Below are 54,179 nucleotides of genomic sequence, written 5' to 3'. Positions count from 1 at the left end.
CGTGACTTCCGGCTCGACGGGCGGTTGCGGCGTCGACAGGTCGACGATCGGCGCAGCCGCTTGATGCGGGAACAGGCTGCATCCCGACATGACCGCCAGGACAAGGAGGAATGCAAGCGTCCGGGCTACTGTTCGCCAGTGCCATTCGTACGCTCGAAGCGGGAAACCGCCACTCATCACAAGAGCTCCATGTTGCAGGGCTGCCTTCACGAAAATTGTGCGCCGTCGCAGGGGTTATCGACAGCGCGTGGGTTAGGGGGGGATGTTCGATACGAACCGGACGAGAGGCGCGAAAAGCGGTAGCGCTCGTGTCCTCCGGCTTCGCTCAAACGCCCGGCGGACGCGACTTCGCCTCGGTCGCCTGCGCGAGCCGCGCGGCGGTGTCGGGGGCGCCCATCTTCGCGGCGGCGTCGCGTGCGGTGAAGCCGTTCGCGTCCTTCGCATCGGGGTTCGCGCCTTTCGCGATCAGGAATTCGACCATCTCCACGCGATTGAACATGGCCGCGATCATCAAAGCCGTGCGTCCGTCCGGCGATGCCCCTTCCACGTCCGCGCCGTGTTCCAGCAGCGTCTCGATCACCGGCTTGTAACCCTTGAACGCCGCGCCGGCGATGGGTGTCTGGCCGTTGTCGTTGCGCAGGTTCGGGTCAGCCTTGTGTTCGAGCAGCACGCGCACCGCATCGGCATGGCCGTGATAGCTCGCGAGCATCACCAGCGTGTCGCCTTTGTCGTTGCGCAGGTTCGGCGGCAAGCCCTTATGCAGCAAGGTGTCGAGCATGGCAGCGTCGCCGCGGCGAGCTACGTCGAAAACCTCGCTCGCGAAATCGATGAGTTCGTCGCTCAAGGGTTCCGGACTTTGACCGGGAATGCCTGCGGATGAATCGGGTTGCATGGGAGGCTCCATTTGGATTGCATGGACGGGTACGGCGCGGCCGCTGTTCGATGCCGGGGTACAGGCGGGCGCCGGGTCGGGCGATGTTCGGTTGATACTGCGCTCAGTCGTATCCGGCAGCGACCCTGCGGCCGGTCGCGGTTTATGCAGCTTCCGCGGTCCTTGCAGTTTCTATCAGTGCGTCAGGATACACAGGTTTGGCGGCCGGTCGCACCGGGATAGCAGGAATCGCGCCTTGGTCCGGTCGATCTTGCTCATGGTTCTGACAACCTGTTCGGAGCGTCATTCTAAAGGGTGCGTGTTCATCGGCCTTCGTTTGTTCGGTGACGCCGATTGCGAATAATTAGCCTGAGCGGCGGTTTAGCGGTTTGCGCAGTGGCATTGCGTGCTCCTCATTGCGGTCTTTTTCCGCCTCTTCTCCGCTTTTCATCAGCAGGTTGTCCGGGCCTCCGACATTGGCATTTTTCGTCGTGCTCGCCGACAAAAGCTATCGGAAGCGCTTTGCTTGACCTGTGCCTATCGCACGCTTACGCTCGCCAGCACTTCATCAGGAAACGCACCGTGAACCACGATAACCCCGACACTCTCCGCCGCGTGGCGCCGGCCGCCGAACGCAATCGCGGACCCATTCTCGACGTGCTGAGCCGTGTACTGCCCAAGTCCGGCGTGGTCCTCGAAATCGCGAGCGGAACGGGACAGCATGCCGTCCACTTCGCCGCAGCGTTGCCCACCGTCACCTGGCAGCCGAGCGATCCCGATGCCGCGTCGCGAGCATCCATCGACGCCTGGCGCAAGCACGCTTCACTCGCCAATCTCAACGCGCCGCTCGCGCTGGATGTCCGGTCGGACCCGTGGCCCGTGCCGGATTCACTTGCGGCAATCGTCTGCATCAACATGATCCACATTGCGCCGTGGGCGGCGGCCGAAGCGCTGTTCAAGGGGGCCGGTGAGCATTTGGCAAACGACGGTGTGCTCTTTTTATACGGACCTTACAAGCGCGACGACTCCCATACCGCCCCGAGCAACGAAGCCTTTGACGATCAGCTTCGCGCCACCAATCCCGCCTGGGGTGTGCGAAATATGGAAGACGTGGTGAAGCTCGGGCGTGCGGCTGACTTGTGGATGGAAGAAGCCGTGCCCATGCCCGCGAACAACTTCTGCCTGATATTCAGGCGCACGGGCATCTGATGAATCTGGGGTAGTGGGCATTTGGTAGCCGGACTGAGGCAGACGGACCGAGGCAGACGGACCGAGGCAGACGGACCGAGGCAGACGGACTGAGACAGACGGACTGAGGCAGACGGATCCAACGCAGCCGGCCTTCAGTAGGCGGACAGGCAGACCGGCCCAAGCACCCGGGTCTGACGCAGGGCGGTTCGGTCTAAGGTCCGGGACACACCCAAATGGTTCCGTATCGGCAGGGCGGACGTTCCAGGGGCGTAATAAGCACAGCGTAAAAGACGTCGTTAGAATGTTGGCCGGCGCAGCCACGAAGTGCCGCAAAAATACCGATGCAGCGCCTGCGCACGCCCATCCAGCCCGCTTCCGACGGCCGCAGCCGTGCCCCGGTCGCGCCTCAATTGGCGTCTGGCGTGTAGACTGCGATAGGCCTTTGGTTGCAACGTCTCCTCAAAGCACATTTTTCGTCTGTTTTCTTGCCGATACCCTCAAGCGGAGGCATCGTACATGCATGTAGCGCTGCAACAGGACGTCGCTCAGAGCGAACTTCCGTCCCAACAATCTCAACCTCCGGCGCGTGATCTGCGCCGTGTCGATATTCACCCTGATCACTGGTATCCCGTTGCCTGGTCGCGAGAAGTAAAACGCGGCAAGGCGCATGGCGTTCGTTTCGCGGGCGACCCCGTCGTGCTGGTTCGCACGGAAACCGACAAGGTGTTTGCGCTGGAAGACCGCTGCGCGCATCGACAGGTGCCGCTGCATGCGGGCGTAGTCGACGGCGAATCCATCCGTTGTTGTTATCACGGCTGGACCTACGATTGCACCGGCCGCTGTATCGACGTTCCGTATCTCGGGCGCGAACGCCTGCCGAACGGCGTGCGCTCGTATCCGTGCCGGGAAGAAGCCGGCCTGATCTTCATTTTTCCCGGCGACCCGCTGCTCGCCGAGTCCACGCCGTTTCCGGCGCTTGGTTCCGTCGGCGACAAAGCCTACAAAACCCGCCGGTTCGGCCGCGAAGTGAAGTGCCATTACTCCTTCATGCACGAGAACCTGATGGACATGAACCATCAGTTCCTGCATCGAAAACAGATGGGTCAGATGAAGGCGCGTTCTGTCGGGCGCAGCCGCGGCGATGACTGGGTGGAAGTGAACTATACGTTCGCGCGCGAGGAGGGCAAGCAGCCGATCGGCGAGGCGCTGGTGTTCAGCCAGAAGCGCGGCACGAAGCCCGACGACAACAACAAAGACGTGATGACGATTCGCACGGAGTATCCGTACCAGACGCTCAGGATCCGCACCAAGGACCAGACGATGGTGATGGATCTGTGGATCGCGTACGTGCCGCTCGACGCCGAGCAGCGCACCAACCGCACGTTCGGCCTGCTGTCCATCCGCCGGCCGAAACTCCCGGGCATTCTAGATGCCGCGTGGCCATTGCTGGTGTGGTTCACGGAGCGTATCTTCAAGGAAGACCGGTGGATTGTGGAGCGCGAGCAGGAAGCGCATGACCGGCAGGGTGCCGACCATAACCATGAGGTTTTCCCGGTCATCCTCGAACTGCGCTCGCTGCTCACTGAATGCGGCGCGCCGGTCCGGGAAAGCGCGACGGAGCGTCGTGTGCATATGATCCAGCCGATCAGCGACTAGTCTTGAAGGGTCGCCGGCCAATCACCGGCTGACTCTCGCACACGACAAATTGCCGCAGTACCAACGTCTTGATCAAGACGTCGCAGTCATGAAGTATTAACCAGAAGAGGTCGACCATCATGGAACCCAACTCGACAGAGAACCCGGTCAAGCCGGCGGCGGAAGCGCCCCCCGAACAGGATCACTTCGATGCCGCCATCAGCCACGTCGATCATTCCTATGCGTCGGGTGTCATGGCTGCAGGTGCGGCCAAGGGCATTCTCTACAGCGTGATCGAGACGCTGGGCACGCTTATCGGCGACCCGGATTTGCCGGAGCACGCGCGCTCCGGCTATCAGGCGTTGAGGGTGAGCGCGCAAGAACTGCGCTCGAAGATCGACTAAGCGTTTTCGCTTTGTTTTCGTTTTAACCTGGAGTCGTGCAGCAAGTCCCGGTGGCGCATTTTTGTGTCCCCTATGTTCCCAAACTGCAGCGGCCCGGGCAATAATGTCAGGTCAACCACGGAGCACATCATGAGCAAGAGCCAGGACGCGAAGAAAACCGAGAAGAAGGTCGCTGTCAAATCGCCGAAAGAAAAGAAAGAAGCGAAGAAAGTGAAGAAGGAGGCGTCCAAGCGGCAGTAATGCAGTACCGGAAGTGAGGGTTTGGAAGTGATGCAAGATCTGTAAACGGGCGCGTTCAAACGTCCGCCCGTTTGATTTTATCCGGCTTCAGCTTCCAGATTTCCAGCTTCCCGCAGCACGTTTTTGATCATCTACGGCCCGCTTTTAGCGGGCCGTTTGTATATGAAGGTCATGCGCGAGTGAATAGCGGACGAAAGCCATGGACGAAAGCCATGGACGAAAGAGGCGGGCGATCGTGATCGCGTGCTCGTGGCGCCATCAGGGAAGCAATGGCGCCACGAGCGATGTTTTGGTCTCGTGGCCGATCAACAAATTACAGGGAGCTGGAAATTGGCTGACAGATTGTTCACTAATGCGAATCGTTATCATTTGTAGTTGCATTAATGATAGCGCGCTGTGTGGCAGAAGAGGCTTACTGGGAAAGGCTGAAAAATAGGGGCCGAGGTCGTGGATGGCCGAGCGAGTGGCTTGTGCGAACGGTATGGCTGACCGGACTCTTAAACGCCGCCCACCCAGCGCTCTTCCGACGCTTTCAAATGCGACCGAATGGCTGCCTGCGCGGCAATCGGGTCGCGCGCTTCCAGCGACCTCAAGATCCGTTCGTGCTCGGACAGCGCGACGCCCCAGGTTGTGATGTTTTCCGCGAGTCCGCTCACCTTGGCTGCGATTGGGTCGTTACGGCCATCGAATAACTCTCCGACCAGCCGGGTCAGCACTGAATTCCCCGCGATTTCAGCCAGGGTTATATGGAACAGCCGGTCCGGTTCCAGCGGCGAACGTCCTTGCGCGATCAACTCGCGCATCGAGTCCACGCTCTTTTGCAGGCGTGCCATGCCTTCCGCCGTGAGCCGTGTGCAAGCCAGCACGATGACGCTTCCTTCGATCGCCGCACGTGCCTGCATCAACTCGGTAGGGCTTTCACCCATGGAGGTCAGCGGCGGCTCTTCGGCGCTGCCTTCGCAGACATACACGCCCGAGCCCATCCGGATCTCGACCTGACCGCGAATTTCGAGCGCGATCAATGCTTCGCGCAACGATGGCCGCGACACCCCCAACTGCTGCGCAAGCTCACGTTCCGGCGGCAGGCGCGAACCCGCCTGAAAGCTGCCGAGGCGGATCAGCGTGTTGATCTGGTCAGCGATGGTTTGATACAGCCGTCGCGTTTCAACCGGTTTTACAGATGTCGTCATGGGCGTCGGGCAGGGATCGAAGTGTAAGGTGGCTTGACCAATTGCTTTCAGGATCGCTCGATCGGCATGGCAAAGAATATAAGGGTAAATACCGCGATTCCATAGCAGGCCTAACGCCATTATCATTCACAACAGGTAAGGCCACATGCTGAAAGACAAAAATTGGCTTGACCACTTTGGCGCCGGAACGATGAGCGGCGCCATCCCCAAAACTGAGAGACCCCGCCGAGGAGACAACGCCCGTGCAAATGCTCATACGAGTCGACGAGGCCCAGCGATGAACGCGGCAGCCCAACAGGGCGCGGCGCATATCGCGCCACGCGCCGAGCCACGTGCAACCGGCCCGCACGCCATGCCGGACGAGCCCTTGCTGCGCCTGAACAGCGTTGGCAAGCGCTTCCCGGGCGTGATTGCGCTGCAAAACGTCAGCTTCGACGTCCGCGCAGGCGAAGTGCATGCCATTTGCGGTGAAAACGGCGCGGGCAAGTCGACGCTGATGAAGATCGTCAGCGGCCAATATCGGCCGGACGAGGGTGAGATCTACATCGACGGCCGCGAGCATCACTTCGCGTCCACGCTCGAGGCGCAGGCGGCGGGCATCGCGATCATTCACCAGGAACTGAACCTGATCCCGCACTTGTCCATCGCGGAGAATATCTTTCTGGCGCGGGAGCCCAAGCGCGGAATTTTCATCGACCGGGCGCGTCTGGCTGCTGATTCCCAAACTGCGCTCGATCGGATCGGCCTGCCGCTGAAACCGCGCACGCTGGTGGGATCGTTGTCGGTCGCGCAGCAGCAGATGATCGAGATCGCCAAGGCGCTGTCGCTCAACGCGCGCCTCTTGATCATGGACGAACCCACGTCGTCGCTGACTGAATCCGAGACTGTGCATTTGTTCCGGATCATCAAGGAATTGCGCGAGGCGGGCGTGGGCATTGTCTATATCTCGCATCGGCTGGACGAGTTGGCCGAGATCGCCGATCGCGTCACCGTGCTGCGCGACGGCCGCACCATTTCCACCGATGACTTCGCCGCCACCACCATCGAGCAAGTGGTCTCGCATATGGTCGGCCGCGATCTGGACGATGTCTTTCCCGAACGCAAATCGCAGCCGACGAATGAAGTTCTGCTGAGCGTGAACGGCCTCACGCGTCGCGATGTGTTCGGGCCGGTGAGTTTCGAATTGCGTCGCGGGGAAATCCTCGGGTTTGCCGGATTAATGGGCTCGGGGCGCACTGAAGTGGCGCGCGCGGTATTCGGCGCCGATCCGGTTGAAGCAGGCGAAGTCCAGTTGCAAGGCAAGCGCCTCTCGATCCATTCACCCATCGATGCGATCCGCAACGGCATTGCGTATCTGTCGGAGGATCGCAAGGGCAATGGTCTCGCGCTGCAGATGACGGTCGCGAAGAACATCACGCTCGCGAACGTCGAAGCCGTGTCGGGCGCGGGCGGGTTTATCCGCTTCGAAGAGGAGGCGAAGGTTGCGCGCAAATATGTCGATGCGCTGGGCATTCGTACGCCGAGCGTGAACCAGATCACGCGCAATCTTTCGGGCGGTAATCAGCAAAAAGTCGTGATCAGCAAATGGCTGTTCCGCGAATCGAAGATCCTGTTCTTCGATGAACCCACGCGCGGCATCGACGTCGGTGCGAAATACGCGATCTATGAACTCATGGACCGGCTCGCGGCGCAGGGCATCGGCGTTGTATTGATCAGCTCGGAGTTGCCCGAAATCATGGGCATGACAGACCGCGTGGCCGTGTTTCATGAAGGCCAGATAGCGGGCGTGCTCGAGACCCGCAAAACCAATCAGGAAGAAATCATGCACTACGCATCAGGACGGACCGCCCATGCTTGAGATGACTACCGACCCGGCGCACGCCGACCGTGCCCGCGCTCGTGAACGACGCAAGGACCTGATCCAGAAGTTCGCGGCGCTGGGAAGCCTCGTAATGCTCGTGGTCGTGTTCTCGGCGACCAGCAACGCGTTCATGTCGCTCGGCAACGGCATGACCGTGGCGTTGCAGGTGACGTCCATCGCTTATCTCGGCCTCGGCGCGACGTGCGTGATCATTACTGGTGGCATCGATCTGTCGGTCGGGTCGGTGCTCGCGCTGTCCGGCGTGGTCGCCGCGATGCTCGTGAAAGCCGGCGTGCCTGTGCCGATTGGCATGCTCGGCGGCGTGGTCGTGGGCGCGATCTGCGGCGCGTTTAATGGGTTGTTCGTGACGCGCATGGGCTTGCCGCCGTTCATCGCCACGCTGGGCATGATGCTCGTTGCGCGCGGCGTGGCGTTGCAGATTACCGGTGCGCGGCCGGTCTCGGGACTTGGCGATTCCTTCGCTGAACTCGGCAACGGCTCGCTGTTTCGCGTGGTCCGCATGGGCTCGGACGGCTTCCCCGACATCGTGTTTCCCGGCATTCCGTATCCCGTGATCATCATGGTCGTGCTGGCGGTGCTGGTCGCCATTATGCTCAGCCGCACCTCGCTTGGGCGGCACATCTATGCGGTGGGATCGAATGCAGAAGCGGCGCGGCTGTCGGGCGTGAATGTGAATCGCGTGAAGCTCTTCACCTATGTATTGTCCGGCGCGCTTGCGGGTTTGACCGGGTGCGTGCTGATGTCGCGACTGGTGACGGCGCAGCCGAACGAAGGCGTGATGTACGAACTCGATGCCATCGCAAGCGCGGTGATTGGCGGCACGTCGCTGATGGGCGGAGTAGGCACCATCTCCGGCACGGCGATAGGCGCGTTCGTGATCGGCATCTTGCGCAACGGGCTGAACATGAATGGGGTATCGAGTTTCATCCAGCAGATCATCATCGGCCTGGTTATCTTGGGGACGGTGTGGATTGACCAGATCCGGAACCGGAGATGAGTTTCATCGAACGCGTCTTGAGCGTTCGCGATGTAGAAGAGACGATGTAGAAAAAAGCGAGGGTCCAACGGGGTGTTGCAAAATCAACAGGAGCGAGACATGAAACTGACTACGAAGGCGATGTTCACCGCTGTGCTTGCCGTCGCTGCAAGCAGCGCGTTTGCAGCGGGTGGCGAGATTGCCGTGATCGTGAAGAGCGCCGATTCGAACTACTGGCAGAACGTCAACAAGGGCGCGACAGCGGCACTGGCCAAGGAGAAGGGTTACACGATGACCTTCCAGGGCCCGGCTGCCGAATCCGACATAGCCGCCGAGGTGAACATGGTTGAGAACGCGGTGAACCGGAAGGTTGCGGGGATCGTGCTGGCGGCGTCGGATCCGGACGCGCTGGTGCCGGCTGTGAAGAAGGCATGGGAAGCGCATATTCCGGTGGTGATCATTGATTCGGCCTTGTCCGATTCGGGCAAGCCGTATTACCAGGCTTTCCTGTCCACCGACAACGAGAAGGCCGGCGAGATGTGCGCTCAAGCGTTGATCTCGCGGGTGGGGCAGACGGGCAAGATTGCGTTGATGTCCTATGTGGCCGGTGCGGGGTCCGAAGTGGGGCGCGTTGGCGGGTTCCGCAAGTATCTGGCGGCGCATTCGAAGTTGCAGGTGGTCGGACCGTACTACTCGCAATCGCAAATGGCGAACGCGTTGAATCAGACGACCGACGTGCTTGCCGCCAATCCCGACCTGAAGGGTATTTTCGGGGCGAACGAGCCGACGGCTGTGGGGATGGGCCGCGCGCTGGCGCAGTCGGGTAAGGCGGGCAAGGTGATTGCGGTTGGATTCGACGGTAATTCGGATCTGCAGAACTTCGTGAAGGACGGCACGATCCAGGCGATAGCCGTGCAAGGCTCGTATCAGATGGGCTACAAGGGCATTCAGACGGTGATTGGCGTGATTGAGAAGAAGGCGCCGCCGAAGTTTGTCGATACGGGTGTCGTCATGGTCGACAAGGGGAATATTGATCTGCCGGTGGCGAAGAACGTGTTGTATTGAGCGTTGGTGGTCGCTGGGCTTTAAGGTCAGGCCCAGGCAGGCGATGCGCAGTGCGAAGGGATTGCTGGATGATCCTTTTGCGCTGCGTTTTTTTTGTTGGTTTTAGCGGTTTTGTTTCAGCGGAAGCTGATCGGGTTTTATTGTCAGTTTCTCCATTACCCTCACCCGTAGAACAATCTTTCCTTGCGGCGTGGCTATCCGCCGCATATCAGCTCGCATACCATGCCGTATCGATTACGACCCTAAGCCTGATATGCAAACACCCTTGTACCGATGGTTACTAGCGGCTTCCGCCGCCACCGCTTTATTCGCCAGCGCCGCTCAAGCCCAGGTCGACACGACCAAAAGCACGGTCACGGCGACATCGAAGCAAATGAACGTGCCGGTCGAAGGCAAGTTCAAGAAGTTCACCGCGCAACTCGACTTCGATCCGGCCAAGCCGGCGGCAGGTAGCGCAAATCTCACCATCGATACGGGAAGCTACGATCTCGGCGATGACAGCTACAACAAGCAGGCGACCGACAAGGACTGGTTCGATACGGCCCATTTCCCGACCGCCACTTTTGTTTCAACGGCCATCGCGCCGGCTGGCGGGACCAAGTTCAACGTCAGCGGCAAGCTGACCATCAAGGGCAAGTCGCAGAACGTCACCGTGCCGGTCACCGTCACGAGCCAGGGTGCAACGCAAACCTTTGATGGCTCATTGCCCATCAAACGCACGCAGTTCGATGTCGGCTCGGGCGAATGGAAAGACACCTCGGTCGTCGCCGATGAGGTTGTCATCAAGTTTCACCTCGTCGCGGCCAAGAAATAACTCACGCGATAAGCCAAGAAATAAACGCTCATCGATCATCACATTCATCCTGGAAAACTCATGAAAAAGAACCTTCTGATTGCAGCCGCCGGCGCGCTTTTCGCGGCCCTTTCGTTCAACGCGATGGCTGAAGAAGTCACGTATCAGCTCGACCCGAACCACACGTACCCGAGCTTCGAGACCGACCACTTCGGCGGCATCTCGGTCTGGCGCGGCAAGTTCGACAAGAGCAGCGGCACGGTGACGATCGATCGCGCGGCCAAGAAGGGCACGCTGGACGCGACCATCGACATGACGTCGATTGATATCGGCAACGACAAGCTGAACGGCGAACTGAAGAGCGCGCAATTCTTCGACGCCGACAAGTTCCCGACGGCGACCTACAAGGGCACGTCGATGAAGTTCAAGGGCGACGTGCCGGTTGAAGTGATCGGCGAGCTGACGCTGCATGGCGTGACGAAGCCGCTGAACCTGAAGATCGAATCGTTCAAGTGCTTCACGAACCCGATGCTGAAGAAAGAAGTGTGCGGCACGGAATCGACGGCAACGTTCGATCGCGGCGACTTCGGCGTGGACTACGGCAAGGCATACGGCTTCAAGATGAAGACGACGCTGCATATTCAAGCCGAAGGCGTGAAGCAGTAACTTCCGCGGAAGAATGCTGGCGTGGAGGTCGTCGCGCCTATCGTTCAGGATAGAAAAGCCGTTTCAGCTAACGCTGGAACGGTTTTTTAGTTTGTAAGCACAACGCGAATCCGCGTGTGAGTTCGCGTACGTCATCTCGAGGCTGCAACTCGGCAATACCTGCGGATCATCGTTGCGCTCGTTATCAATGCCCTTATGTCATGAATGTAATGACAGCCGGGCTATCGTCAATCGGGGTTCTGTCGAACACAATCCTCTCCAACGCAGCGCTCGCTGCCTAATTTTCTGGAGAGAAACCATGATCGCAGTGACCGGGATCACAGGGCAGGTTGGGGGCGTTGTTGCGCGTTTGTTGTTGGCCGCCGGCCTCGAAGTCCGCGCCGTCGTTCGCGACGCAGCGAAGGGCGAGGTTTGGGCGAAGCAGGGCTGCGAAGTCGCACTTGCCGACGTCAACGACCAACAGGCATTGCAGCACGCATTCGAAGGCACGGAAGGCGTGTTTGTCCTGCTGCCGCCGACGTTCGACCCTACGCCGGGCTTTCCCGAAGCACGCAAGACTATCGCCACGTTGCGGGCCGCGCTCGCAGCCGCCAAACCGTCCAGGGTGGTCGTGCTGTCCACGATCGGCGCACAAGCCACGCAGCCGAACCTGTTGAACCAGCTGCAAATCCTCGAGCAGGAACTGGGTACGCTGCCAATGCCCGTGGCTTTCCTGCGCGCTGCATGGTTCATAGAAAACGCTGCATGGGATGTGACACCTGCACGCGAATCGGGCATCGTGCCCAGCTTCTTGCAGCCGCTCGATAAACTTGTGCCGATGGTCGCCACCGCCGATATCGGCCGCGTCGCAGCAGAACTGCTGCGCGAATCGTGGACGGGGCACCGCATTGTCGAACTGGAAGGACCGCAGCGTATTTCGCCCGACAAGATTGCTGAGAGCTTCGCACGTTTGCTAGGTCGAGACGTCAGCATGACCATCGTGCCGCGCGACACGTGGGAAGACCTGTTCCGCTCGCAAGGGATGAAAAACCCGACGCCGCGCATGCAAATGATCGATGGCTTCAATGAAGAATGGATCTGCTTCGAAGGCGCTGAAAACGAAGTGCGCAAAGGCCGTGTGCCGCTCGATACGGTGTTGCAATCGTTGATTGAAAGGGCGTAGAAGAAGGGCGTCGATCCTTTGGATCAGGCTTACGAGCATTCACATTTATTCAGGAGTACAACCAATGACTCGAACGGGGAAAAACACAGCGCCTGAAGGCCGGCTCGATGGCAAGACAGTGATCGTGCTCGGCGGTTCATCGGGTATCGGCTATGCGGTGGCGGAGTATGCGCTGGCCGAAGGCGCGCACGTCGTGATTGGATCGAGACATGCGGGACGTATCGAGGCCGCCGTCACTGCGCTTGGATCGAATGCTGAGGGCCACGCGCTCGATCTCGCCGATGAACACGCTATCGAAGCGTTTTTCAACGCGATCGGCAGCTTCGATCATCTGGTGTTCACCGCAGGCGATTCGCTGCGGCTTGGTGAGGTCGCCGCGACGGATTTATCGCAGGCAAGACGCGCCTTCGATATCCGCTATTGGGGCGCGCTCGCCGCGGTCAAATACGGCGCGCCGCACATCGTGGCGGGTGGTTCGATCGTGCTGACAACGGGTGTCGCGGCGTTGCGTCCACGCAGCGGCTGGGCATTCGGCGCAAGCGTATGCGGAGCAATGGAAGCGCTCACGCGCGCGCTTGCTGTCGAATTGGCGCCGTTGCGCGTGAATGCGGTGTCGCCAGGATTGATCGCGACGAACCTATGGCAGGACATGTCAGAAGAGGACCGGCAAGCCATGTACGAACAAGCCGGCAAGCATTTTCCCGTCGGACGAGTGGGCGAGGCACGCGATGTCGCGGCGGCGTATCTGTTCCTGATGGAAAGTGGGTTCGCAACGGGACAGACGTATGTGGTGGACGGCGGGGCGGTGCTGGTTTAGGGGACTGGACGAAGCGCGGTAGATGCCTGAACGTCATCAAATACCCGCTGCCGTGGCGTCACGAAAAAGTGGATTGAGCGAACCCGCCCAATCCACTTTTTTTACGTTTAATTGATTACCTTATCAATTCGTTAGCGACAGATACGGCGACGCCAGCGGCGTCGGCGGGAAGGACAGTGCGCCGGCTTGTTTCGTGAAGCTGTACCGCACGTACACGGCGGCCAGATATTCGCGATACTGATACGCATTGCCAAGAGACGCTGTCGCCCCGACCGTGAGCTGCGGTGCAAGTTGATATTCGGCCGTTGCGCTGAACGAATACGAGATGCCTGTCTTGCTGCTGCTGGGATACACGCTGCCGCTGGGCCCCGAACTTCCCGGCTGGACGTTGCCGGTGATCGGGAAATAATCCGAAGAATCCTGCCGGTAGTGCTGCACGCCGATCGAACCCTTGAGGTCGTAGGTGAACGCGCCATTGCGGCCCATATACTCGACCGGCAGGTTCAGGATCATGTACTGCTGCGGGCTGAAGTAACCGCCCTGGCCATAGGTGAAGTACGACAGGTTCTTGTCGTAGTGCATCAGCGTGGTGTTCACGCCCGCCGTCAGCGTGGTGTTTCCGTCCTGGAACAGGCGCGTATAGAAACCGCCGCCGCCTTTCTCGGCCGTGTTGCTCGCGACATTGGTGCCCTCGTAGTACTGGAACGCGTAGTTCACGTACACGCCGCTCGTTCCGTCGTCCCAGCCGAGATCCGCACGTCCGCCATTCGATGTGACGCCACCCCATTGCAATTGATGACCTTGGTCGCGTGTCCCTGCATACGAGAGCAAGCTGTCAGTAACCGCCCGGCGTGCGACGGCGATCGAGTACGAAACCTTGTCCGTTATCTTGCCGTTGTACTGTGCGCCGCCGACCACGCTTTCTTCAAGAAAGCCGAGCGGCGTGGTGCCGACATCGAGCTTGACGCTGTTCGTTTCGTATCCCACGGACAAGCCCACGCCGCTCGCCGTTTGATTGCCGTAATTATTGTTAAGGGTCGATGCGGCCTGTCCGGAGCCAAAGCGCTTGAGCGTGTCGGCCGTCGATTGCGCATCACCGGCATCCAACGTGATCGGCGTCGCCGTCACGACAATATGCCCGTTCCCTGCCGCGATGCGACCCTCCACCGGCGCTTCGATATCCGTCAGGTTCGACAGCCCGTCCTCACCCGTGCGTTGGCGAAAGATGATGCCGCCCGACACCGTGCTCGACCGGGCGCGGTTGATTTGCGCGAGTTCGTCGGCGACGCCCAGCGTTTGTGCGTTTGCCACGGTCGTCGGATTGTTGCCCGCCATGCCTGAGTACGCCTGAGCCGTTTGCGCGGGAGCGTAGCCATAACCCGCGGGCGGTTGCGGAATATAGGGCTGCCCGTAGCCCTGGTTCGCGTACGGTTGTTGTTGCTGCGGATACCCGTACCCCTGCTGCGCATACTGCTGTTGCTGCTGCGGGTAAGGCTGCTGCCTGTAGTCCGTTTCATCGGCTTGGCGGCTATTACGCGACGTGGCTTGCTTGCGCGTTGCCGTATGTTTCGACTTCGCTGCCGACGCGCTCGAATACGTGCGGGGTTGCGGCTGCTGAGCGTTCGCTTGTGCTTCGCGCGCAGCGGGCGACATGGGCCACGGCGAACTCACCGCCGCGTCGTACGGCTGCTGAGCTTGCTGGTACTGAGCCGGATACGGCTGCTGTTGTTGATAAGGCTGCTGTTGATTCGGCTGCTGATATTGAGCCTGCCCCTGAGCCTGGTATTGCCCCTGATACTGTCCCGAATCCTGAGCCGGCCCTTGCCCCGGATAAGGCTGCAGCGGCGCTGCAGCCGGCCCACCAGACTGGCTTGAACCGGACGTATCCGGACCGTATCCGCCGCTTGCCGCTACCGGGCGCGCACCATTGCCCGGCGTCGAATAGGGCGCGACATACGGTGTCGAATAAGGCGCGGGTTGAGGCGGGGGCAAATAGTTCGGCACGTTCTGCGTCGGTGAAGAAGGCTGGAGATAAGTGGACGGCCCGCTGGACGACCCATTGGGCAGTCCGGGCATCGGCGTGGTCGAGCGCGAGAACAGTCCGCTCAGCGGACCGGTCGCTGCGCCCGATGCGCCTGATGACGTATCGACGGCGGTCTTGCCTTCAAATGGATTGGTGCCGGGCAGGGGCATGGACCCGATGCGCTGCATCGCTGATTCCCAGCCGCGCGGCACGTTAGGTTGCGCACCCTGGCCGGCGACACGCGCCGTTTGACCCACAGGCGTATTCGCTGCGATCAACGCCTGCTGCAAATAACGCGATGCCAGCGAAAGCTTGCCCTCGGCGTGATACATGCGGCCGGTCGCGGCGAGCACGCGGGGATCCTCAGGCGCTGCGCGCAGCGCCTGATTCGCCGTTGCCTCGGCAAACGAGAATTCTCTCGCGCCGGTCGCGGCGCCAATCGCTGCGACCTGCAAATCGATGTCGTCAGGACGTCGAGCCAGCGCCGCGCGATAACTCGCGAGTGCGCTGCGGTCGTCTCCTGCGGAGGTGTACAAACGGGCCAGCGCGCCTTGAAGATCGGGGTTATCGGGCATGGCGGCAAGCCAGGGCGCGATTACATCGTAGGCGCTTGCCAGGTCCCCGCGCTGGCGCACGGTATCAGCCTGTTTCACCACAATGCCGATGTTCAGGTTGTTGAAGTCGATACGTTGCTGCGGCGTGAGCTGGGAAGCCGCCAGCCGGCGCATGACCGAACTCAGTTCGGCTTGCTGCTGCGGATCTGTCCGGCCTGCAGTCACGGGAACGGCCGTCAGGATACCTGCGTATTGCAGCAGCAGGCCAGTGTCGTCGGGGGCAGCAGCCATTGCGCCGCGCACCAGCGACAACGCGCGCATGGTGTCGCCCGCCTGCAGATACGACGACGCCAGCACGCCGATCAGTTCCGGGCTGCCCTGGGCAGTCGGCGTGGCGCCTTGCAGAATGGCTTCGGCTTGTTGCGTCTGCCCGGCACGCGACATCCGGTTCGCGAGATCCGCCTGCGTATGCACCCATAAGCGATGTTGCAGCACGGTCATGGCCGTCGTGCGCTGGCTGACCGGGATCCGTTCCAGCTGCGATAACCCCGTCGCCCAGTCCTGCGTCTCAGCCGAGAGCAGCGCGCTTGCATAAAGCGCATCGGTCATGTCGGGGTGCGTGGCGAGCAAGCCGTCCATCATGCTGCGCGCATTGCCGACCGCACCTTGGCGCACATAGATGCGGGCAAGGTCGAGCCGCATCCAGACATCGTCGGGATTGTTCAGCAGCGCATCTTCGAAGAGACTGCGCGCGGTGCCCAGGTCGCCGCGTGCTTCCGCCACGCGCGCTTGCGCCGCCTGCGCTTCGCCGCGCAGCTTGTTGATGCCGCCAGCCTTCGCCTGCTGTTCCGCGTTCAACTGGTTCGCGAAGCTGAGCGCCTCGTCGCCGCGGCCTTGCGCGGCCAGTGCACCGACCAGTCCGCGAATGGCGTCCGGATTGTCGGCCTGACGGCGCAGTGCCATCCGGTAGGCCTGTTCAGCGCCGCGCGGGTCGCCGCTGTTGAGCAGCGTTTCACCGAGCATGGTCTGCGCAGTGGTGTCCGACGGATTCAGCGCGATCGCGCGCTCGAACATCGACCTCGCCTTCGCGATCTCGCCATTGCTGCGCGCGCCGATACCTTCGCTCGTATAACTCCAGTAGGTCGCGCTCGTGAGCGCATCCTTCCAGCGCGCCGGATTGCCGGCACGCGATGCACGCTCCAGATACGTGCGCGCTTCGTCGAATTTTTCTTGCTTCAACGCGGCGATACCCATGCCGCCGAGCGCATCGCCGTCGTCCGGGCTGTTCGCCAGCACCGCCGAAAAGCGGGCGCGCGCCGTGACGATATCGCCACGATCCAGCGAGGCGAAACCTTCGGCAACCTCGCGTCCCCGGGCATCGACAGTGGCATCCGCTTGCGCGCGATCGCGGGCCTGCTTGTCTTGCTGGACCATCGAATCGAAACGCGCCTTGACCGCAGGATCATCCGGCGATGCTTGCAAATACGCTTGATAAAGCGGCGCATCGGACGCACGTGCACCGAGCCACAGCAGCGCCTGGCGCCAGCTTTTCTTAGCTTCCTCGCCGACCGTGCTGTCGGTGCTTAACTGCTGCAAGCGGGCGATACCGTCACGCCGCGTGGTGTCGCGGTAGGTCAGGTGCTGCGCAAGCGCCAGCGCGTAGCGCGGGTCGTTGGGGTTTTGGCGCGCAAGCTGCGTCAGGCCTTGACGCGCCTGATCCCAGCCTTGCGGCGTGGCGGCAAGCGCCTGGTAATACTCGAGCGTGAGTTCGGGCGTGGCGGGCTTGCCGTCGATCGCCCGCTGGTATTCCTGCACCGCCGACGCGGTCTGCCCGCTTTGCGCGAGCCGCCGGGCATCGTTCACGGTCTGGTCGCGCGGGCTGGTTTCGCCGAGCCGCCGGCCGAGTTCATCGATATTCGGATACTGCGGCGCAGCTTCCCGCAAGCGCTGCAGATACTGCTGCGCACCGCTGCCGTCCTTGCGGTCCGACAGGATGATACCCATGCCATAGAGCGCGTCAGGCTGCTTCGGATCGATACGCAGCACTTTCTGCCACGCCTGCTCGGCGAGATCGCCGCGGCGATGCGCTTGCCAGTAGCGGCCCTGATCGATCAGCACGGCTAACGGTGAATTGGCGCTGGCGCCGGTAACGGCGCCAGCAGTCGCTGCGCTGCTGGCGGCTTGCGCGAACACGGTCAGAGGCACATTGGCGACGCAGCCCGCCGCGAGGCTCAGCGCAATCGCCCGCGCGCCGGCGTGCGGCTTGATGGGGAACAGGGGCCGTTTCAACATGCGCTTCTCCAGCTCGGCACGAGTCGGCCGGCTTCGTCGAAACGGTATCGGCCTTCTATAAATCCGGCGCCGAACAAGCCCAGCACCCGGTCGTAATAAACCGGTTCACGGTTAGGATTTGCAGACGTTGCAGCTGGCGAGTTCGCCACGGGCGCGTCGAGCGCCGCGAGATGCGCGCGCGCAAGGCCCAGGCCGCGATCATCGCCGAGCGTCTTGAAGTACGGTGCGAGCGCAGCCCAGTAGCTGAGCGGGCCTTCGCCGCTGGTCGCGCCCGTCGACACGCTCACGCGTTCCGGCGGATAGCCGTTTTGCGCGACGGCCTGGCGCATGCCGCCGAGCTTGGCAAGCCACGGCTTGCCAAGCGGATCGGCGCCGGATGTCAGCCCGGCCCACAGATACACGCGAATCGCGTCATAGCTGCCGGTGTCGGCGGTCTGCGGATCCACGACGAACTGCCCCGACTTGTACGCCGCCCAGTCAGGAGAAAAGCCGTGCGGCGCGGTGGTCGTCACGAGCTTATAGCTGTTCTCGGCAAGCTGGTTCCACGGGCCGTCCGGCATCTCGCGAGCGAGTCCGCGCAACACCGGCAACGGCGAATAGCTCGGATTAAGACGCGTCACATCGCCGGTTTTGAACCCTTGCGGACCAGGCAGCAGCATGGGCCCGAGGCCAGCGAGATTCGTCACTTCGTGGCGCACGATCTGAGTGGCCAGCGCCATGCCCAGTTGCGTGTAAGTCTTCTCGTTCCACAGACGTCCCGCTTGCAGCAGGTCGTAGGCGATCCACAGGTCGGAATCGGAGGCGGAATTGGGATCGAGCACGCCGAACGAACCATCCGGCTTCCTGCCCCATTGCCATGAAGGCAGTTGCACATTGCCTGGCTCGAACTGGTTCGCCGCGAGGTTAATGCGGGTCCAGGCGAGCAGCCGGTCGAAGGTCGCGCGGTCGTTCGCGACCAGTGCGAAGAACATCGCGTACGACTGGCCTTCGGAGGTTGTTTGCTGCGTCGGCGTGGAGTAGTCGATCACACGGCCGTCGGCCTGCACGAAGCGCGCCGTGAACGTGCGGTAAGCGCTCCAGTCCGTGCATTGCGGCGTGGGCGTCGAAGACGCATGCGCGCTGAGAGTTGTCCCCATGCCGATCAACGCCAGCGCCAGAATTGCAGTCTTCGATTCACGTCTGAAACCAGCCTCCATATCAATCCCTCAAACGGCGCGCGGCAATGGCGCGCAGCGACCGGTAGAACAGTGCCGCAATGATGATGGCGGCAAGCAAGCTGCCCAGCACCAGCAAGAGCGGATGCGACGACAACGCCCAGCGCATGTACTCCAGCGGCGACAGGCGGCCGACGTAATACGCCTCGCCATTCGATGTCACCGTCACGTCGCGTCCATGGATCACCGCCATGGCGCCCTGGATCTCGGGCAGGATGTCGTTGTCGAGCAAGGCGGCGGACAGGTCTGCGTCGGACTGGCCGGCCGCACTGATCAGCGCCACCGCACTGCGATTGCTTTTCAGGGGCGACTCGAAGCCAGTAATGAGCGCGTCGCCGCTGGAGCTGACAAGCGACAGGTCGGCGCGCGCCGGCAGGCGCTCGACACCATGCGGGCCGTGCCACCAGTCGACCACCTTGAACGCCACGTCGGAGAGCTGGAAGCTGCGCGAATCGCCGTCACCGGAGAACGGCATCTGCTTCGCCCAGGTTTGCAGCAGCGGCTGGCGGCCGGGGGAGCCCAGGATCAGCAGGTCTTTATCTTTGAGATTGTCGACCTGATCGGCCTGGGCGACGGTCACGCCGGTCACCGGATAACCCGTCGATGCCCCCATGCGTCCCATCTCCAGCAGGTACAGGCTGAAGTCGGCGGAGTTGGGATCGTTCGGCATGATGACTGCCGTCTCGGACAGGTCGGCCATGCGCGTGAACGGGAAGCCGCCATTGGCGAATGCCGCGAGGTCGGGCAGCGCCATGTAGTGCGGGAAGCCCGAGAGGTCGATGGTCGAATTCGGATCGATGGAACCCACCACGTTATCCAGCACGCGGCCCTGGCATTCGCCGGTCTTCGGGTAGTCGTAGTAGAAGTGCAGGCGCAACTGCGAGCGCGGCGTGAGCAGCAGCGGCGGCAAGTAGATCTCACGACGCGCAGCGGCGGTCTGGTCGGGCATCACCCGGTTGAAATAGCGGCCGAGATCGAAGGTGGACGTGGCCACCGCCGGAATCCGTAGCGACTGCACGAAACCATCGTTCACGTTGATGTTCAGCGTGGACCGGTCGAGCGCGGGACGCACCGTGTAGCGATAACCCAGATCGATCGGCACGCCCTTCGTTTGCCACATGAAGAGGTCGGGCGGCACGCGCATGTTCACGCGCACGGCGTCGGCGTTATAGCCCGTCACCGACAGGTCGCGCGCTTCCGCCAGTTCGCCGAAACGCACGGGCCGGTCGGTCGGCAGCCAGTTCGGCGCGTCATAGGGCTTGCGCGGGGCGAAGTCGTTCAGTTGCGTGATCGTCGCGGTCGTACCGGACAACGTGTTCTGGCCGATGCCGAGCGCCTTCGCTGCGATCTTCAATTCGGTGTCATTGCGTCCCATCACGAGCAGCAAGCGGCCGCGCGAGGGCGAATTGGGATCACTTGCGCGATCCAGCACCGTGATGGTCGGGCCGTTTATATCGGGGATCTTCAAGCCGGCCGGGTGCTGGTCACTGGTGGCGAACACCACGGCATTGCCGGACAGCGGCACGTTGTCGATCTGCGCCGGAAACACAGCGCCACGATACCCGCTAAGCGAGCCGAACCACGACGCTACCGCGCCCGCTGCTTCAAGCGTGGCCGCGCTTGGTTTCTGCGCGAACACGAACGGCAGTTCGAGCCGGCGAACGTCGCGGCGATCGAAGAAAGGCACAGGCAACGCGGCCAGGTCAGGCTTGCTATCAAGCGATGCATACGTGAGGTCGAGCGAGCTCGCGTTGCTGACGGTCGCCCACAACGTGGAGTTCGACGGATCCTCGCATTGCTGCGTGTAATGGCCGATCAACTGAACGTTGAGGTGATTGAACTCGGTGATGAAGCGCGGGTCGATGGAGACGTCGCGCGCAACCAGGATGCCGGCCTGCTCGCGCGGCACCGGCAGCGTGGCGGCGACTTCGCCGTTGACCAGCACCTTGAGTTGCGAGATCGACGGCAGCAGCGAAGGGGAATAGCTGTAGATCAGGTGCAGCACCGCGCCGGTCACGACTTCGTCGCTGCGAACCGAGAACGGTACGCCGTTCTGGCCATCTGTGCCACGCAGTTGCAGCGGATCGAGCGCGCCGAGGTCGGAGAACGTCAGCGTTTGGCGGCGGCCGCCAGGCACCAGCGTGCCGGGCTCGGCCGTGGTGGGCGTCTTTGACGCAAGCGTGCGCACCGGAGGCGCAGCAGACCCTCCCAATGCTCCCGAGGCCGCCTGTGCGAACGCCGGTACCGGGACGGCGAGCTGCGGTTGCTCGATGGTCGCGCGGTTGAACGGCGTGGCCGGGCCGGGGGGCGGCACGGCGCCCACGCCGGTAGCAACTCCGGCAGCGGTCCCGGACGCGGACGCGCTGGCCGAGGCGTTAGTCGAGGTATTGGTTGAGTTACTAGCCGAGTTATTAGCCGTCGCGGCGCTTGCCAGCGATGCCAGCGGCACGGCCAACGCCGTTTGCAACGCAAGCCAGCAAGCGAGGCTACGCATCAATGCGCGGGGAATGGGGCGGGAGCTGAACGGAGTGAAAGCCGTCGTGTCCGGTTCGCCTTGTCTATTGCCCGGGCGCAGCATCGAAATTCCCTTACCCATGTCAGTCTTTGGTCTTCAGTTTTTTAACGTCGGGTGAACGGGTCGTCAGCCAGTTCTTCGCGTCGGTGAAAAGATGCTCGAACAACGCGCCGATACCGCCCATGCCCACCACCAGCACGTGCCGCAAGCCGCGCAACGGCGCGTCCGGGGTGCGTCCTTCAGACCAGTTCGTCCAGGCATCGGCCCGGGCGAAGGTGGTCTTGACGAACTCGAATTCCTGCTCGCGCGTGAGCGCGGAAAAGCGCAATCCAACGCGCCCGGCGGCGGTAAAGCCGACGGTCGCGGGAAACGCATATTCCTCGTCGCCGCGAAACAGCGAGACGGTGACTTTTTCGTGCAGCGGCACTTCCAGGTTGCCCGGCAACTTCACGCCCACGCCGCCTTCCGAGTAGTCCATGGTTTCGCAGGCGAGGGTGCGGCCGGTCGAAAACTTGAGCATCACGGGCATCTTCATTTCTACCCGATGCGTCGTGCGCACTTGCCGGCGCTCGCTTGCAGCCGCGACGCTCGCGCCGAGGATCAGCATGTTGTAGGTGGTCCATGCGAGGTTCAGCAAGACCGTATTCACTTCGCTGCTGACATCCCAGTGCAGGTAGATGTTCACGATTCCCGCGATAAACCCGAGCAGGTTCAGCACCAGCAGGAACAGATAGGGGCGCGAGATCGCGTAGTCGAAATAATCCTTCGAGATCTGGCCGCCCTTCGCCGTCACGTTGAACTTGCCAAGCTTCGGGTTGATCAGCGCGAGCAGGGTAGGCGCCGTGATGTACGACGCCAGCACGGACTCATACACTTCAGCCCAGAACGAATGCCGGAACGAGCGCTGCATGCGCGAGTTCGTGATGCTCGCATGCATCATGTGCGGCAACGCGAAGATGGCGATCGTGCCGGCCGCCGCGTGGATCACGTGCGCGCCAAAAAACAGGTACGACAGCGGCGCGGTAAGGAACACGAGGCGCGGGATGCCGTAGAAGAAGTGCATCATCCCGTTCAGGTAACAGAGCCGCTGACCGATCTTCAGGCCCTTGCCGGTGAGCGGGTTATCGATCCGGAAAATTTGCGTCATGCCACGCGCCCAGCGAATCCGCTGGCCGATGTGACCGGACAGGCTCTCGGTCGCAAGACCTGCCGCCTGCGGGATCGCAAGATACGCGGTGGTGTAGCCGAGCCGATGCAACTTGAGCGCCGTATGCGCGTCTTCCGTCACCGTCTCGACGGCGATGCCGCCAATCTCTTCCACCATCGTGCGGCGCAGCAGCGCGCAGGAGCCGCAGAAGAAGGTCGCGTTCCAGAGATCGTTGCCGTCCTGTACCAGCCCGTAGAACAGCTCGCCTTCGTTGGGCACCTTGCGGAACGTGCCCAGGTTGCGTTCGAACGGATCGGGCGAGAAGAAGTGGTGCGGCGTTTGCAGCATCGACAGCTTCTTGTCGCGCAGGAACCAGCCAAGGCCGATTTGCAGGAACGAGCGCGTGGGAATGTGATCGCAATCGAAAATCGCGAGATATTCGCCCTTCGTGATTTTCAGCGCTTCATTGATATTGCCGGCCTTCGCATGCCGGTTGTGCGTGCGGATCGTCCAGGTAACGCCGACCTCTTCGCAGAACGCCTTGAACTCGGGACGGCGGCCGTCATCGAGGACATGAATGGAGATCTTGTCCGCCGGATAGTCGATCGCAAGCGCCGCGTAGATAGTCGGCTTCACCACGCCGAGCGGCTCGTTGTAAGTCGGGATGAAGACGTCGACAGTCGGCCATTCATCGCGGTTTGCCGGCAATGGCATCGGCTTTCTCTGCAGCGGCCACGCGGTCTGGAAATAACCGAGCATCAGCACGATCGCCGAGTAGAGCTCAGCTGAGACCAGCAGCAAACCCCAGGCGGCATCGAGCGGACGTTCCCAGTAAGTTGTCTCGGTCAGCCGCCAGTACATGTAGCGCCCGGTGACCGCGACCGACAGCATGATCATCACCAGTGTCGCGTACTGGCCGCGCAGGCGCCGGAACGCAAGTGCCAAAGCGAAACAGCAGCACGCGAACACCAGTTGCTGGGTGAACTCGAGCGGCACCGTCCAGACGAAATACATTGTCGAGAGGGCGAACAGCGTGAGGATCGTCGTAAAGATTCGGTTGCTCCAGATCTTCGAATCGACAAAACGTTCCAGCCGGGACGCGACTTCATCGGCTTCAGATAATGGTTGTACGCGAGCTCCTGCGCGTGGCTTGCTCATGCGACGCTCCTCGGCGAGAGCTGCCTGGAATCGACCGCATTGGTGAGCCATTCGCCGCACGTGCGCAGATCGGCGGCGGCCTGGCTCAATGGGTCGTAATGGATCAGCGTGGTGTCGCAGGCAAGCGACTCGCTCACGCCTTCGTCAAGGTGGATAACGCCCGGGAACAGCTTGTCGCCGAGCAGGTTGCGCAGCACCTTGAGCACGTCCTTCGTCAATTGCCGCGACTGGTCGACCTGGTTCACCACGTAACCCGTGCCCACAAAATCTGCCCGCGGCGTGGCGTAGGCCTCGATCATGCGTTCCATCTGCGGGATGGCGGCGTACGAAGCGGCGTCGGCCAGCACGACATTCAACGCGAAATTCGACGCGCACAGCGCCGTGCGCGTGTAGACCGTCGAACCCGGCGGGGTATCGACTATCACGATATCCGCGGCATCGAGGCCCAGCCTTTCCAGCGATTGCGCGAGCCACTGCGGGTCGCGGTCGATGTGCGACTCGAAGCGGCGGCGATCGTCTTCCACCACCGCGCCGTAGGGCAGCACGGTGACGCCGTCGACACCATCGAACATCACGGTTTGCCACGGGTCACCGGCGAGGGTGGCGCGCGACAGTCCGTCGATACTGTCGAGCGGAATGCCGAAATGCAGGCGCAGTGCGTTTTGTGGATCGAGGTCGAGCGCAATCACGCGCCGCCCGCGTGCGGCGAGCACCGAGGCCAGGTTCGCCGCGAGCGTGGTTTTACCGACCCCGCCCTTGGCAGAGACAACGGTGATGACTTTCATGACGATGAGTGGCGCTTGGCGAGCCACGAACCTGCGCCCGTGACCGGTGCGTTCAGCGGCGAGTTGACGGGTGCCGGCGTTGTTGCCGGCGCTGAAGCAGCGGGTCCGCGCAGACGCTGGAACATCGACTCCAGCGAATCCGGCGGTGCGCTCGGTTGATGCGCAGGCTGCGCGTGCGGCTGCGCACGGAACAGCTTGCCGAGGATCGATTGGCTTTTTGCTTCAGGCGTGGGCGCCGGTGCTTGAGCCGCCGCTTGAGCCACTTGAGGTGCCTGCACGCGTGGCAACGACGGCGATCTCGTCGCAGTGTTCGAACGTTGCAGCGCGGCGGCGAAACCCGTGGGTTGGCCGGGCGCGCTCGCAGGCGTGGCGAGCGGTTGCGTGCGCGGTTGCGGTTGCTGCTGAGCCAGCTGCGGGAGGTGTTGCTCTTGCTGCGTGTGGAACGGCCGGAACAGCGGTTGCGGCAGACGTGCTGGCTGCTGCGGTTGCGCAGCGGCTGCCGCCACGGCCTCGGCTTCTCCAGCGTTCGACGTTCCTTCGACCGCTTCGACGAGAGCAGAGAAACGCTCTGCGCCGACCGGCGCCGCCGGCAAGGTGACATTGGCGACCGGCGGAACCGTCTTGCGATGAGCGCGTGCGAAGAGCGGTGGTTTGCCGCGGTTGATCGGCGCTGCGCCCTCCGGCTGCGTCAGGCTGTTCGGCACGGTGCGATGTTCGCCGGAACGATCTTGCGTGTGCGGCAAATGAGCTTCGCGGCGAGGCACGATGCTCGGAATCGATGGCTGCGAGAGGTCGAGGGTCGCGAGCAACGGCCAGCGCGTACGGGCATGGACGGCTTCGTTTTCGCGGCCGATTTCCTGGTAGTTGCCGGCATCGCCGCCAAATTTGTCGAACAGCTTTTCAATATCGCGCGATGGGTTCATATGCTGCGTCCTCGTACTCTAGGTTGTGCTTTGAGCCCTGCCTCGACGATCACTGGGCGGTGATGTCTCGCGCGCTATTGGGCGCTGATGCGGGCAATGCCTGTTTGTCTACATGGTTGACTGCTTGATCCGGTGTAGGACCCGTACTGCGTTCGTCAAGCCGAGGGGGATTTTCCGGGCCAGCTCAAGGCAAGCTCCGCCAAGCGAGATCAGACGCGCCCTCAGTTGGCCTCAATTGCTATAACGGCCCAATCTGAATTCGACTGTAGCGCTTTCGTCAAACTCGCCGGCTTGCACCACCGACAAGCCTTGCGCGCCGAGCGCGCTTAGCCATTCCTGATACGCGCCTTCGAGAAACGCCGGGCTCCACGGAAGTGCATTCGCGCCGAACGCGAGCAGGGGCGGACAGCAATGAACGATGCGGAGATAATCCGGCTCGTCGCCCACCTCGACAAACCCCCAGTCGAGGTCATTCCAGATCGCGTTCAACGCGGCGCCGAGTTCGGGCGTGGTGGCGCAGGGCGGCAATGGATGGGCAGCGGCAAAACGCCGTCCTACCCGTTGCATCAACTGACGTAGCTCGTCGCGGCCGATCTGGGTATCGAATTCTTCCGCCAAGGCGACCAGCACGCCACGCCATTGCGAAGAGATTTGCCGGTCAAGCAGGTAGTCGAGGGTCATGGCCATAGGGTTAGAGAGGAAAGCTTCCAGCTAAATGAGCGCAAAAAAACGATACGGCTTAATCAGTAGTATTTACACTGTGCCGTCCTTCGATAGACGGTAATAGTGATACGACTTACCTTTTAAGCCGGAGTCTACTTGAAGGCGATTTGTTTTTGCCACATAACGCACATTAGCAAATAGTTCTGTGGTTAAAGCCGCAAACAGAGGGCAAAAAAATCGTTATGTCCAGGTTATGTAGTACCGGACATTTAGCGCAAACGTTTAATCACGCAATTCATTCGTCAGTTTAATCTTGCTGCTTGCGCTTGTGTCATGAAGTTTGAGTGAGTCGAACTGCGCGTTGATATTTCATAAGGTGTTGCCGACGGGTTCCTGGCTTGCCAATGCGTTTCCTGCAAGCCGCCGCGATTGCTGGACGCGCTCATTCGCTGCGTTTGACTCCCGGGTCAATGCGCAGATGCCAAGAGCCGAGGTTGCCGATATCCGCCAGATCGTTTCCAGCGTGGCGGAATAATGCTGGTCGCGTACCCGGGTGATCCTCACGCCTGTCAGCAGCAATCCGATCTTCACGGCGCGACTGCCAGTGAGCAATTCTTGCCGCATTTGCCGCCTGACTGATTCAACGGCACCGAGTTCGGTAGCCGGTCGGCGAAGTCAGTTGAACAAAGACGGTAGAACAGGAAGCGTATGGCCGAATGCGGGATGTGATGAGTGTTTGTTCAGGATGGCGTATTGATTGAGACGCGCCTCGTACCAAATATTTCCTCTGATGAAAGAAATTTGCCGAGTTGCCGTCCGGCGGGTGGGCGAGCGCGAGGCATCATCAGGCGCGTTTGCACCGGTCAAGCGGCGCTGAAGCACAGTAGCCCGCGCAACTGGGCTGCAGCCAAGCGCGTCACAGGGTGAGCAACGCAGCAATCACTGCATAACGCGCCGTTTTCGCAATCGCGACGATCAGCAGGAACGACCATAGAGGTTCGCGCAGAACGCCCGCGATCATGGTCAAGGGATCGCCGATCACCGGCGTCCAGCTCAAGAGCAGCGTCCAGCGTCCGAAGCGCCGGTACCAGTGTTCTGCGCGCTCGAGTGCGCGCGGCTTGATCGGGAACCAGCGGTGCTCGCGCAGCTTTTCGATCGATCGTCCCATTGCCCAGTTGATGGTCGAGCCGACCACGTTCCCGACGCTCGCGACTGCGACGAGCATCCAGACCGGCTGTTTGCCGGCGATCAGCAAACCCGCCAGCAAAGCCTCGGACTGAAGGGGGAAAAGTGTCGCCGCGACCAGCGCAACCGCGAAAAGCCCGCCGTATATAGATAAATCGACCATGAGAAAAAATGCGGGCAACCGTGAACGAGGGCGACAGCTTAGCCGTTTTTCAGCGATGTCCCGCTTGGGGAGGGCGCATCGTGGGATTGGGGGATTGAAAGCTTCCTCCACAGTTGATACCTTGAAGGGCGGTTGAAACCTCAATCCAGGAGATGTCATGTCTTATATGCTGCTCATCGCCGAACCTGTTGGACAACGGGCCGAGCGCTCGCAAGCCGAAGGCAAGCTCCTCTACGAGAGCATGGTCGAGTTCGGTGCGGGACTAAAAGAACGCGGTTTGCTGATTGCCAGTGAATCGCTGGCGTCGGGCGGCGTACGTGTCAAGAAACGCGACGGCCAGGCCAGCCTGATCGACGGCCCGTTCGCGGAGGCGAAAGAGATGATCGGCGGGTTCTACATGCTCGATTGCGCGACGAAGGAAGAGGCTATCGAGATTGCGTCGGCGTGTCCGGCCGTCGAATGGTGCGAGGTCGAAGTGCGCAAGATCGGTCCCTGCTGGGACTGAGGTTTTTGCGGAGTCTTCGTACGCGCTTCGTACGCGCTTTCGTACGCGTTAACCCTTGCTCAACTAAAAATTGTCGATTTCTCCGGGCGTGACTCGTCGTGGGGATGAGAGCGTGAACGGCGTTCTCGTTCGCACAACGATCACACCACGAGGAGAACAACAATGCGATTCATCATCCTGGTCAAAGCGACCGAAAAAAGCGAAGCGGGCGGACTCCCCGAGGACGCGCTGATCGGCGCGATGGCGACCTACCATGAAGAACTGGCGAAAGCGGGCGTGCTGCTCGATGCGAACGGTCTCCAGCCGAGCGCCAAAGGTTGGCGCGTGCGTTATGAGGGTGGCCGGCGCAGCGTGGTCGAGGGTCCGTTCGCGGAGACCAAGGAGCTTGTTGCCGGGTACACGCTGATCCAGGTGCGCTCACGCGAAGAAGCGATCGAATGGGCGCGCCGTTTTCCTTCGCCCATGGGCGAGCACGAAAGCGGCGAAATCGAAGTGCGGCAGTTGTTTGAACTGGACGACTTCGGCTCGAGTGAATCGATCGAGCGTTTCCGCGAGCTTGAAGCGTCGCGGCGAGTTTGAAAGCGGCTTGAACAGCCTGAAACCACTCGCGGAAGCCGGCTGACGCCAGCACTCCGCATTTCTTGAAGGGCAATAAAAATGCATAAGCAAATTTTCATCAACCTGGCGGTGTCGGACCTGCCGAAAGCGCGCGCCTTTTTCAACGAACTCGGTTTCAGCTTCAACCCAACGTTCAGCAACGATCAGGGCGCGTGTTTGATCCTTGGCGAGAACCTTTACGCGATGCTGCTGGTCAAGCCGTTCTTCCAGACCTTCACCTCGAAGACGATCATCGACCCGAAGCTGCAGGTCGAAGCGCTCACGTGCCTGTCGTGCGAGAGTCGCGCCGAGGTCGATGAAATTGTCGCCAAGGCCGTGCGCGCGGGCGGCACGACGCCACGGCCGGTGCAGGATCTTGGATTTATGTATGGCCACGGTTTCGACGATCTCGACGGCCATTCATGGGAGTTTGTCTACATGGAAGCGAACGCAGACCCGCACGCGGCGAGCGCAGCGTGAGTGGACCTTCCGGTGAGTCCGGCAGCCAGGAACTGGCCACGCATCGCGCGATAGAGGCGGTGTGGCGGATGGAATCGGCGAAGGTGATCGCGGTCGTGGCGCGTTTGGTGCGCGACGTGTCGCTCGCCGAGGAGTTTGCGCAGGACGCGCTGATCGCGGCATTGGAGCATTGGCGTGTGGATGGCGTGCCGGACAATCCGGGCGCGTGGCTCATGACCACGGCGAAGCATCGTGCGCTTGATCGTTTGAGGCAGGATGCATTGCACGCCCGCAAGCACGAGGAGTTGGGACTCGACATGGATGCGCGCGAGGAGCACGTCACGCCGGATTTCGTGGATGCGCTGGATGCCGCGCGTGAGGACGATATTGGCGACGACTTGCTGCGCCTCGTGTTCACTGCGTGTCATCCGGTGCTGTCCGTCGATGCCCGGGTTGCGCTGACGTTGCGGCTGCTGGGCGGCTTGACCACGGATGAAATCGCGCGGGCGTTCCTGCTGCCGGAGCCGACCATCGCGCAACGTATTGTGCGGGCGAAGCGGACTTTGTCGGCGGCACGGGTGCCGTTCGAAGTGCCGAAGGCCGATGCACGGGCGGCGCGGTTGGCGTCGGTGCTGGAAGTCATTTACCTGATCTTCAACGAAGGGTATTCGGCGACGGCGGGGGACGACTGGATGCGCCCATCGCTCTGCGACGATGCGTTGCGTCTCGGGCGGATTCTGGCGGGGTTGACGCCTGACGAGAGCGAGGTATTCGGGCTGGTCGCATTGATGGAGATACAGGCCTCCCGCATTCATGCACGAACCGATGCGAACGGGCGGCCGGTGTTGTTGATGGACCAGGACCGCAGCCGATGGGACCCGTTGCTGATCCGTCGCGGCCTCGCGGCATTGGAGCGGTCGGAGGCGCTGAACGGGGCGCGCGGGCCTTATGCGTTACAGGGTGCGCTGGCGGCTTGCCATGCCCGCGCGCGGCGGGCGGAGGATACGGACTGGGCGCAGATTGTCGCGCTCTACGATGCGCTGGCGATGGTGGCGCCTTCGCCGGTGGTGGAACTCAATCGCGCAGTGGCGGTGGGAATGGCGTTCGGCCCGGCAGCGGGGCTGGAGATAGTCGATGAGCTGGGGTCGAACGCAGTCCTGAAGAACTATCACTGGCTGCCGAGCGTGCGGGGTGATTTATTGGCGAAGCTGGGTCGTCGTGAGGAAGCGCGTACGGAATTCGAACGCGCCGCAGCAATGACACGCAATGTGCGGGAGAAGGAGTTGTTGCTCGAGCGAGCGGCGGAGATGAAGGGGATGAGGGAATAGCGGGTGAAGTGGGCTTACCCGGCGGCAAGCTAGCCGAGGCGAAACTGGAATCGCATAGAACCCAACGTCCCTACAAAACCTACTCCACCCCCATAGGCGCAACTTCGACCACGACCCGTTCTAGCGCCCGGAACGGCGCGAGCCTGAATTCATCGGCGAGGGTGGTGGTGATCAAACGCCAGTCGCGCTCCAGCGGCGTCCAATGCTGTTGTCGGGCGCGCCCGAGCTTGTCGGCATCGGCCAGCACCACTACACTCGCCGCCCGGCGAATGATGCAGTCCTTCAGATAAGCCTGTTCCGCGCTGGCCTCGCACAAACCAAAATCTGCGGCCACGCCATCCGCGCCGAGAAACGCGAGATCCACGCTCAAGCGGCTCAGCACGAGTTCGGCCAGTGGCCCGAGCGTGCTCATGCTCGATGCCCGCAGATCACCTCCAATCAACGTAATCCGCATGCCGGGCACATTGGCAAGCGTCATCACTGCCAACAGGTTGTTGGTCACCACATGCAAGTCCCGATGCGCACTCAAATGACGCGCAAGCGCGGCGCAAGTCGTGCCGCCGTCGAGCAGCACCGTATCGCCATCTTTCACATGCAGCGCGGCAGCCTGCGCAATCGCTTCCTTCTGTTCACGCTGCGTCGACTTGCGTTCCTCCAGCGACGCTTCCGGCTCATGCGCACCAACCAGCGCAGTCGCGCCGCCATATGTACGCACAAGACGGCGCTCCTTCGCGAGCATGGTGAGGTCGCGCCGCACCGTTGCCTCCGATACCCCCAGCGCCGCGCTCAACTGCTCTACGTTGGCGTCGCGGGTGAGGACGAGATCGAGGATGGCGCGGTGACGGTCGGCTGCTTTCATCGATGAATGCTCATGCGGGTAACAAGGCCGCCGATGTTACACGAGCGCGCTTACTGAGCCGCGCATCCGCTGGTCCGCTCACCCGCGTCGTGTCGCGAGTTCGGCGCCTTGGCGCAGCGCTTCGAGCAGGCTGCGTTCATCGGCAATCCCCTTGCCCGCGATATCAAACGCCGTCCCATGATCCACCGACGTACGGATCACTTCCAGCCCGACCGTCACGTTCACGCCCGCCTCGAGGCCGAGCACCTTGACCGGACCATGTCCCTGATCGTGATACATCGCGACCACGAGGTCGAAGTCACCACGGCCCGCACGGAAAAAGAGCGTGTCGGCGGGCAGGGGACCGGTGACATCGAGTCCGCGTTCCTGCAGGATCTTGACCGCCGGGATGATCTTTTCTTCCTCCTCGCCATAACCGAACAAGCCGTTTTCGCCCGCGTGCGGATTGATGCCGCACACGCCGATACGCGGCTTCGCAATACCCGCTTTCACCAGCGTCGCGTTACCGCGTTCGATCGTACGCTGCACGAGGCCGGGCTCGATCTTCCTGATGGCGTCGATGATGCCGATATGCGTCGTCACATGAATCACGCGCAGATGCGGCGCGACCAGCATCATCGAGACTTCCTCTACGCCAGTCAGATGGGCGAGCATTTCAGTGTGGCCCGGATACTTGTGGCCGCCTGCGTGCAACGCTTCCTTGTTGAGCGGCGCGGTGCAGATCGCATCGATCTGCTGCGATTGCGCCAGCTCGACGGCGCGCGCGATGTACTGGTACGCGGCATCGCCGGCCACCGCCGAGAGCTGCCCGAAGGGGAGGTCGTCGGGGATCAGGTTCAGGTCGATGCAATCAATGATGCCCGCCTCATACTTCGCCTCCGTCGCATCCTTGATGCGGCGGATTTTCGCGCTGCCGTGCACGATCTCGTTGGCTTGCTCGAGGCGGCGCGCGTCTCCGATCACAAGCGGACGGCACTGCTCGTAGACCACTTTGTGCGTGAGGCTCTTGACGACGATCTCGGGACCGACGCCGGATGCATCGCCCATCGTGATGCCGATTACGGGGAGAGTATTGCTCATGATGATTCGTTAAACTCCGTATAAGTGTTCGCTGCGAGGCGAGGTAAATGCTGGTTTCGCGCTCATTGGCGTTAATGCGTGTTGGTGGCCGCGTCGGGCGCGCGCAGCGTCGGCTGCGATGGCTGCTGCGTTGGCTTTGTTGGCAGCGGCAGTCTCTGCAAATGTTCCCACGCGCCAAACAGCGCATGCTCGCTGCCGAATGCGCCGGCCTTGGTGACAATGGCCGGGCGTGCCGCATGCTGCCCGCAAGGCCGTGCTACCGCGACGCCTGCTTCGACTTCTGCGAGCAAATCGAGACTGCCGATGCCGGCTGCGCTCAACATCGCGCGGGCCGTTTCGCCACCCGTCGCGATCAAGCCACCGACATGCCTGAAATGCGGCGTCACCAGCGCGGCGAGCGCGGTGGACAGATGCGCGCCTTCGGCTGGATCGAACGCATCGTCCCGGCCGATGCGTACCAGCAAGTCGAGATGCCGTTCGAGATGCTCGCCAATCTTCGATTGCCACATGCGCCAGTCCGTGTGCTCACTGCCCACACGCAAGACCGCCGGTGGCACGATCAGTTCGCTTACGCGTGCCCGCTCGCGCAACATCGCGCATTGGCGTTCGGAAACCGCCGACAGGCTTCCGACCAGGGTCAGGATCGCGCCTTCCTGTTTTTCGTGGACGAGGGTCTCGCGGGGCAGGGCATCGAACAGATCGGGCAGCGATGCCAGTTCGCGTGCGAGTCCACCCGATCCGACCCAGAACAACGGGTGCTCGCGCGGATCAAGTTGCGTGGTGGCCTGCGCGAGCCGCTTCAGGTCGCCGCCGCTATGGGCATCGACGATTAGCGCTTGCACGCCTTGCGTCCCCGCTGCCTTGATCCTGTCCAGCAGCGCGTCGATGTCGCCTCGCAAAGTGTCCACATCGATGGACTCGCAGCGCAGGCCCGCTTCCTCGAGCATCGTCCGGACATTTGCCGGCCTGCCGGCGTTTTCCAGCTTCCACGTGTCCGTGTTTTCCAGCGGTTCGCCATGCACCAGCACGCGCGCCTGATGCAGCGTGCGGCCGGTCGCAGGAAACGAGGGTGCGACGATTGCCAACCCGGCGAGCGGCTGCAACGCGGCCACTTCAGCCGTCCAGTTGCCGCGCAATGTCGAATCGATTTTCTTGTACAAGCGCCGGCCGGGCGCGTTCAACGCGTTGAACGCATCGGCGGTGTGCTGTGCCGCGTCTTGTGGCGAAAGGCGGCGGGTATCGGTATCAGCGGCGATAACGTCGACGTGGTCCGCCTCTGCAGCGGCGGTCGTCACGCCCGATGTCTCCAGCGTCACGACTGTGCGCCGTCCTGCACCAGCGAATGCGATGGCGCAGTCCGCCGCGCCGGAGAGATCGTCGGCGACGATCAGCATGCTGCGGGTGTTCATCGCGTGGCCTCGGTTTGGGCTTTCTGCACGGTACGGCGCTCTTCAGTTCGGGCGTTCACGCGTTTCGCCACCGCCGCCGTCAGGACCGGCGACACGATAGCTGTCACCACCACGCACGCTGCGACCAGCAGTGTCGCGCTTTTTGCGGCTTCCGCGTAGACCGGATTCGCCGCCGCGATCAACGCGGGAACCGCCGCCGCATTACCCGCCGTGTTGGCCGCCGCCACGCCGGCCACGCCCGTGCCGCCCGTCATGCGGTCGGTGAAATACAGCGGAATTCCTGTGACGACAACCACCGCCAGCCCCAGTCCGATGCCAAGCAGGCCCGCTTGCCACACTTTGTGCAGATCGAGACTTGCCCCCAGCGCAAGCGCGAAGAACGGGATCATCACGGGCACGGCGCGCGCGAGGAAGTCGCGCATTTCGCGATCCAGGTTGCCGAGCAACATGCCAACCGCGAGCGGCAGGATGCTGCCAACCAGCGTAGGCCACGGGAACGCTGCAAGCCCCGCCACGCCGAGTGTGACCATCGTGAGAAACGGGCCCGACTCCAGCGACATGATCGTGTATGCGCCCGCATCTTCGGACTTCCCGTATTGCCCCATCAGCGCCATGTAGAGGCCGCCGTTGGTGTCGTTCATCGCGGCGACCACAGCCAGCGTTGAGATCCCCGCGAACAAGCCCGACGAAACAGGCTGCTCACCCAGAAAATGTCCCATCACGATACCGACAACAATCGCCGAGCCGATCTTCGCTGCGAACAGCGCGCCGCCTTTCTTCACAAGATACGGGGTCGCCTTGACGTTAATGCTCGCACCCATACATACATAGAACACCGCGAGGATCGGCAGTGCCCCGGTGAAAATCGCATTGGTGAACGAGCCGAAGAACTTCGGCATGCCGGGCAGGAAAGTCGCGACCAACGAGCCGATAAGCAAAGGCACGATCATCATGCCGCCGGGAACGCGCTCGATCGAGCGCTTGATGGGAAGCTGGGCCATACGGGTCTCCTGTTTGACGAGCGAATTCAAGTTCAATGCTCGAATCGATCACGTGTTTGATTGAAACAGTCAAAAGGAAGTGTAATCCTGTCTTGAAAAATGCGCAAACCGATCGTTTTTATGATCGATTCGATCATTTTGTAAGAAGATGACGCGGCGGTCGTCGATTCATCGCTTTCATCTTTGGGTGACGGGGCCGGCAAAAACACACCGTGACCGTGCCGTTGCGACGTAGTTTTCCTCGCGCGCCGAACACGATCAAACAGGCTTTCCCGGCGGCTAATAAACTAGCGACATGACTGCTGCAAAACCTTCGACTTCCAATTCGCTCGACGCCTTCCATCCCGCCGTCGCGGCGTGGTTCAGCCGGCATTTCCCCGAGCCCACGGAGGCGCAGGCGCGCGCCTGGCCGTTACTCAAAGCGCGTCGATCGACGCTCGTGGCCGCGCCGACCGGCTCGGGCAAGACGCTGACGGCGTTTCTCGCGGCAATCGATGAACTTGTCCGGGAAGGCGTGGCGAGCAATGACCCATTGCCCAACCAGACCACTGTGGTCTACATATCGCCGCTCAAGGCACTGTCCAACGATATCCGCGTGAACCTGCAGGAACCGCTTGCGGGCATCTCGGACGAGCTGGAGCGCATGGGCTTGCCGCCCATCGAAATTCGCGCAGCGGTGCGCACCGGCGACACCACGCCTCAGGAGCGCAACGCGGTCAAAAAACGGCCGCCGCATATCCTCGTCACCACGCCGGAATCGCTCTACGTGTTGCTCAGTTCCGATTCCGGCCGCGCGATGTTGTCGACGGTGCGTACGGTGATCGTCGATGAAATCCATGCCGTTGCCGGCAACAAACGCGGCGCCCATCTCGCGCTCAGTCTCGAGCGGCTGGACGCGCTGTGCGTTGAACATGGAAATGCAGCGCCGGTGCGGATCGGGTTATCGGCGACGCAAAAGCCGATCGAACTCGTCGCCCAATTCCTGACCGGCAAACGGCCGTGTTCGATCGTCGATGTCGGCCATGTGCGCAAGCGCGATCTCGCGCTTGAACTGCCGCCCATCCCGCTTGAAGCGATCATGTCGAATGATGTGCGCGAACGTGTCTACGATCGTCTCGCCGATCTCATCGCGCAGCACCGCACCACGCTCGTGTTCGTGAACACGCGCCGGATGGCCGAGCGTGTCGCGCGCCATCTCACCGAACGGCTCGGCAAACCCGCTGTCGCGGCGCATCACGGCAGCCTCGCGAAAGAGCAGCGGCTGGATGCCGAGCAACGGCTCAAACGCGGCGAGCTGCAAGTGCTGATTGCAACGGCGTCGCTTGAACTGGGGATTGATATCGGCGATGTGGAGCTGGTCTGTCAACTGGGTTCGCCAGGATCGATCGGCGGTTTCCTGCAGCGCGTCGGGCGTTCGGGGCATCAGGTAAGCGGTACGCCGAAAGGACGGCTCTTTCCTGAGTCGCGCGACGATCTCATCGAATGTGCGGCGCTGCTCGATTGTGTGGCGCGCGGCGAACTCGATGTGCTGCATATTCCCGAGGCGCCGCTCGATGTCCTCGCGCAGCAGATCGCCGCTGAAGTGGCGTGCCGGGAGTGGAGCGAAGATGCGCTGTTCGAACTCGTGCGCAATGCGATGCCGTATGCATCGCTTGATCGTACGCAGTACGACGCAGTTATTCGCATGCTCGCAGAGGGGTATACGAGCCGGCGCGGCGTGCGTGGAGCGTACGTTCATCGGGATGCGGTCACTCGTAGTTTGCGCGGCAGGCGCGGCGGCAGGCTGACGGCGGTGACCTCAGGTGGGGCGATCCCGGACAACGCCGATTTCGCGGTATTGCTGGAACCACAAGGCTTGCAGATTGGCACGGTCAACGAGGACTTCGCGGTCGAAAGCCTGGCCGGCGACGTGTTCCAGCTCGGCAATGCGTCGTACAAGATCCTGCGTGTGGAGGGTGTGCGAGTGCGCGTGGAAGACGCGCACGGCCAGCCACCGAACATTCCGTTCTGGCTCGGCGAAGCGCCGGGACGCAGCAATGAATTGTCGGCGGCGATCGCGCGTTTGCATGCGCAAGTGGGCGCCTGGCTGGGCGAATTTGCACACGACATCGCCATCACCAAGCTGGCTGAGCAAACCGGTATCAGCGAGGAAGCGGCGCGGCAGATCGTGGACTATCTCGCGCGCTCGCGAGCCGCTCTCTCCGTTCTGCCGACGCAGGACGTGCTCGTCATGGAGCGTTTCTTCGATGCCTCCGGCGGCACACAACTTGTTATTCACGCACCGTTCGGCAGCCGCGTGAACCGCGCATGGGGCCTCGCGCTGCGCAAGCGGTTCTGCCGCACGTTCAACTTCGAATTGCAGGCGGCGGCGACCGAGGACGCGATTGTGCTGTCGCTATCTGGCAGCCACAGTTTTCCACTCGATGAAGTCTGGCGTTATCTGCGTTCGAGCACGGCGGAACACCTGCTGATCCAGGCGCTGCTCGACGCGCCGCTATTCGGTGTGCGCTGGCGCTGGAACGCGACCAACGCGCTCGCGCTGCCACGTTACGCGGGCGGCCGTCGGGTCGCGCCGCAATTGCAGCGGATGAAGAGCGAGGATCTGCTCGCGACGGTGTTCCCCGATCAGGTCGCGTGCATTGAAAACGTGGTGGGCGAGCGTGACGTGCCGCGTCATCCGCTGGTCGATCAGACGATCGATGACTGTCTGCACGACGCCATGGATTGCGACGCGTGGCTCGCGCTTCTAAGGCGTATGGAAAGTGGCGACGTGCGGCTCGTCGGCATGGACGACGCCGGCCGCTGGGCGTTGCTGCGCCGCTCTGAAAGCAGCGCCGCGCCCGGCACTGATTCGCTCGAGCATGTCGCGATGACCCTGTTGCGCCGATACGGCGTGATCTTCTGGCGCTTGCTCGAACGTGAGGCTGACTGGCTGCCGCCGTGGCGAGACTTGCTGCGAGTCTTTCACCGGCTGGAAGCGCGCGGTGAAATTCGCGGCGGCCGATTCGTGGCGGGCCTTTCGGGCGAGCAATTCGCGTTGCCCGAAGCCGTGCCGCTTTTACGCACGATGCGCAACCGGCCCGCCGACGGCAGCTTCATCGCGATAAGCGCGGTCGATCCGCTGAATCTCGCCGGCACTTTGCTGCCCGGCGAGAAAGTGCCCGCTTTGCCGGGCAATCGCGTGCTGTATTGCGATGGTTTGCCGGTGGGCGCGGTTATCGCGGGGAAAACGCGTTTCCTGGTGGAACTCGATGCGCAATTACAAGAGCGCGTGCGCTGGCATCTTGTCCGGCGCAGCTTTGACCGAATGCCCGCTTCCCCGTTAATAGCGAGCCGCTGAAAAGAACCAACCGGGGTTCCCGATAAAGATTGTCGATAAAACGCTGGTTTACTTACTAAACGTTAGGCGAATCAATCGAATCGTAAAATCACCAGCGCGCAAGTCAGCCCCGTCCCTTATTAATGCAAGTGGAATGAAAGTTATGATCGTGGGTGGCGAACCTCCATCGCCCAAAAGATAACCCGTGCGGACAATCCCGTGCGTCGTCGCATTATTGATTTCAACGCCTTTCAGCAATGAGCATCCTGCCTGACCCGGGGTGCATTCGTGGCCGGCCGCGCCTGGAAAGCCAGAACCCGTTTGCGTCTGCCACTAAATAAACGAATCAGCACATAGCGACAACTCCCCGTTCCCTGCAGATCGTTTTAAACACATGCTAAAGTTTTATCGATAAAACGCCGTTAATCTCTTTGCGATGTCGGGTAATGCCACAAGCCGAACCCGGCAGCTCTGAAAAATCATGTGGAACCCTGCTGTTATGGAGGTTGAGTAACGCCATGTCCACGCCCATCAGATTCGACAGTGGCGATTTCCCCGAGAATGAGGCCGAGGAAATCTGGCGCGAAGGAATCGACGCCGTATTTGAAATCAAGCGCCCGAAAGTTGCCTCCGTGCCCTTTCGCGCGAAGATGGAAAGCTGGCCTTTAGGTCCAATGCTGCTCATGTCGCACGTCGTGGGCGGAGACGTCGAATTTCAACGCACCCGCCGCAGGATTGCGACCTCCGGCGTCGACCATTACCTGGTGCATTGCCTGCTCGACGGCACGCTGATGTCCACCTTTGGCCGCGACATCCAGAAAGTGCCGCTTGGGTCGGTCGTCGTGCGCGATCTCGTCGTCGAAAACACCGGCTTCACCCGCGACGCGCCCATGCTGACGCTCACCATTCCGCGCCAGGCCATCGACCGGCGCACGGGCGGCGCGTTGCGCCTGCATGGATTGTCGTGGGAGGCCGCCGACCCTATCGGCGTGCTGATCGCTTCGCATATGCGCAGCCTGGTGAGCGTCGCGAGTTCGATGGACGACGAGCAGGCTCGCGTGGCGGGCGAAGCCACGCTGGACTTCGTCGCGGCCTGCGTGCTGCGGCGTGCCGAGCGCTGGGAGCAATCCGGCGATCCGCGCCTGACGCCGGTGATCCGCGCGCAGGCCCTGAGTTTTATCGAAGGCAATCTGGCGGACATGAGCCTCGGTCCGGCGAGGCTGCGCGAAATCCTGAAGGTATCGCGAACTGCGCTCTATGAACTCTTCGAACCGATGGGCGGCGTGGCGGAATATGTACGCGCTCGCCGGCTCGACGAAGCCATGCGCCGGCTCGAGTCCCCGCTGCATGCGCGCGATCTCATTGGCGCCATTGCATGTGCGGTGGGCTTCATGAGCGAATCGACGTTCAATCGCGCGTTCAAGGAGCGTTTCGGCTGCACGCCGACAGAAGCCCGCAGGCGACGCGCTGCCGGAGTCACGGCTGGCGCCGTTTCGCCGATGAACGACAGCAGCCGCGCCCGCGACGCGCGCGGCGTCGGCGTCAGGACCGCCGCGACGATCCGCAGCCTGGGCGCCTGAGCGCGTAAAGCGGGTGTAATCGATGTTCACCATTTGTCGATGCGCTGAACGAAATGGGTGGAAAGAGCGGACGGAATGAGAGGGAGGTAGCGTACGTCGAAGGCATCATTGTCAGGTGTGTACGCAGGCATCGCGGACAGTATTTGTCGGTCGCTTGGGGGGAAACGAGGCCGGCTGTTTCCCGGTCGCGGAATGTGTCGCGCAATTCATGGTGACTCGCTCGCCGCTTTCGCTAACAAGCTCGCGCTCTCGGTGCGCATTGCAGGCGCTTTCCGCGTTGAACGCAAAGCAGGGTTCTTTGGCCCTCGGTGATCACGGCAAGCGCCGCGATGCCCGTTCCGCCGAGTTCAGGCCTGACCACGCCTGAAGACTGAAATGCACAGGATTGCCGACCTGAGAGAGAAAGCGTCATCAAGACGCTTCAAGGCGAACACGCCTCGCGGGGAGATGTCATGGACATCGAGCCACCGCGTGTTTGACCTTAAACCAAGAAAAAAGTGATACCGGGGAAACACATGTGGCTGTTTGCTTTGTTCCAGGCTAGAACCTTGTTCGGTCGTATCGTCAAGACAGGGTCGTGCGGTGCGGCGGCCGTCGCGCTTTATGCGGGGCTCACCTCGACACCGCCGTCGGCTACCCAGATTGCACTGTCGCTGGCGGTGATCGCAGCGCTTTGGCTGCATGGGTATCGGGAAGGCAGGCGGTCGTCGTATGCGTCGGCGCAATGCGAGGCTGAGATTCGTGAGGACGAAGGCCGGATTCGGGTAGCCGGCGGCGGTGTCGATCTCACGTTGCATCTCGTCTCGCGAAGGCTCACGGTCAACAAGGTGGCAAAGCGATTTGTCTCGACCGATGCCCCCGGCGAATTTCAACGGTTGCGCTCAGGCCGCTTCGAATGGCCGTTCCGGGCGCTGGCGGTCGCGCCTGAGCCTGCGTCGAATGCCGGGAGCGTTCGCTCAGGGTCTGGAGCGTCAGCAGCACGATGGGCGGGCGAGGGCGCTACTTCGACTTCCGATATCGATACCGGCGAAACCACGGCGCTGACCGGCGAACGTGAAATTGATGTGTACTGGAAGCACCCGGGCCAGGGCGACCGCCTGTTGTTTTCGGTAGCCGGCCCGGGAGGAAAATATGAAGCGCTGGACCGCGCGTTTTCGATCTTCGCTGCATGGATCGATCGAGAGGACGAAGCACGGCGCGCGATCGAGCATCGTCATCAGGCGGAGGCGTGGCAACGCGACTGGGAAGCGAAACGGCTGGCAGAAGAAAGCGATCACGCGCGCGGCAGAGGGGACAGCGCCTTCGACGAAACCGATCCCCACCTGCGGGTTGTAGCCAAAGCGGCCAAAGCAATCATGCCGTTGAGCAGGTGGTAGCCGCCGTCCGTCCGCTTGAAAATGCGGCAGCGGAGTGCGGTCGTCTTATTCCGCGGAAGGCGTAAAAACGCGCAGACGATGACCGTCGGGGTCCAGCGCGACGAAGGTAAAGCCGAAATCCATTTCCGTCGGCCGCTGGATGATTTCCAGGCCGCGCTTGACCCAGTCGGCGAAGAGGCTGTGCACGGTGTCGCTGTTGTTCACCGCGAACGCGAGTTCGCCACCGCCACCCGCCGCCCCGGGCGACGCGGGTTCGACCGTATGCTTTGACCACAATCCCAGCTTGAGACCCGACTCCAGGATGAACATGGCGAACGTCGGCGAGGATTCGACGGGTGTCTTGCCGAGCAGGCCCGCATAAAAATCGGCGCTGACGGAAGGGTTGTCCACGTACAGGATGATGAAGTTGGGATCGGTCATGGGTTCGCTCGCGTTGGGTCGATGGAAGTAGCCGCGGTGCACGGCCGGGAATCCAGCAACGATCCGGCGATTAACTGCCATGGCCGGTGCTGAAGTTGAACCCATCGTAAGCGTAACTGCTGACAGTTTGTGTCAGCAGTGCAGGGGTTGTTGCCGTGCTCTATCACCGGCGTGTGCACCAGCACCCCTTGCCGTCCACCCCTCACCCCAGCGCCGCCGCCACGACCGCGGACAAATTCCCGATCGAAAATGGTTTTCGAAGCAGCGAGATATTGTTGCCCATCGCGGCGTCCAGAGCAGAGGTGTCCGCGTAACCGCTCGCGAAAACAATCGGCATTTGCAGACCCTGGGACCGCGCCAGTTTCGCCACCGTAGCGCCATCCAGATGCGGCATCGCGAAGTCCAGCACCAGCAAGTCGGGTGGATCGCTTGCCATCATGTGGAGCGCCGCGCGCCCGCCCGTCGCCGAGTCCACGCGATACCCCAGCGAGACCAGCGTTTCGACCATGAACGTACGAACATCCGGATCGTCGTCGACGACCAGGATTCGCGGCGCACTCTGGTCGCTCGCATTGACAACAGCCGACGCCGACGGGTCCGGCGCGGCGGCTGCAGCGGGCGAACGCCGCAGAAACAACGACACCCGGGTGCCGCGCGGACTGCTCTCGATCTGCGCATGGCCGCCCGCCTGCTGGCAGATGCCGTACACCTGGGCGAGACCCAGACCGGTTCCCGCACCCACTTCCTTGGTGGTAAAAAACGGCTCGAACGCCCGGGCCGCGACATCGGCGGGCATGCCGGTGCCTGTATCGGCGACACTCAATTCCACGTAGTCGCCATCGGCGAGATCGGCGTCGTCCGTGATCGTCCACGCCAGCGTGCTGATGCGCAGCACGCCGCCCGTGGGCATTGCGTCACGTGCGTTGATGGCGAGGTTGAGCAAGGCGAGTTCGAGCTGAGTCGCGTCCGCCACGACCTGCGCGTCATCGTCGCCGAGTTCCAGCCGCAGGTCGATCCCGGCGCCCAACGTGCGGTCGAACAGATCGGCCATGCCGTGTACAAGCCGCGCCAGTCCAACCGGTTTCAATTCAAGTTTCTGGGAGCGCGAAAATGCCAGCAATTGCGCGGTGAGCTTGGCGCCGCGGCTGACGGCCCGCATGGCGTTGCCGGTCCAGCGCAGCACGCGCTCGGGGTCTGACGGCGCGCGCTTCACAAGTTCCAGGTTGCCGTGAATGGCCTGCAGCAGGTTGTTGAAATCGTGAGCCAGGCCGCCGGTCAACTGTCCGACCGCTTCCATTTTCTGCGCCTGATGCAGGCGCGCTTCCATCTGACGTTGTTGCGAGAGATCGGAGATCACGCCGCAGATCAAACGGTCCTGGTCGCGTTCGGATTCGAGCGCCTTGAAGCTGCAATAGACGGGCGTTTCCCCGTTGACCGAGAGCACCGTCAGTTCATCGCGGGCAGTACCCGTAGCGCTTTCGCGGATCAACTCGTGCAGGCGCGCGTGCTGCCCGTCGAGCACAAAAGCGCTGAACGCGGACCCAACCACGTGCTCTACCTGGGTGCCGAGCAACTGCCCGGCACGTTCGTTGGCGTAGAGAATGGTGCCGTCGGCGGAGAGCATCACCGCGCCTTCCTGCATCTGCTCCACGAGCACCCGGTACGGCCGGTCCGCGCTCTCGAGCGTGTAGATGCGGCGGTCGTCGTCGCTGCCGACCACCACGGCGTCCACTGCGCCGCTGCGGATGGCGTCGAGGGTATCTTCCGCCTCCCGAAGCCGCTCGCGCAGCTCCTCGATGGAGGCAGTTTCCAGTGAAGCGGAGTGGGATTGATCGGACATACGTGTCAAGGTTTGATCAACGCGTCTGAGGACGGATCTAAAGACACGCCTGAGGACGCGCTAGCGGCTACGTTCGACACCATCACGCCGAGCGCGGCCAGCACCTTGTTCGAATCCGACAGGTCACCGATCACCCGTCGCAACGGCCCGGGACGCAGCTTGACCAGCGTCGGCGCGGCAATGATCTGGGCCGCGACCGCGGCTTCCGGATGCAGGTAGATGTCGATCACTTCAAGCTCGAAGCGGCCCGCCGCGTGTGTTTCCAGCAAGCGCCGAGCATTGTCGACGGCACGCGTGGAACGCAGCGTGTTGCCGGTCACGTACAGCCGCAGCACAAGCGTGTCCGATGCCGGCGGAGGCGGTGCGTCATATCCACGGCCCCCGCCGCCTCCACCGTCGGCTTCGACGGGAAGGGCACTCACGAAGGGGCCCTCGGCCGGATGTCGAGGCCCACCAGCACGCGCTCGGTATTCGACAAATCGCCGATTACTTTCCTGAGCGGCGCGGGCAGACGCCGCACGACGGTCGGTATCGCAAGAATCTGGTCGGCGGCCGCAAGTTGCGGGTTGATGCGCAGATCGATGACCTCGATCGAATACTCACCGGCCAAGTGCGTGGCGCAGAGCGCTCGAAGATTGCGGATGGCTGCCATCGATTTCGGCGTTTCCCCCGCTACATATAAGCGCAGTGAATACGCGGCGGCAACCGGCATTTCTGCGGTGTCCGGTTCGTGTTCCGTTGGCGTTGACGAGTCCTGTTCGGTCATTCTGTCGATCCCCGCTGTTGCGCCATTCGGGTACGGTCGGTTTCCTGCAGGCGCTTGTGTTCGTCGCTTTGCTCGATTAGCGCATCGAGTTCCGATGCTTCAGCGTCGAGCGCCGACTGCAGTTCAGCGACCTGCTGTTCGACCGCCTTGCGGCGCCGTGCGAGTTCGCGTTTCTTTTGCATCACAAGCTCGTCGCGGGCGGCGGATTCGTCGCGTTCCTGCGCCTCTTGCGCGAGCCGCGCGGAACCTGTCAGGACGCCGCCTGCGCCTATGTATGCCGGCACCATCGCGATTCCCTCATTGCTGATCTGATATTCGCGGACCTGGTTCGAGTGATCCATGCCGCGCGATTTCAGCACGTAGACAAGCCGGTTGCGCTCGCCGTTCGTTTCAATATGCGATAGCGAAATCCAGGTATCCATGAGCGACGAAATGCTGCGGTCGTTTATGCTGGATGCCTGGTCGATGCTGCTGAGACTTGTAAAAACTGCCGTAATGCCGCGCGATTTGAGGAGATCGACGAGCCGCAACAGCGTCGCTTGCACTTCAGACTCCACGCCACGCAGCGACGAAATCGGGTCGATCACGACGGCGGACGGCTTGAACAGGTCGATGTCGCGGACCATCCGCGCCAAATGCATTTCCAAGCCGAAAAAGCTGGGCCGCGCCGATTCGATCCTGAGCGTGCCACTCAGACAGTGCGCAAGATCCACGCCCACTGAGCGCATGTTGCGCACGATCTGTTCGGGCGACTCTTCAAAGGCGAACCACAGCGTGCGTTCGCCGAGTTTGCAACGGGCCTCCACGAACTTTGCGGCAAAGGTGGTCTTGCCGGTTCCCGCCAGTCCCGACATGAGTACGCTGGAGCCGACGAAATAACCGCCGACGCCCAGCATGGAGTCGAGATCCACGATGCCCGTGGAGATGACGTCGCTCGAGGTCAGATGTGCCAGGCCGGCCGATGTAATGGGGAGGACGCTGATGCCGGTGGTATCGATAAGAAACGGGTATTCGTTGGTCCCATGCGCCGAGCCGCGATATTTAACGATCCTCAGGCGCCGCGTGGTGACCTGGTTTTCGACGCGGTTGTCGAGCAGGATCACGCAGTCGGACACATATTCTTCGATGCCGTGCCGCGTCAACTGGTTCGGGTCTCCAGTTCCACGCTCCGCGGTCACGATGGCGGTGACGCCGCGTTCCTTCAGCCAGTCGAACAGGCGTCGCAACTCGGCGCGCAGCAATACGACGTCGGGGAAACTGGCGAACAGCGCTTCGAGCGTATCGAGTACGACGCGCTTTGCGTTCACACTCCGAATGGCGTAGTCGAGTCGCACGAACAGCCCTTCGAGGTCGTATTCGCCGGTGTCCTCGATTCCAGCCGGGTCGATCTTGACGTGATCGATGGCGAGTTTCTTCTGATCGATCAGCGACATCACGTCATAGCCAAGCGAAGCCACGTTCGCGGCCAGGTCCTCCGCCGATTCCTCGAAGCTCACCAGCACGCCCGGTTCACCATACTTCAGGACGCCTTCGACGAGGAAGGTCATGGCGAACAGGGTCTTGCCGCATCCCGCTGCGCCGCACATCAAAGTGGGGCGGCCCGCCGGCAACCCGCCGTGAGTGACGTCGTCGAAGCCCGAAATGCCTGTCGGCGATTTTGAAAACACTGCTCCGGTCATTGTTTTTCTTTAGAAGGTTTATCAGGAAGGCATCGGCCGGCCCAGGCTCCGGTTCAGACTCCGGTTCAGGCTCGATCCCTGCGCCAGCTGGTCGATGGCGACAGCGCATCTTGGCATCGCGGTCCACACTATGCAATCCACAAGATCGCGGTCGCCGGTGTCCGCGACAGCCGTCTATTTTTTACACCCTTGGCGCGCGCACCCCGACCCGTACAATCGGGTGCAGCGCCGGACAGAAGATATCGAGCACCGAGAGGTAGGATTTTGAACCCAGTTTCCGGAGTTTTGCAGGCCGCCATGGACGACAGCGAAGAAGCGATTGCGCGCGATGTGGCCATTATTGGCCGGATCGGCGCAGTTCCGTCCATGCTGCGCGTGATCTGCAAAAACACCGGCCTCGGCTTCGCGGCGGTGGCGCGCGTCACCGAGGGAACCTGGACCGCCTGCGCCGTGCAGGACGACATTCAGTTCGGGCTCCTGCCTGGCGGCCAACTCGACGTGCACACCACGCTGTGCAGCGAGGCCCGTGCCATGCGCCGGCCTGTTGTTATCGACCATGCGAGCCTGGATCCGGTCTACCGCGAGCACCACACGCCGCGCATCTACAACATCGAGAGTTATATCTCGGTGCCGATCATCCTGCCGAACGGCGACTATTTCGGCAACCTGTGCGCAATCGATCCGCGTCCTGCGCTGCTGTCGGATGCACGAACGCTCACCATGTTCACGCTCTTCGCAGAACTGATCGCGTTGCAACTGGAGAGTGAGAGCGAGCGCTCGGCGACCGAAGCTGAGCTCCTTGACGAGCGGACGACCGCGGAGTTGCGCGAGCAGTTCATCGCCGTGCTCGGCCACGATATGCGCAATCCGCTTGCCGCCGTGGGCGCAACCGCGGAATGGCTGGTACGACGCAGCAGCGAACCGGAACTGGTCAGCATCGGCACGCGGCTGCGGGCGACGACCCGGCGCATGTCGCGGCTAATAGACGACGTGCTCGATTTCGCGCGGGGACGGCTTGGCTCGGGGATTGGCGTGTCGCTTGCTCCGGCTGATGATCTCGCCGACGCGCTGCGCCACGTCGTCGCGGAACTGCGCGATGCGAATCCGGGGCGCGTTGTGCTGGAACAGATCGCGGTGGACGGCTGTGTCCACTGCGACCGGGGGCGCGTCCAGCAACTGCTGTCCAATCTGCTTGCCAATGCGCTGACGCATGGATCGCCGGATCAACCGGTGCGCGTGGCGGTATCGGTGGATGCGGGCGAGTTTGAGGTCTCCGTCTCCAACGCCGGGGCGCCGATCGCGCCGCAAGACCTGGAGAAAGTCTTCGAGCCGTATTGGCGGCCGGCAACCAGTCAGCCGGGCGGCGGGCTGGGGTTGGGGCTTTATATTTGCTCGCAGATCGTTAAGGCGCATGGCGGGACGTTGAGCGTGAGCTCATCGGCGCAGACGGGGACCTGTTTTGTGGCACGGATTCCAGTGAATGACAGGGCGTCGAAATGAAAAATGCAAGGTATCGGATGTTCGTCGAGTTGACGCAGAAACAGAGGCAAGCATTGAAAGAAATCTCCAAGGCTGAAAACCGTGCCGAATCCGCGATCATCCAGGATGCGCTCGATGAATACATCGCGCAGCACAAGCAGCCAATTGCTTCCGACGTGTTCGGGCTATGGGAGCATAGACAGATCAACGGCCTTGAGTACCAAGCCCTGCTTCGGTCTAATGGTGAGCACGTTGGGCCTCGTATGTGACTTGATGCGGCGGCGCGGATCAACCCCCTAAACGTTCATATCACCCGTTAGAACGACGTCTGGCTGCGCGGTCGCGCGGCCCCAACGCTCCGTTGCTGCCAATTCGCCGCCACCTCCCTCGCGACAGACGCGCCTCTCAGCCCCCCAACCCTCTCCATACAAACCCGTATTGTCCGCGCCAATTCGCCGCTGCTATCGTTCGCAGGCACTTGTGGAAGCGCTTCCACTCCACTGCTCAAACAGGAGTCCTCGTGGCACTCGACGCATCCGTTGTCTCCAGCGATCCGTTTTCCCCACCATCCGATTCGGCCCTCTGGCGACGAGATTTTCTGCTCGGCGCAGCCACCGCCTCCTATCAGATCGAAGGCGCCGTCAACGAAGACGGCCGACTCCCGTCGATCTGGGACACGTTCTCGGCTACGCCCGGCAAAGTGCTGGCCGGCGACACCGGCGAGGTCGCTTGCGATCACTATCATCGATGGGAATCGGACCTTGATTTGCTTACCGCGCTGAATGTCGATGGGTATCGCTTATCCATTGCATGGCCGCGCGTGATGGATGAAGCGGGGCGCCCGAACCAGAAGGGAATCGACTTTTATAAGCGCCTGATCGGGCGGCTGAAAGAGAAGGGCCTCAAGACCTTCGTCACGCTTTATCACTGGGACTTGCCGCAATATCTGGAAGATCGCGGCGGCTGGCTGAATCGCGACACTGCGTATCGCTTCGCCGATTACGCCGACCTGATGAGCCGCGAGCTCAGTGGTCAGGTCGATGCCTGGGCCACGCTCAACGAACCGTGGTGCTCCGCGTATCTCGGCTACGGCAACGGCCATCATGCGCCGGGTCTGGCGAACGGCCGCTACGCGACCCAGGCCATGCATCATCTGCTGCTTGCACACGGAACCGCCGTGCCGGTCCTGCGGGCTAACGATCCAGCGTCGCTCAAGGGCATTGTCGCGAATGTGGGCCGCGGTACCGCCGATACCAACAGCGAAGCCGACGCACGCGCCGCGCATCTTTTTGAAGTCCAGCACAACGCATGGATTTTGGACCCGCTGTTGAAAAAGGCTTATCCGAAGGACCTTTTCGAACTATGGCCGGGCACCGAGCCTCTGGTGCTCGAGGGCGATATGGAGACCATCGGCACGCCGCTCGATTTCCTCGGCATCAACTATTACTTCCGTACCAACGTGAAGAGTGATGGCGCGCATGGTTTCACTGAAGTGCCGTTGCCGGACGTCGAGCGCACGCAGATGGGCTGGGAGATTCATCCCGATGGCCTGCGCGACCTGCTGATCGGGTTCAACAAGACATATCCGTCACTGCCGCCGATCTATATCACCGAGAACGGCATGGCGTCGGATGACAAGGTAGTCGATGGACGAGTCGATGATGCGCAGCGCATCTCGTTCCTCAAGCGCCATCTTGCTGCCGTGGATAGCGCGATCAAAGCCGGCGTCGACATACGCGGCTATTTCATGTGGTCGCTGATGGATAACTTCGAATGGGCCTTCGGCTATGAACGTCGCTTTGGCGTGTTCCATGTCGACTACAAGACGCAGAAGCGCACCATGAAACACAGTGCCGAACTGGTTGCGAAGTTCCTCGCGGAACGTAATGCCAAGGCCGGTGCCTGACCCGCAGTTCGATTTCAATGCCGACGCCGTTGGACCCCATGAACTACAGGGCCAAATGAAAGACATAGCCCGGAGGAGACTCAATGAACAGCATGAAGAAACTGGTGGTGAGTGTCATTGCCGCTGTCGCGGCCGTTGCGGCTAGCAGCGCCGCGCACGCGGATCCGGTGAAAGCGACCGTGATCCACTGGTGGACATCGGGTGGCGAGTCAGCGGCCATCAAGCAGTTCGCCGATGCCTACAACAAGGCCGGCGGTTTGTGGGTCGACCAGGCCGTGGCCGGTGCGGACCAGGCGCGCTCGACAGCCATCAACCGCATCATGGGCGGTGATCCGCCGACCGCAGCACAGTTCAATACGTCGAAGCAATTCCACGACATCATCGACCAGGGCTTGCTGAACAACGTGGACGATGTGGCGGCCAAGGAGAACTGGGACAAGATCTTCCCGCAGTCGATCATAGACAGCATCAAGTCGGGCGGGCATTACTACGCGGCGCCCGTGGACATCCACATGCCGGCATGGTTCTTCTATTCGAAGCCGGCGTTCCAGAAGGCCGGCATCACGAAAGAGCCGGCCAACTACGATGAGTTCATCGCGGATCTGGACAAGCTGAAAGCGGCCGGCGTGATTCCGCTCGCGCTCGGTGGTCAGGCATGGCAGGAGAAGATCACCTTCGACGCCGTGTTCGCCGATGTTGGCGGCCCGGACCTTTATTTGAAGGTATACCGCGATCGCGATGTGAACGCGGTCAAGTCGGACGCGTTCAAGAAGGTGCTGACGCAGTTCAAGCGCCTGCATAACTATATCGACCCGGGCTCGCCGGGCCGCAACTGGAACGACGCGACAGCACTAGTGATCTCCGGCAAGGCCGGCGTGCAGATCATGGGCGACTGGGCGAAGGGCGAATTCTCCGCAGCCAATCAAACGGCAGGCAAGGACTTCGGCTGCTTCCCGGGCTTCGGTCCGCATTCGCCGTATCAGGTCGCCGGCGACGTCTTCGTCTTCCCGAAGACCGATGACCCTAACGTGATCAAGGCGCAGAAGCTGTTGGCGACGGTCATGACATCGCCCGCTGCGCAGGTTGCGTTCAGCGCGAAGAAGGGTTCGATTCCGATTCGCTCGGACATCGACGATTCGAGTCTCGACATGTGCGCGAAGGAAGGCATCGCGATCATGAAGGACAAATCGCGGCAGTTGCCGAATCCGGAAATGCTGACGCCGCCGGATATCAATGGCGCGTTGCAGGACGTCATCACCAACTTCTGGAACAAGAACCAGTCGGTGGAGGATGCGCAAAAGGCCTTCGCGAGCGGGCTGAAGAGCTGATGGCATCGATGCCCGCCGGCAAGACCGTGCGCGCTCCGGCCGGCCACGCGAAGCGCAAACCGCTGAGGAAGCGGTTTGCGCTGGCAGCCTATATTGCGTTGTTGCCAATGGAGCTCACCGTTGTGTTCGCTTATTTCGGCACGATGTTATGGAGCTTGCGCACGTCGTTCACGAACTCGCGCACGTTTGCATCGAATAGCTTCGCGGGCGTGTCGCAATACGTGCGGCTCTTCAATAACGACCGGTGGATGCTGTCGCTGCAAAACATCGTGATCTACGGGGTTTTGTTCATCGTCATATGCCTCGCGATCGGGTTGCTGCTGGCGGTGTTCATCGACCAGAAGGTGATGGCGGAGGGCGCGCTGCGCACGGTGTTCCTGTATCCGTACGCTATGTCGTTCGTCGCAACAGGTCTGGTGTGGCAGTGGATCCTGAATCCGGAACTGGGCATTCAGGAAGTGCTGCACAGGATCGGTTTCACGCATGCACGCTTTGACTGGATCGTCGATCAGGATCGCGTGATCTACACGCTTGTGATAGCTACGGTTTGGCAGGCGTCGGGGCTTGTGATGGCGCTGTTGCTTGCGGGGCTGCGCGGCATTGATGAAGAGATCTGGAAGGCGGCGCGTATAGATGGCATTCCGCGCTGGCGTGTCTATGTCAGCATTGTCATCCCGATGCTGGGCGCGTCCATTTCAACCGCCTTTATCCTGCTGTTCGTGATGGTCATCAAACTCTACGACGCGGTGATCGCCATGACGCAGGGCGGTCCCGGCACGGCAAGCGAAGTGCCCGCGAAGTTCATCATGGACTATCTGTTTGGACGCGCGAATCTGGGGCTGGCATCGGCGGCGTCAATCGTTCTTCTCGTGACCGTGCTCGCGATCCTCGCGCCGGTCTTTTATATTCGCAGCCGCGCATTGCGGCTCAGGGATTCCCGATGAACGCGCCACGCCACCCCTTAAAACGCAGGTCGCGCTTCACGCCCGCGCGCCTGGGCGTGTACGCGTTCCTGCTGACGTCGGCTTTGTTTTTTCTGCTGCCGTTGTATGTGATGCTCGTCACGTCGGTGAAGCCGATGGCGGAAATCCGGCTTGGCAATATCCTGTCGCTGCCGGTGCATTTCACGCTTGATGCGTGGCGTGTCGCTTGGCAATCGGCGTGTACGGGACTGGATTGCCAGGGCATCCAGGTCGGCTTCTGGAACTCGGTGCGCATCGTTGTGCCGAGTACCGTTCTGTCCATTCTCGTTGGTGCGGTGAACGGTTATGCGTTGTCGTACTGGAAACCGCGCGGGGCCACCACGTTGTTCGCGATCCTGCTGGTGGGCGCATTCATTCCCGTGCAGGTGATGGTCTATCCGCTCGTGCGGGTACTCGCAACGGTGCATCTGTTCAGCTCGTTGCCCGGCATTGTGCTGATCCACACCATCTTCGGCATGCCCGTGATGACCCTGCTGTTCCGCAATTATTATTCAGCGTTGCCGCATGAACTTTTCCAGGCGGCGCGCGTGGACGGTGGCGGGTTCTGGCGCATCTTCCTGCAATTGATGGTGCCCATGTCTACGCCGATCATCGTGGTCGCCATCATCATGCAGGTCACCGGCATCTGGAACGACTTCATCCTGGGTCTCGTTTTTGCGGGCACGAAGAACCTGCCGATGACAGTACAACTGAACAACATCATCAACACCACGACGGGCGAACGCCTCTACAACGTCAACATGGCGGCGACCATCCTCACTTCCATGGTGCCGCTTGCCATCTATTTCGTTTCGGGTCGCTGGTTCGTCCGCGGCATTGCTTCCGGTGCGGTCAAGGGTTAGTCCAGGGCTCATTCATGTCTACAGTCATGTCGAACGTTTCAATCCGCGACCTGGAGATCCAGCTTGGCTCCCATACGATCATCGAGTCGCTCGACCTTGAAGTTGAGCCGGGCGAGTTTCTCGTATTGCTCGGACCTTCGGGCTGCGGTAAATCCACCTTGCTGCATAGCATTGCAGGACTGATCGATGTGAGCGGCGGCAGCATCGAAATTGGTGGCCAGGATATGACCTGGGCCGATCCGAAAGATCGCGGCATTGCGCTCGTGTTCCAGTCCTACGCGCTGTATCCGACCATGAACGTCGAGCGTAATCTCTCGTTCGGCTTGCGCATTGCCGGCACGCCTAAAGCCGAGATCGAGCGGCGCGTCACGCGGGCGGCCGAGATGTTGCAGCTTGGGCCGTTGCTTAAACGCAGGCCGGCGCAGTTGTCGGGTGGGCAGCGTCAGCGCGTGGCGATTGGCCGGGCGATCGTGCGTGAAGCGGACGTGTTCCTGTTTGACGAACCGTTGTCCAATCTCGATGCAAAACTGCGCACGGAACTCAGGCGTGAGTTGAAGCAACTGCATAAACGCCTTGGCGCAACCATGATCTACGTGACCCACGATCAGGTGGAAGCGATGACGTTGGCGACCCGCATGGCGGTCATGCGCGGTGGGGTGATTCAGCAGATCGGCACGCCCGCGGAGGTGTATGCGCATCCGAATAATTTGTTTGTCGCTACGTTCCTTGGCTCGCCGGGTATGAACCTGCTGAAGGGCGCGTTGCGTCGGGAGGACGGTGGAGTGCGGTTTCGCAATGAGCACGTTGATATCGATGTCTCCGCGTACCCGTTTCTTCAGTCACCGTCTGAGCACCAGCCGTGCGTGCTCGGCGTGCGTCCCGAGGATGTAGCGATCGATCCGGGGTTCGAGCATCGCGGCACGGTGTCGCTTGTTGAACCGATGGGCAATCACCGGGTAATTTGGCTCGATTATCATGGCGCCCAGATTGCGTCGATCGCGCAGGACACGGCGACGGCGGAGGTTGATGAGATCACCGGGTTTTCTATTGATGGCAAGCGCATCTCGCTCTTCGATGAAACTGGCGGCGATCGGCTTTAGGGTTTCGTTCGCACTCGGGGTTCTGTTAAGGGTTTGCTGGTGCTGGGGGTTTGGTCGTTGGAGGTAGTGGTGGATCGGTGGTGGGGTGCTAGGTTTTGGGGTTAGCGGTCGGGGTCATTGCCGGGTTGCTGCTTTCGGCCTTAGTGGTCTGCGTGAGTTGGATGTTTTCTTTATCACTATTAGCCACTGTGCGTGGCGGCACGTCATTTCTTTGTCCAAAGCGACAAAGAAACGAAGCAAAGAAAACGCTTTCAGAACGAGGGCTCGTAAGTTGACCTAGCGTGCAGTTTCTGAGTTTTTGGCACCCCAAAAGCACGGTGCTCGCCAGAACCACGGATGTGTGAAACCCTCTTTCTCCGAACACGGATACCCACACGCTTCGCCACCAGTGACTGAACCTGCCCAAGGGGCACCCCGCGCTATCCGCGAAAAACCATCCTTCGAATTTGTACGAACGTCGAACCATGTCGCCAACCGACCTCGAAACAAGACCGCTTGAACGCAATGAGGCCCTACCGACAAACTAACCGCGCCCGATCATGCCGACCAAGCAGCTAACCCACGAAGAGCCGCGGCAGCAGATACGCGTGAGGCCGAGCTGGTTCTTGGGCAAGCGTGCTTGCCCGAGAGCGTACGGGGCGAAGCGTGTGCGTGTAAGAATTCGCGAGAAGGAGGGTTTCACACATCGGTGGTTCTGGCGAGCACCGTGCTTTTGGGGTGCCAAAAACGTGGAAACTGCACGCTAGGTCAACTTATGAGCCCTCGTTCTGAAAGCGTTTTCTTTGCTTCGTTTCTTTGTCGCTTTGGAC

Annotated in this window: 44 protein-coding genes; 24 read left to right on the top strand and 20 right to left on the bottom strand. The window is 61.6% G+C overall.

The window, feature by feature from the left end:
- Positions 1 to 325: 325 nt before the first annotated feature.
- A complete protein-coding gene (locus tag FH08_RS0129880) occupies positions 326 to 892 on the bottom strand; it encodes an ankyrin repeat domain-containing protein (protein WP_031361877.1) in 567 nt (188 codons plus the stop codon).
- A gap of 561 nt (positions 893 to 1,453) precedes the next feature.
- On the opposite strand from FH08_RS0129880, the gene FH08_RS0129875 reads away from it, so the two are divergent.
- The 3 genes from FH08_RS0129875 to FH08_RS0129860 all read left to right on the top strand — a co-directional run bounded on the left by FH08_RS0129875 (position 1,454) and on the right by FH08_RS0129860 (position 4,101).
- Positions 1,454 to 2,080: a DUF938 domain-containing protein gene (locus FH08_RS0129875; RefSeq protein ID WP_031361876.1), complete on the top strand. Its 627-nt coding sequence runs from the start codon at positions 1,454 to 1,456 to the stop codon at positions 2,078 to 2,080.
- Positions 2,081 to 2,578: 498 nt separating this feature from the next.
- Positions 2,579 to 3,718, top strand: coding sequence for an aromatic ring-hydroxylating oxygenase subunit alpha (locus FH08_RS0129870; RefSeq protein ID WP_031361875.1), 1,140 nt, complete (start codon positions 2,579 to 2,581; stop codon positions 3,716 to 3,718).
- 119 nt (positions 3,719 to 3,837) lie between these two features.
- Positions 3,838 to 4,101 (top strand): hypothetical protein, encoded by a 264-nt coding sequence (locus FH08_RS0129860; protein ID WP_031361874.1) that lies wholly within the window; start codon positions 3,838 to 3,840, stop codon positions 4,099 to 4,101.
- Between the two features lie 737 nt (positions 4,102 to 4,838).
- On the opposite strand, the gene FH08_RS0129850 is transcribed toward FH08_RS0129860, so the two are convergent.
- Entirely contained in the window at positions 4,839 to 5,531 is a 693-nt protein-coding gene (locus FH08_RS0129850; protein ID WP_031361873.1) for a FadR/GntR family transcriptional regulator, read from the bottom strand.
- Positions 5,532 to 5,808: 277 nt separating this feature from the next.
- On the opposite strand from FH08_RS0129850, the gene FH08_RS0129845 reads away from it, so the two are divergent.
- From FH08_RS0129845 to FH08_RS0129815, 7 genes are all read left to right on the top strand, one after another.
- Entirely contained in the window at positions 5,809 to 7,389 is a 1,581-nt protein-coding gene (locus tag FH08_RS0129845; RefSeq protein WP_419178031.1) for a sugar ABC transporter ATP-binding protein, read from the top strand.
- Positions 7,382 to 8,410, top strand: a complete 1,029-nt coding sequence (locus FH08_RS0129840) for an ABC transporter permease (protein WP_031361871.1) — start codon at positions 7,382 to 7,384, stop codon at positions 8,408 to 8,410. Before FH08_RS0129845 ends, FH08_RS0129840 begins: the two co-directional genes overlap by 8 nt.
- A 99-nt stretch (positions 8,411 to 8,509) precedes the next feature.
- Positions 8,510 to 9,454 carry an ABC transporter substrate-binding protein gene (locus FH08_RS0129835; RefSeq protein WP_031361870.1) on the top strand — a complete coding sequence of 315 codons (945 nt, stop codon included), beginning with the start codon at positions 8,510 to 8,512 and terminating at the stop codon, positions 9,452 to 9,454.
- A gap of 253 nt (positions 9,455 to 9,707) precedes the next feature.
- On the top strand, positions 9,708 to 10,268 hold the full coding sequence (locus FH08_RS0129830; protein WP_031361869.1) for a YceI family protein: 561 nt from the start codon (positions 9,708 to 9,710) through the stop codon (positions 10,266 to 10,268).
- Between the two features lie 60 nt (positions 10,269 to 10,328).
- Positions 10,329 to 10,913 carry a YceI family protein gene (locus FH08_RS0129825; protein WP_031361868.1) on the top strand — a complete coding sequence of 195 codons (585 nt, stop codon included), beginning with the start codon at positions 10,329 to 10,331 and terminating at the stop codon, positions 10,911 to 10,913.
- Between the two features lie 298 nt (positions 10,914 to 11,211).
- Entirely contained in the window at positions 11,212 to 12,075 is an 864-nt protein-coding gene (locus tag FH08_RS0129820; RefSeq protein ID WP_031361867.1) for an NmrA family NAD(P)-binding protein, read from the top strand.
- 64 nt (positions 12,076 to 12,139) lie between these two features.
- A complete protein-coding gene (locus FH08_RS0129815) occupies positions 12,140 to 12,892 on the top strand; it encodes an SDR family oxidoreductase (RefSeq protein WP_051888646.1) in 753 nt (250 codons plus the stop codon).
- 123 nt (positions 12,893 to 13,015) lie between these two features.
- Here FH08_RS0129815 and FH08_RS0129810 read toward each other — a convergent pair whose 3' ends face one another.
- From FH08_RS0129810 to FH08_RS0129770, 9 genes are all read right to left on the bottom strand, one after another.
- On the bottom strand, positions 13,016 to 17,761 hold the full coding sequence (locus FH08_RS0129810) for a cellulose biosynthesis protein BcsC (RefSeq protein ID WP_051888645.1): 4,746 nt from the start codon (positions 17,759 to 17,761) through the stop codon (positions 13,016 to 13,018).
- Positions 17,755 to 18,957 (bottom strand): cellulose synthase complex periplasmic endoglucanase BcsZ, encoded by a 1,203-nt coding sequence (gene bcsZ, locus FH08_RS0129805; protein ID WP_031361864.1) that lies wholly within the window; start codon positions 18,955 to 18,957, stop codon positions 17,755 to 17,757. Before bcsZ ends, FH08_RS0129810 begins: the two co-directional genes overlap by 7 nt.
- Before the next feature lies 1 nt (position 18,958).
- Positions 18,959 to 21,571, bottom strand: a complete 2,613-nt coding sequence (bcsB, locus tag FH08_RS0129800) for a cellulose biosynthesis cyclic di-GMP-binding regulatory protein BcsB (protein ID WP_035567417.1) — start codon at positions 21,569 to 21,571, stop codon at positions 18,959 to 18,961.
- A 1-nt stretch (position 21,572) separates the two neighbouring features.
- Complete coding sequence (gene bcsA, locus FH08_RS0129795; RefSeq protein ID WP_031361862.1) at positions 21,573 to 23,795, bottom strand: UDP-forming cellulose synthase catalytic subunit; 2,223 nt, start codon at positions 23,793 to 23,795, stop codon at positions 21,573 to 21,575.
- Entirely contained in the window at positions 23,792 to 24,580 is a 789-nt protein-coding gene (gene bcsQ / locus FH08_RS0129790) for a cellulose biosynthesis protein BcsQ (protein ID WP_031361861.1), read from the bottom strand. Before bcsQ ends, bcsA begins: the two co-directional genes overlap by 4 nt.
- Positions 24,577 to 25,503 carry a cellulose biosynthesis protein BcsP gene (bcsP, locus tag FH08_RS0129785; protein WP_035567416.1) on the bottom strand — a complete coding sequence of 309 codons (927 nt, stop codon included), beginning with the start codon at positions 25,501 to 25,503 and terminating at the stop codon, positions 24,577 to 24,579. The genes bcsQ and bcsP overlap by 4 nt, the downstream gene beginning before the upstream one ends.
- Before the next feature lie 231 nt (positions 25,504 to 25,734).
- On the bottom strand, positions 25,735 to 26,190 hold the full coding sequence (bcsD, locus tag FH08_RS0129780; RefSeq protein WP_031361859.1) for a cellulose biosynthesis protein BcsD: 456 nt from the start codon (positions 26,188 to 26,190) through the stop codon (positions 25,735 to 25,737).
- A 345-nt stretch (positions 26,191 to 26,535) separates the two neighbouring features.
- The gene (locus FH08_RS0129775; protein WP_031361858.1) at positions 26,536 to 26,790 is read right to left on the bottom strand and encodes a hypothetical protein; all 255 of its coding nucleotides are present in this window, start codon (positions 26,788 to 26,790) and stop codon (positions 26,536 to 26,538) included.
- Between the two features lie 292 nt (positions 26,791 to 27,082).
- Entirely contained in the window at positions 27,083 to 27,514 is a 432-nt protein-coding gene (locus FH08_RS0129770; protein ID WP_031361857.1) for a YqaA family protein, read from the bottom strand.
- Between the two features lie 157 nt (positions 27,515 to 27,671).
- Here FH08_RS0129770 and FH08_RS0129765 point away from each other — a divergent pair, with 157 nt between their 5' ends.
- The 4 genes from FH08_RS0129765 to FH08_RS0129750 all read left to right on the top strand — a co-directional run bounded on the left by FH08_RS0129765 (position 27,672) and on the right by FH08_RS0129750 (position 30,403).
- Positions 27,672 to 28,019 (top strand): YciI family protein, encoded by a 348-nt coding sequence (locus FH08_RS0129765; RefSeq protein ID WP_031361856.1) that lies wholly within the window; start codon positions 27,672 to 27,674, stop codon positions 28,017 to 28,019.
- A 162-nt stretch (positions 28,020 to 28,181) separates the two neighbouring features.
- On the top strand, positions 28,182 to 28,598 hold the full coding sequence (locus FH08_RS0129760; RefSeq protein WP_031361855.1) for a YciI family protein: 417 nt from the start codon (positions 28,182 to 28,184) through the stop codon (positions 28,596 to 28,598).
- 78 nt (positions 28,599 to 28,676) lie between these two features.
- Positions 28,677 to 29,096, top strand: coding sequence for a VOC family protein (locus FH08_RS0129755; protein ID WP_031361854.1), 420 nt, complete (start codon positions 28,677 to 28,679; stop codon positions 29,094 to 29,096).
- Positions 29,093 to 30,403 carry an RNA polymerase sigma factor gene (locus tag FH08_RS0129750; RefSeq protein ID WP_268810836.1) on the top strand — a complete coding sequence of 437 codons (1,311 nt, stop codon included), beginning with the start codon at positions 29,093 to 29,095 and terminating at the stop codon, positions 30,401 to 30,403. Before FH08_RS0129755 ends, FH08_RS0129750 begins: the two co-directional genes overlap by 4 nt.
- A 79-nt stretch (positions 30,404 to 30,482) precedes the next feature.
- Here the strand turns inward: FH08_RS0129750 and FH08_RS0129745 are convergent, their stop codons facing one another.
- The 4 genes from FH08_RS0129745 to FH08_RS0129730 all read right to left on the bottom strand — a co-directional run bounded on the left by FH08_RS0129745 (position 30,483) and on the right by FH08_RS0129730 (position 34,752).
- On the bottom strand, positions 30,483 to 31,262 hold the full coding sequence (locus FH08_RS0129745) for a DeoR/GlpR family DNA-binding transcription regulator (RefSeq protein ID WP_031361852.1): 780 nt from the start codon (positions 31,260 to 31,262) through the stop codon (positions 30,483 to 30,485).
- A 78-nt stretch (positions 31,263 to 31,340) separates the two neighbouring features.
- Positions 31,341 to 32,342, bottom strand: coding sequence for a 4-hydroxythreonine-4-phosphate dehydrogenase PdxA (gene pdxA / locus FH08_RS0129740; RefSeq protein ID WP_031361851.1), 1,002 nt, complete (start codon positions 32,340 to 32,342; stop codon positions 31,341 to 31,343).
- 71 nt (positions 32,343 to 32,413) lie between these two features.
- Positions 32,414 to 33,751 (bottom strand): four-carbon acid sugar kinase family protein, encoded by a 1,338-nt coding sequence (locus FH08_RS0129735; RefSeq protein ID WP_063771241.1) that lies wholly within the window; start codon positions 33,749 to 33,751, stop codon positions 32,414 to 32,416.
- Positions 33,748 to 34,752, bottom strand: a complete 1,005-nt coding sequence (locus tag FH08_RS0129730; RefSeq protein ID WP_031361849.1) for a 2-keto-3-deoxygluconate permease — start codon at positions 34,750 to 34,752, stop codon at positions 33,748 to 33,750. Before FH08_RS0129730 ends, FH08_RS0129735 begins: the two co-directional genes overlap by 4 nt.
- A gap of 295 nt (positions 34,753 to 35,047) precedes the next feature.
- Here FH08_RS0129730 and FH08_RS0129720 point away from each other — a divergent pair, with 295 nt between their 5' ends.
- The 3 genes from FH08_RS0129720 to FH08_RS0129710 all read left to right on the top strand — a co-directional run bounded on the left by FH08_RS0129720 (position 35,048) and on the right by FH08_RS0129710 (position 41,027).
- Positions 35,048 to 38,092, top strand: coding sequence for a DEAD/DEAH box helicase (locus tag FH08_RS0129720; RefSeq protein WP_035567415.1), 3,045 nt, complete (start codon positions 35,048 to 35,050; stop codon positions 38,090 to 38,092).
- Positions 38,093 to 38,589: 497 nt separating this feature from the next.
- Positions 38,590 to 39,651 (top strand): AraC family transcriptional regulator, encoded by a 1,062-nt coding sequence (locus FH08_RS0129715; protein WP_031361847.1) that lies wholly within the window; start codon positions 38,590 to 38,592, stop codon positions 39,649 to 39,651.
- A 515-nt stretch (positions 39,652 to 40,166) separates the two neighbouring features.
- Positions 40,167 to 41,027 (top strand): hypothetical protein, encoded by an 861-nt coding sequence (locus FH08_RS0129710; protein WP_031361846.1) that lies wholly within the window; start codon positions 40,167 to 40,169, stop codon positions 41,025 to 41,027.
- Between the two features lie 45 nt (positions 41,028 to 41,072).
- On the opposite strand, the gene FH08_RS0129705 is transcribed toward FH08_RS0129710, so the two are convergent.
- The 5 genes from FH08_RS0129705 to kaiC all read right to left on the bottom strand — a co-directional run bounded on the left by FH08_RS0129705 (position 41,073) and on the right by kaiC (position 45,732).
- Entirely contained in the window at positions 41,073 to 41,447 is a 375-nt protein-coding gene (locus FH08_RS0129705) for a VOC family protein (RefSeq protein WP_031361845.1), read from the bottom strand.
- Between the two features lie 202 nt (positions 41,448 to 41,649).
- A complete protein-coding gene (locus FH08_RS0129700) occupies positions 41,650 to 43,287 on the bottom strand; it encodes a PAS domain-containing sensor histidine kinase (RefSeq protein WP_031361844.1) in 1,638 nt (545 codons plus the stop codon).
- A gap of 5 nt (positions 43,288 to 43,292) precedes the next feature.
- Positions 43,293 to 43,709 carry a circadian clock KaiB family protein gene (locus FH08_RS50100; protein ID WP_063771240.1) on the bottom strand — a complete coding sequence of 139 codons (417 nt, stop codon included), beginning with the start codon at positions 43,707 to 43,709 and terminating at the stop codon, positions 43,293 to 43,295.
- The gene (locus FH08_RS48695; protein WP_035567413.1) at positions 43,706 to 44,053 is read right to left on the bottom strand and encodes a circadian clock KaiB family protein; all 348 of its coding nucleotides are present in this window, start codon (positions 44,051 to 44,053) and stop codon (positions 43,706 to 43,708) included. The genes FH08_RS50100 and FH08_RS48695 overlap by 4 nt, the downstream gene beginning before the upstream one ends.
- Entirely contained in the window at positions 44,050 to 45,732 is a 1,683-nt protein-coding gene (kaiC, locus tag FH08_RS0129685; protein ID WP_031361841.1) for a circadian clock protein KaiC, read from the bottom strand. Before kaiC ends, FH08_RS48695 begins: the two co-directional genes overlap by 4 nt.
- 297 nt (positions 45,733 to 46,029) lie before the next feature.
- On the opposite strand from kaiC, the gene FH08_RS0129680 reads away from it, so the two are divergent.
- From FH08_RS0129680 to FH08_RS0129650, 7 genes are all read left to right on the top strand, one after another.
- Entirely contained in the window at positions 46,030 to 47,232 is a 1,203-nt protein-coding gene (locus FH08_RS0129680; protein ID WP_031361840.1) for a GAF domain-containing sensor histidine kinase, read from the top strand.
- The gene (locus FH08_RS0129675) at positions 47,229 to 47,480 is read left to right on the top strand and encodes a hypothetical protein (protein WP_031361839.1); all 252 of its coding nucleotides are present in this window, start codon (positions 47,229 to 47,231) and stop codon (positions 47,478 to 47,480) included. The genes FH08_RS0129680 and FH08_RS0129675 overlap by 4 nt, the downstream gene beginning before the upstream one ends.
- A 251-nt stretch (positions 47,481 to 47,731) precedes the next feature.
- On the top strand, positions 47,732 to 49,117 hold the full coding sequence (locus FH08_RS0129670; protein ID WP_031361838.1) for a GH1 family beta-glucosidase: 1,386 nt from the start codon (positions 47,732 to 47,734) through the stop codon (positions 49,115 to 49,117).
- A gap of 83 nt (positions 49,118 to 49,200) precedes the next feature.
- Complete coding sequence (locus FH08_RS0129665; protein WP_031361837.1) at positions 49,201 to 50,445, top strand: ABC transporter substrate-binding protein; 1,245 nt, start codon at positions 49,201 to 49,203, stop codon at positions 50,443 to 50,445.
- Entirely contained in the window at positions 50,445 to 51,389 is a 945-nt protein-coding gene (locus tag FH08_RS0129660; RefSeq protein ID WP_031361836.1) for a carbohydrate ABC transporter permease, read from the top strand. Before FH08_RS0129665 ends, FH08_RS0129660 begins: the two co-directional genes overlap by 1 nt.
- Positions 51,386 to 52,270 (top strand): carbohydrate ABC transporter permease, encoded by an 885-nt coding sequence (locus FH08_RS0129655; RefSeq protein ID WP_031361835.1) that lies wholly within the window; start codon positions 51,386 to 51,388, stop codon positions 52,268 to 52,270. Before FH08_RS0129660 ends, FH08_RS0129655 begins: the two co-directional genes overlap by 4 nt.
- 14 nt (positions 52,271 to 52,284) lie before the next feature.
- Positions 52,285 to 53,370 carry an ABC transporter ATP-binding protein gene (locus tag FH08_RS0129650; protein ID WP_031361834.1) on the top strand — a complete coding sequence of 362 codons (1,086 nt, stop codon included), beginning with the start codon at positions 52,285 to 52,287 and terminating at the stop codon, positions 53,368 to 53,370.
- Positions 53,371 to 54,179: the final 809 nt, after the last annotated feature.

The organism is Caballeronia sordidicola (assembly GCF_000729995.1).
GTDB lineage: Bacteria > Pseudomonadota > Gammaproteobacteria > Burkholderiales > Burkholderiaceae > Caballeronia > Caballeronia sordidicola_A.
The sequence above is the reverse complement of the archived record's forward strand: the minus strand, read 5'-3'. Positions and strand labels throughout refer to the sequence as shown.

Excerpts from the sequence above, each read along its gene's own strand:
- FH08_RS0129845 (WP_419178031.1), top strand. The coding sequence starts at position 5,809 with ATGAACGCGGCAGCCCAACAGGGCGCGGCGCATATCGCGCCACGCGCC.
- FH08_RS0129720 (WP_035567415.1), top strand. The coding sequence starts at position 35,048 with ATGACTGCTGCAAAACCTTCGACTTCCAATTCGCTCGACGCCTTCCAT.
- FH08_RS0129860 (WP_031361874.1), top strand. The coding sequence starts at position 3,838 with ATGGAACCCAACTCGACAGAGAACCCGGTCAAGCCGGCGGCGGAAGCG.
- FH08_RS0129815 (WP_051888646.1), top strand. The coding sequence starts at position 12,140 with ATGACTCGAACGGGGAAAAACACAGCGCCTGAAGGCCGGCTCGATGGC.
- FH08_RS0129745 (WP_031361852.1), bottom strand. The coding sequence starts at position 31,262 with ATGAAAGCAGCCGACCGTCACCGCGCCATCCTCGATCTCGTCCTCACC.
- bcsD (WP_031361859.1), bottom strand. The coding sequence starts at position 26,190 with ATGGCCATGACCCTCGACTACCTGCTTGACCGGCAAATCTCTTCGCAA.
- FH08_RS0129680 (WP_031361840.1), top strand. The coding sequence starts at position 46,030 with ATGGACGACAGCGAAGAAGCGATTGCGCGCGATGTGGCCATTATTGGC.
- FH08_RS0129705 (WP_031361845.1), bottom strand. The coding sequence starts at position 41,447 with ATGACCGATCCCAACTTCATCATCCTGTACGTGGACAACCCTTCCGTC.
- FH08_RS0129650 (WP_031361834.1), top strand. The coding sequence starts at position 52,285 with ATGTCTACAGTCATGTCGAACGTTTCAATCCGCGACCTGGAGATCCAG.
- FH08_RS0129765 (WP_031361856.1), top strand. The coding sequence starts at position 27,672 with ATGTCTTATATGCTGCTCATCGCCGAACCTGTTGGACAACGGGCCGAG.
- FH08_RS0129755 (WP_031361854.1), top strand. The coding sequence starts at position 28,677 with ATGCATAAGCAAATTTTCATCAACCTGGCGGTGTCGGACCTGCCGAAA.
- FH08_RS0129675 (WP_031361839.1), top strand. The coding sequence starts at position 47,229 with ATGAAAAATGCAAGGTATCGGATGTTCGTCGAGTTGACGCAGAAACAG.
- FH08_RS0129715 (WP_031361847.1), top strand. The coding sequence starts at position 38,590 with ATGTCCACGCCCATCAGATTCGACAGTGGCGATTTCCCCGAGAATGAG.
- FH08_RS0129880 (WP_031361877.1), bottom strand. The coding sequence starts at position 892 with ATGCAACCCGATTCATCCGCAGGCATTCCCGGTCAAAGTCCGGAACCC.
- FH08_RS0129850 (WP_031361873.1), bottom strand. The coding sequence starts at position 5,531 with ATGACGACATCTGTAAAACCGGTTGAAACGCGACGGCTGTATCAAACC.
- FH08_RS0129710 (WP_031361846.1), top strand. The coding sequence starts at position 40,167 with ATGTGGCTGTTTGCTTTGTTCCAGGCTAGAACCTTGTTCGGTCGTATC.
- FH08_RS0129665 (WP_031361837.1), top strand. The coding sequence starts at position 49,201 with ATGAACAGCATGAAGAAACTGGTGGTGAGTGTCATTGCCGCTGTCGCG.
- FH08_RS0129825 (WP_031361868.1), top strand. The coding sequence starts at position 10,329 with ATGAAAAAGAACCTTCTGATTGCAGCCGCCGGCGCGCTTTTCGCGGCC.
- bcsB (WP_035567417.1), bottom strand. The coding sequence starts at position 21,571 with ATGGGTAAGGGAATTTCGATGCTGCGCCCGGGCAATAGACAAGGCGAA.
- FH08_RS0129735 (WP_063771241.1), bottom strand. The coding sequence starts at position 33,751 with ATGAACACCCGCAGCATGCTGATCGTCGCCGACGATCTCTCCGGCGCG.
- kaiC (WP_031361841.1), bottom strand. The coding sequence starts at position 45,732 with ATGACCGGAGCAGTGTTTTCAAAATCGCCGACAGGCATTTCGGGCTTC.
- FH08_RS0129840 (WP_031361871.1), top strand. The coding sequence starts at position 7,382 with ATGCTTGAGATGACTACCGACCCGGCGCACGCCGACCGTGCCCGCGCT.
- bcsQ (WP_031361861.1), bottom strand. The coding sequence starts at position 24,580 with ATGAAAGTCATCACCGTTGTCTCTGCCAAGGGCGGGGTCGGTAAAACC.
- FH08_RS0129770 (WP_031361857.1), bottom strand. The coding sequence starts at position 27,514 with ATGGTCGATTTATCTATATACGGCGGGCTTTTCGCGGTTGCGCTGGTC.
- FH08_RS48695 (WP_035567413.1), bottom strand. The coding sequence starts at position 44,053 with ATGACCGAACAGGACTCGTCAACGCCAACGGAACACGAACCGGACACC.
- FH08_RS0129760 (WP_031361855.1), top strand. The coding sequence starts at position 28,182 with ATGCGATTCATCATCCTGGTCAAAGCGACCGAAAAAAGCGAAGCGGGC.
- FH08_RS0129870 (WP_031361875.1), top strand. The coding sequence starts at position 2,579 with ATGCATGTAGCGCTGCAACAGGACGTCGCTCAGAGCGAACTTCCGTCC.
- FH08_RS0129660 (WP_031361836.1), top strand. The coding sequence starts at position 50,445 with ATGGCATCGATGCCCGCCGGCAAGACCGTGCGCGCTCCGGCCGGCCAC.
- bcsP (WP_035567416.1), bottom strand. The coding sequence starts at position 25,503 with ATGAACCCATCGCGCGATATTGAAAAGCTGTTCGACAAATTTGGCGGC.
- FH08_RS0129655 (WP_031361835.1), top strand. The coding sequence starts at position 51,386 with ATGAACGCGCCACGCCACCCCTTAAAACGCAGGTCGCGCTTCACGCCC.
- FH08_RS0129820 (WP_031361867.1), top strand. The coding sequence starts at position 11,212 with ATGATCGCAGTGACCGGGATCACAGGGCAGGTTGGGGGCGTTGTTGCG.
- FH08_RS0129730 (WP_031361849.1), bottom strand. The coding sequence starts at position 34,752 with ATGGCCCAGCTTCCCATCAAGCGCTCGATCGAGCGCGTTCCCGGCGGC.
- FH08_RS0129830 (WP_031361869.1), top strand. The coding sequence starts at position 9,708 with ATGCAAACACCCTTGTACCGATGGTTACTAGCGGCTTCCGCCGCCACC.
- FH08_RS0129700 (WP_031361844.1), bottom strand. The coding sequence starts at position 43,287 with ATGTCCGATCAATCCCACTCCGCTTCACTGGAAACTGCCTCCATCGAG.
- FH08_RS0129810 (WP_051888645.1), bottom strand. The coding sequence starts at position 17,761 with ATGTTGAAACGGCCCCTGTTCCCCATCAAGCCGCACGCCGGCGCGCGG.
- FH08_RS0129775 (WP_031361858.1), bottom strand. The coding sequence starts at position 26,790 with ATGCGGCAAGAATTGCTCACTGGCAGTCGCGCCGTGAAGATCGGATTG.
- FH08_RS0129835 (WP_031361870.1), top strand. The coding sequence starts at position 8,510 with ATGAAACTGACTACGAAGGCGATGTTCACCGCTGTGCTTGCCGTCGCT.
- bcsA (WP_031361862.1), bottom strand. The coding sequence starts at position 23,795 with ATGAGCAAGCCACGCGCAGGAGCTCGCGTACAACCATTATCTGAAGCC.
- bcsZ (WP_031361864.1), bottom strand. The coding sequence starts at position 18,957 with ATGGAGGCTGGTTTCAGACGTGAATCGAAGACTGCAATTCTGGCGCTG.
- pdxA (WP_031361851.1), bottom strand. The coding sequence starts at position 32,342 with ATGAGCAATACTCTCCCCGTAATCGGCATCACGATGGGCGATGCATCC.